Origin of the sequence: Rhodococcus opacus (assembly GCF_012396235.1) — a bacterium.
Lineage (GTDB): Bacteria > Actinomycetota > Actinomycetes > Mycobacteriales > Mycobacteriaceae > Rhodococcus_F > Rhodococcus_F opacus.
On record NZ_JAAXPA010000004.1, the window covers coordinates 1 to 57671 of the forward strand.

Below are 57671 nucleotides of genomic sequence, written 5' to 3' on the forward strand. Positions count from 1 at the left end.
CCGGTGCCCCGGGCACGTAGTACGGTCCCTCGATGCTGCCCTTGGTGCCCCGGAACCTGGTGGAGTTCACCTCCTCGATGTCGTGCTCGACGAACACGTCGAGCAGCAGCGGCCACTCGCCGCCCTCACCGACATCGATGAGCCACTGCTTGAGGACCCGGTACTCCGGGTAGGTGACGGCGTGCTTGTGGATCAGGGCGCTCAGCCCGGCGAGCGCCTCGGTGGCGATCGCGGACAGGCGTTCCGGGGACGTGTCGGCGGTGAACCTTGCGCCCTTGAACTTGTCGGTGGCGGCGTTGCCGGAGCCGACCGCGGTAGGGCTGTCGATGGTGGTCATGTTTCTCCTGGTCTGCGCGATTAGCTGCGGCCGAAGTAGGACACGTCGTCGTTGCCGATCAGGTCGGGCACGGTCCACCCGTCGAGGTCGTACTCGGCCAGGCACTGCTCGGCCAGACCCTTCATCGAGCTGACCGTGCCCCGGTTCTCGGCGAACATCAGCAGTTCCGCCTTCACTCCCTCGTGGTTGCCGGCGTAGTTCCGTTCGTACAACTCGTGGCGGCCACCGAACTCGCTGCCGATCGAATCCCACAGCGCCTTCATGATCTTGACGCGTTCGACCGCGGTCATCCCCTCCGAACCGCGGACATACTTGTCCAGGTACGGGCGGACGTCGGGGCTCTTGAAGTCGGCGGACGAGGACGGCAGGTAGATCAGCCCGGACGCGACGTCCTGTTCGATGATCTCCTTGATCCGCGGGTAGCCCTGCTGCATGAACATCCGGTACGTCAGCCCGTACTCGAGCTTCGGGATGACGGTGTCGCCCACCCACGGTTCCGGGTCGCGGACCATCGATTCGGTCAACGACCAGAACAGGTTCCGCCAGCCGATGACCTCACCGACGCGGGTCTGCACCCCACGGAACCCGCCGGCTCCGGTGGCGTCGAGGGCCTTCATCAGCAGGCCGGCGATGAAGTCCAGCTTCACGGCCAGGCGGGTGCAGCCCTGCAGGGTGAAACGCGGCAGGAATCCGGACTGCGGGAAGAACGCGTTGATCTTGTCCACGTCGCCGTACATGAACACGTTTTCCCACGGCACGAGCACCTTGTCGAAGACGAAGATCGTGTCGTTCTCGTCCATCCGCGACGACAGGGGGTAGTCGAACGGGGAGCCCATCACCGCGGCCTGCTGGGTGTAGGAGGTGCGGCAGATCAGCTTCACGCCCGGTGCGTCCATCGGGACGGTGCAGATCAGCGCGAATTGCTTCTTCTTGATCGGCAGGCCGTAGTGGGCGATGAAGTTATAGTTGGTAATGGCCGAGCCGGTGGCCACGACCTTGGCGCCACTGACGATGAGTCCGGCGTCGGTTTCCTTCTCGACCTTCATGAACACGTCACCGACCTCGTCGGGCGGGAGCTGCCGGTCGACGGGCGGGTTGATGATCGCGTGGTTCCAGTACAGGACCTTTTCCTGCGATTCCTTGTACCAGCGCTCGGCGTTGTCCTGGAACGGCGAGTACAGCTCCTTGTTCGCGTGCAGGGTGCCGAGGAAGGACGCCTTGTAGTCGGGACTACGGCCCATCCAGCCGTACGTCATCCGCGCCCAGGTGGCGATCGCGTCACGATCCTTCAGCAGATCGTCGGAGTTCTTCGGCGCCCGGAAGAACGGCATCGTCACACCCCCGCTGCCGGTGTCCGTCGGTGTGGTCAGGGTGTCGACGTGCTCGCCGGTATGCATCGCGTCGTAGAGGCGGGCGGTCATCCGGATCGGGTTACGGAACGCCGGATGCGTGGTGACATCCTTGACACGCTCGCCGTGCAGGTAGATCTCGCGGTCGTCGCGCAGCGACTCGATGTACTCGTCACCCGTCATCGGACGGGTGGCGAAGTTCGCGGTCCGGTTCGCTTCACAGTCGGCGGCGACATTGACCTTCGTGCGGTCGACGTCGGTATCGGGGGCAGCTTCGGTGGTGGTCATGGTGTTCCCTTTCGGTCGGGATTACGAGGCAGCCTGAGCGAGCTGCAGGTGGAGCGGAGTAAACGACGCGGCGGCGTCGAACCATCCGCTGTGGGGGTCGTCGAGGCAGCCGTTCCACGCCGTGGTGCCCGAGGTGGCACCGAGGTCGTGGAAGGTGCTGCGGTAGAACAGCAGTGGGTCCTTGGTCGCGTCGACGGTCGCGTCGACGATCTCGCCGATGAAGATGATGTGGTCGCCGCCGTCGTAGGAAGCCCAGGGTGAGCACGTGAGCGTGGCGGCGTTGCCGGACAGTGCGGGAGCGATGCCAGCGGAGTCCCACACCGGTTCCGTCCGTTGCGGTTTGCCCGCGAAGTGCATGGCCGTGTCGAGCTGATCGGCGGCCAGAATGTTCACCGCGAACGGCGCATCACCGAGGTAGCTGCATGCCTTCGACTTCCGGGTCAACGTCACCTGGCACAGCCGCGGCTCTATCGAGACGGCGGTGAAGGCGGTGACGGTCGCGCCGTGCGGCTCACCGGCGGCATTGGCGCACGTGATCACGGTGACGCCACTGGCGAACTGGCCGAAAATGTTACGCAGAGTGCGCTGGTCCATTTCTCCTGACCGCCTTTCTGCACGATTCGTGCGATTACCCCTGCGATTGGGGACCTGCACAACGTATGACGGGCGTCACAGTCCGTCGATCCGCATTGCGAAGGCGCGATCCGGAACGCGAAACGGGTTTGCCGGACGGGGGTCGCCGGCGCTTGCAGTGACGTGAGTCACAGGCGATGCTAGGGTCGGGAGTTGCCCATGCGCGGTCGTGGCGCGAGGTGAGAGGTCTGGACGTACGCATGCGAGGACGGTTGGAAGGTCCCGGTTTCACCGACTGGGACGAGGTTCACGAGGTGGTCGCGGACGCGTACTTCCCTCACGAGCTGCGTCCGCTGTCACGGGACACCGCTGCGCGGTCTTCCCTGGAGTCCTCGCAGATGGGCGCGTCCAGGCTCGCCCGGATCGGTTTCGGGGCTCCCGTGTCGATCGAGTCCGACCATCCCGGTGCGTACGGCATCAACATCCCCCTGGCCGGCCGCATCGTCTCCGTCACCGGCGGGACGGAAGTGACCTCGACGCCTGGGCTGGCCACCATCTGCCCGCCCGACACCCGCACCGTCATCACCAACTGGAGCAGTTCCTGCGAGATCATCGGATTCAAGGTGGACCGGGATTACCTGCAGCGCGAAATGGACCGCGTGCTCGCACGGCCCGGGCAGGAGTTGCCGCGGCAACTCGACCTGCGCACCGGCGCAGGCGCCGACTGGCTGAGGTTCGTCCGTTCCGTCGCCGACCAGGCGGTGCGCGAGAGCGTTCTCCTGCACAGTGATCAGGTGTCGCAACAACTGTGCGGAGCGTTGACCACTGCGCTCGTGCTCACCGCGATGCCGGACGACGACGCAGGTGCCGCGGGAATCCGGCCGCGCATCGTCAAGCGGGTCATCGACGCGATCCAGCAGGACCCGGCCCGCCCGTGGAGCGCGGGGGAGATGGCCGAACTCGTCGGAGTGAGCGTCCGGCGGATGCAGCAGGGGTTCCGCGAATACGTGGGTATGACTCCGATGGAGTACCTCGTCGACGTGCGCCTCGAGCGTGTTCACGCCGACCTCACCGGAATCGGCTCCTGCGCTACCGTTTCCGAAGTCGCGACACGCTGGGGGATCATGCATACCGGAAGATTCGCCGCCGCCTACCGCCGCAAGTACGGCGTGACGCCGTCCGAGTCACTGCGCGATCGCGGGGTCTGATCGGTCCGGTGGGGAGGCTCGGTTTCGCCTCCGAAACGTGTCGGACCCTCGCGGTAGTATTCGCACATGAGTTCGACTGGAGGGTCGGCGGGTAGCCGGGTGGCGGAGCATATGTCGATGCTCGATGCCGCGGTGGACGGGTTGCTCGATGCCGGGCTGGCCGAGTTGTCGGACTCTGATCTCGTCGAGGTGATGCGCGGGGTGGAGCAGTGGCTTCGCCGCGCGGAGGCGGTCTCACACCGTTTGGTCGTGGAGAGCGTGGAACGTTCGGTCCCGGCAAGTCTGGGGTATTCGTCGCCGAAGAAGCTCCTGATCGACGTACTCCGGATCTCGGGCGCGGACGCGTCCGCCCGCCTCACCGCTGCCCGCGAGCTGGGCGTGTGGCACACCATGGCCGGCGAACCGATGCCACCCGTCTTGCCGGAAACCGCTGCGGCACAGAGCGACGGTGACATCGGCACGGATCATGTGCGGGCGATTGCGAAGGTGATGCGCAAGATTCCCCACGCCGTCGACAACGACGCGGTCGCCGACGCCGAGGCCGTGCTCGCGAACTTGGCGAGAAGCGGAACCCCGGAGGATGTGGAGCAGGCCGGGCACCGGTTGCTGGCATACCTGAATCCGGACGGGAACCTCGGCGACGACCGCGACCGGAAACGCCGACGGGGCATCTCGATCGGTCGGCAGGACACCGAGCTGATGTCGAGAATCTCCGGTGAGCTCGATCCCGTAGCGCGGGCGATGCTCGATCCGATCCTCGCCAAATGGGCGCGGCCCGGAATGAACAATCCGGACGATCCCGCCTCGCCGGCCGGCGACGGCGAAGACCCGTCGATCGATCGTGACCTGTTGGCGGCGGCGGCCGCCCGCGATACCCGCACCGCAGCGCAGCGCAATCACGATGCGTTCAGCGCAGTGTTCCGGGCGCTGCTCGAGTCGGGGGTGCTCGGCCGGCACCGGGGCCTACCTGCCACGGTGATCGTCACGATGACGCTCGAGCAGTTGGAGCAGGCGGTCGGTGGTCTGGCCACGACCGCCACCGGTGGGTTGCTCCCGATCGCGGACGCATTGGCACTGGCCGAGGAGGCACATCCGGTACTCGCACTGTTCGACCATGTGGGTCGTCCATTGCATCTGGGGCGGCGGCGTCGTCTGGCCAACGCCGACCAACGGCTCGCGCTGATCGCCGCGGATGGGGGTTGCACCCGGCCGGGGTGCTCGGCACCGGCGAGTCTGTGTGCGGTGCACCATGTCACGGACTGGCACAAGGGTGGGCACACTGACATCGAGGGTCTCGCCCTGGTCTGCGACGCCTGCCATGCTCAGGTCAACGACGGTCCGGCCGGATGGGCGACGAGGTCTGCGCCCCACCACTCCGCATACGCGGGCCGGACCGAATGGATCCCGCCAGCACACATCGACCCCACCCGAAGACCGCGAATCAATCACCGACATCACCCCGGTGAGTTGATCGGGGATGCGCGGCGGCAGCTCACCCACAGTCCACCAGCAGGTGCCGCGGGCCTCGCAGCACCGGGTTGGGCCGGTAGGGCGGCGGGTCCTCGACGAGGCGCGGATTGGGGAGGCGGCGGATGAGTTCGGCGAGCGCCATCTGCCCCTCGAGGCGGGCGAGGGGTGCGCCGAAGCAACTGTGGATGCCGCTGCCCAGACCCACGTGCTGGTTGTCCGCGCGGTCGGGGACGAACTTGTCGGCGTCGACGAATCGTTCGGGATCACGATTGGCCGATGCCAATGCCAGTACGAGCGGCGAACCCTTCGGGACCGTGACACCGTCGATTTCGATGTCCACGATCGGCGTTCGCTGACCCAGGAGATGCACGGGCGGTTCGAAGCGGAGCAGTTCCTCCACGGCCTGCGGCATCAACTGCGGTTCGGCGCGAAGACGTTCGAGAACGTCGGGATTGCGCAGCAAGGTCAGCATGCCGTTGGTGATGAGGTTGACGGTGGTTTCGTGCCCGGCGATGAACAGCAGGATGGAATTGGTGACCAACTCGACGGTGTTCAACTGACCGTCGGGCCCCGAATCGTTGGCCAGCCCCGACAGCATGTCGTCACCGGGATCGCGGCGACGGTCCTCGATGAGACCCGCCATGAACATGGCCATCTCCATCTGGGCCTTCTGCGCCACCTTCGCCTGCTCGTTGTCGGCGCTGGTGCGACGCGGGTCGATGGCTGCCACCAACGCGTCGGCCCAGGCGTGGAACCTGGGTTCCTCCTCGTGGGGTACTCCGAGCAGTCGGCAGATCACGGTGACGGGGAAGGGGTAGGCGAAGTCGTCGACGATGTCGATGCGCTCCTTACCGTCCAGCCCGTCGACCAGTTTCGTGACGAGTGTGGCGAGTTCGCCACGCATGGAGTCGATTCGGCCGGGGCTGTGCGGCGGGCCGAACTGTCGCGTCGTCAGTCTCCGTAACCGATCGTGCTCGGGCGGATCGAGTTTGAGGAACGACTCCGGCCCGTCGCCGGCACGATCCGATCCGGGAAGTCCCGGACCACGGTTGTGCAGGTCGGAGCTGATCCGCGGGTCGTGCAGGAGCGCCATGACGTCGTAGTACCGTCCGACGAGGTAGGAGCCGTTGTCCTGCGGCGCCACCCGGGTCTCACGAAGTTCCTCGTACAGCGGATACGGATTCGGCCGGCTCGCCTGGTCGGTGATCCGCTGGAACAGCTGCGCACGCGACATGGACACTCTCCCTGTTACTTCGGTAGCGAGACGAACTCGACGCGACGTTCGGTCGGCAGATGGCCGGTCACCGCGACGGTGGGTCCGTGGCTGAGAACGGCCGGGTCCGGCAACTCCGACGCACGCACCTCGAACGGCTCCGCCCGGTCCATGACGTCGAAGTCCGGGGGGAACGCGGCCGCCGACTCGATCAAGCCCCGGTAGAAGTCGAGCCACTTACCCTGATTGAACGCCACAGCCGCCGTGACGCGTCCGCGGAAGCCGTACGCCGCCACGAATCGCCGGTCGGCGACGGAACCCTGCGTGATCACCACCTGATCGGAGTAGGTGGGGATACCCACGGACTTGATGTTGACGCCGAACTGGCTGGACCAGAACGCCGGAATCTCGAGGTGCGGCCGCCGGCGGAGACCGTCGTGGATCATGTTGTGCGCCGCCACCTCGGCCTGACCGATCGCGTTGCTCCAGTGCTCCAGTGCCAGCAACTGGTAGTCGTAGAGCGGATGTGGTTGCCGCGCAACGTCACCGGCGACGAACACGTTGTCGGTGACGATGCCGTTGATGTCGAATGCCCGGCAACCGGCGTCGCACGTGACCCCGCGGGGTCCCGCGGCGAGACCGGAGCCGAACAGCCAGTCGGTGTTGCGGATACTGCCCTGCGCGACGATCGCCACGTCGACGTCGAGTGTGGTCCCGTCCGACAGATGCGCACGGCACAGCTGCCCGTTGCCGTCCCCGTCGAGCCCGGTCACCGTGACCCCGGTGCGCAGGTCGACGCCGTGGGCGCGTTGCATGTCGGCCGCGACCGCCGCCACCACTCCGCCGAGCGCGCCGACCAGCGGTGCCGGGCCGCGTTCGGTGACCGTCACGGACAGCCCGCGCTCCCGGCACACCGACGCGATCTCCGATCCGGTGAACCCGGCCCCGATCACCAGGACATGACGTGGTCCGGCGGACAGTCGCTCGTTCAGCCGGCGTGAGTCGTCGCAGGTTCGGATGGTGAAGACGCCGTCGAGTGCGGCCTCGGACGAGTTCGACCACGGCCTGGCGCGGACGCCGGTCGAGATCAGCACCTTGTCGAACTCGACGGTGTCGCCGTCGCTGAGAACAACCCGGTTGTTCTCCAGATCGAGCCGGGTGGCCCGCACACCGAGCCGCCACTGCGCGTCGAGGTCCGGGCGGAAGGGCAGCGCCGCGTGGTCGGGCGGCATGATTCCGAGGAGCACTGCCTTCGACAGCGGGGGCCTGTCGTACGGCTCGTAGGGTTCGTCGCCGATCAGGGTGAGGGAACCGTCGAAGCCCTGCCCCCGCAGTGCCTCCGCGGCGCGCAGGCCCGCGAGCGACGCGCCGACGATGACGATCCGCACGTCACTGCCCATCGTGTCGGGCGGGGATGTCCGTGGTGATGGCATGCACCGGGCACGCGGCGGCGGCTTGCGCCACATGGTCGCGTTCGTCGTCGGTGGGGCCCGCGTCGTAGAGAAGTGCCTCTTCTCCGTGCAGGGTGAAGACGCCGGGTGCGAGGAACACGCACTGCGCGTAACCCTGGCACCGATTGAGGTCGACGACGAGCTTCACGTCAATCATCCCGATTCTGAACAGTTCTGGTCACACGGGTCCACAGGGACTGCGCGGCGCACGGCCGTCCGATCGCGTCGGGCGGAGACCTCCACCCGGAAACCAGTATTCCGGAATGGCCGAACTGTTCGGTTTGGATCCGCTGTTCTGGAGCCATTCAGAAATGTGGCGCCGTCCGCCCCTACCGACGGGTAGTACCCTGAAGTAGTAACGAGAGTTACAAGTATCTTGCCGGCGTTCGTATCCTGCTGGCGAGAAACAACTTTCGGACACGGTCTCGATTCGGCAACACGGACGCCCCGATCGTGATGTGATGTGGTGACAAGAGACCGGCAACGCCCAGTGGCGACACCTCAGAGGCGGAAGATTGACGATCGAAGCTCACCGCGACACCCGCGCGACACGGCACCTGTCCGCTTTGGACGCTGCAGTACAGATCCTGACCACCGCGCGCGGTAGCTCGTACAGCGCGGACCAGGCCTTCGACGAACTACTCGATTCCTCCATGCGGCATCAGGTCGATGTCGGTGATCTGGCGGAAGCCCTCGCCGACCTCGCCGACGGCGTGCACCCCGCCGCAGACGACCATCGACGGGCACGGGACGTGGCCACCCGGGAATGGGGAGCCCTCCTGTCCGGTAACACCGGCTAACCGGCGCAGTCGATACACGTCTGCGCGGCAGGTAGCGCGTCGAGCCGGACGTCGGCGATCGGCAGGCCGCACCGCGTGCAGAGGCCGTACGTCCCGTCGTCGAGCCGCTGCTGCGCCGCCGCCAGATCCTCCAACTCGCGCCGCGCGTCGGCCAGGAGCGCCGACACCTGGGCCCGCTCGAACGCGATGGTCGAACCCTCGGGGTCGTGTTCGTCGTCGTCCGTGGTGAATTCCGAACCCTCCACGATCGCAGTGAAACGGCCGGTCAGCGATGCGATCCGGCGTTCTGTGTCGGCGCGTTCCTCGGCGATTCGGGTGTGGTGTTCCGGGACGGTCATGTCTGGGTCAACATCGCCGGCGGCCCGGTGCTTCCCCACGTAATCCGCTCGATCGACCCGGAATTTTCTGTCAGGCTTCCGGCATGGGACGCACATTCGAGGAACTGGTGGCCGAGGCGGAATCCGTGTCGGTGGACGGCTGGGATTTCTCCTGGCTGGACGGCCGGGCCACCGAACAGCGGCCGTCGTGGGGATACCAGCGCCTGATGGGTGAACGGCTCGCGCCCGCGAATGCCGCCCTGGACATCCAGACCGGGGGCGGGGAGGTCCTCGCCGGTACGGCGAAGATGCCTCCCGTGATGGTGGCGACGGAATCGTGGCCGCCCAATGTCGCGAAGGCCACGGCGCTGCTGCACCCGCTCGGTGCGGTGGTGGTGGCCGACGCGGACGAGCCGCCGCTGCCCTTCGCCGACGGCGCCTTCGACCTGGTGACGAGCAGGCACCCCGCCACGGTGTGGTGGGACGAGATCGCCCGCGTCCTGCAACCCGGAGGTACGTACTTCTCGCAGCACGTCGGGCATGCGAGTGTCTTCCAACTCGTCGAGTACTTCCTGGGGCCGCAACCGGAGAAGGTGCGGCGCGGCCGCCACTACGAGGACGAGAGTGCGGACGCGCAGGCCGCCGGTCTCGACGTCGTCGATCTCCGCTTCGAATCCCTGCGGATCGAGTTCTTCGACATCGGCGCCGTCATCTACTTCCTGCGCAAAGTGATCTGGATGGTGCCCGGCTTCACCGTCCAGCAGTACCTCGAGCGGCTGCGGGAGCTCCATGAGCTGATCGAGGCGGAGGGGCCGTTCGTGGCGCACTCGACCCGCTTCCTCATCGAGGCTCGCACCCGCGGCTGACTCAGCCCATCGACTTCGACCCGTCGAGAGCCTCCCGGATGATGTCGGCGTGCCCGGCGTGCTGGGCGGTCTCGCCGATGATGTGGAGCAGGACACGGCGGGCGGACCAGCGTGATCCCGGTTCGAACCACGGCGCTTTCGGCAGCGGATGCGAGATGTCGAGGTCGGGCAGCGAGGCCACGATCTCGTCGGTCCGGTGCGCCACCTTCGCGTACCGGTCGAGGACGTCGGCCAGCGTCTCGTCGTCGCGGAGTGTGAACTCCTTCTCGCGATTGTCGGTGCCGGTGCCGTCCGCGGGACCGCCCCGAACGGCGTCGGTGCCGCGCACGATGAAGTCGGCCCACACCCGTTCGACGTCCGACACGTGTTTGACGAGTCCGCCCAGGCACAGTTCGCTCGCCGTCGTGCGCTGGGCCGCCTGCTCGTCGGTGAGGTCCCGGACGGTGTAGCGGAGGAAGTAGCGGTGCTTCGCCAGCGACTCCAGCAAATCGGCACGCTCGCCGGTCGTCGACGTTTTCGCGGTAGAGGTCACGGTGATCACCTGCTCCAGCCGGTCCGATGATGCCCATTCGACCGTAGCGGTCAGCCGCCGTGCGCGGTGACATAACCGGTCGCGCGGCCGTGGGTGTCGAGTTCCCACCCCATCCGCTTCCGGGACCGGAGCGTGACCGACGAGTCGATGATCTCGAGGCTGGGGGCTCGGCTCTCCAGCCACTCCTGAACCCGCAACAGGTCGGGCAGCGAGGGCACCCACATGCTGACGAGGAAGTTCGCGGGTCCGGTGAGCGACATGCACAACCTCAGTTCGGGCCGGGTGTTGACGATCTCCACGACTTCCCGGTGTGCGCGCACGGGCAGGCGGCACCACCACGTGACGGTGATGGGCCACCGCGTCGCGTCCTGGGCCACGTCGCAGCGCAGCACCACCGCACGGGAGCGCAGCAACCCCGCGAGCTGCCTGCGAACCGATGATGCCGGCCGGTCGATGACCGAGGCGATCTCGCGCGCGGACGCCCGGCCGTTCCGGGTGAGTTCGCGGACGAGCGCGCGGGCGACCTCGTCCGTCAGGCTTTCCGGCCGAGCCGATCCGGACTGCGGAGGGGTGCTTTCCAGCGCGGCGATCGCGGCGGACTGTGCCGTGTCCAGGGAATCGAGGCGCCAGCGACTGCCCTCCGCGTGGAGTGCGGTGCACGTGTGGGTGCGGGTCGAATTGACGCTCGGATGGCCGGGCAGTTCCTCGAGCACCAGGTCCGACAACTCGTGCAGGGACCCCGTCTGCACGGTCAGAATGAGGTCCCGCCCGCGCGCGGCATGCTCGATGGACGCCACCCGTGGGTCGCGAGTGAGGGCCTCGACCAGCGCCTTCGTGCCGCTGAGATCGCACGTCACCTCGATCATGGCGGTGAATGCACCGGCGCCCGTCATCGGCGCGGGGTACGCGGTGATCCAGGCCAGTCCGCGCTCGGTGATCGACTCCCATCGCCTTGCCAGCGTCGCGGACGTCGTCCGCAGGATCGGGGCGAGCTCGGACCACGTCGCGCGTGGACGGATCTGCAGTGCATGAATGAGCGAAAGCTCCGATTCAGTCAGCAATTCGCTCATATAACCTTCCCTGACTCGGCGCAGATGATCGTTTTCGACGATCTCTGCAGTCCGTCGCTGCGCGGATCACAGCATATGACCACCGACGCATTCGGTCGAGAAAGTGACCACCGACATAAGGGAGAGCAATGAATCTCGTGGACGACGCCCGCGCCCTCCAGGGTGACCTCGTGCAATTGCGTCGCGTATTGCACCGCGAACCGGAGGTCGGACTGGACCTGCCGCGCACGCAGGAACGTGTCCTCGAGGCGTTGGACGGCCTGCCGCTCGAGATCTCGACGGGAACGAACACGACGTCGGTGACCGCGGTGCTCCGCGGCGGCAGGCGCTCGATCGACGCCGCGCAGACGGTGCTGCTGCGCGCCGACATGGACGGACTCCCGGTCACCGAACAGACAGGACTCGACTTCGCGGCGCAGAACGGCGCCATGCACGGATGCGGGCATGATCTGCACACCGCTGCGCTGGTCGGCGCGGCGCACCTGCTCAGCCGTCATCGCGACCACTTGGCGGGTGACGTCGTCCTGATGTTCCAGCCCGGCGAGGAGGGGTGGGACGGCGCCAAGGTCATGGTGGACGAGGGTGTGCTCGACGCCGCCGGGCGCCGCGCCGACACCGCCTACGGCATGCACGTCTTCTCCTGCCAGAAGCCGCAGGGGCGGTTCTTCTCCAAGGCGGGCACGTTGCTCGCCGCGTCGTACAAGCTGACCGTCACGGTGCGCGGGGCGGGCGGCCACGGATCGTCCCCGTCGACTGCCCGGGATCCGATCACCGCGATGGCCGAGATGATCACGTCGCTGCAGACGATGGTCACCCGGACGTTCGACGTGTTCGACCCCGTCGTGGTGACGGTCGCGAACGTGCAGGCCGGGTCGCGGCACAACATCATTCCCGACGATGCGCGGTTCGAGGCGACGGTGCGGTGCTATTCGCCCACCACGTACGAGAAGGTCCCGGCGGCGCTGCGCCGGGTGCTGGAGGGGGTGGCGTCCGCGCAACGCGTCGAGGTCGACGTCACCGTGGCCCCCGAGTTCCCGATGACAATCAATGACGTGGACGAGGTCGCGTTCGGTGCCGAAGTGGTCAGCGACCTCATGGGCGAGGACCGATACGAGACGGTCACCCATCCGATGGCAGGGTCCGAGGACTTCTCCTACGTCCTGCAGGAAGTGCCCGGTGCGTTCATCGGACTGGGCGCGTGCATGCCCGGTGCCGATCCCGCTGCCGCTCCCATGAACCATTCGCCCCGAGCGCAATTCGACGACGCGGTACTCGCCGACGCCGCCACCATCTACGCCGGACTGGCCGTTCGACGGCTGGACAAGGCCCGATCCGACAATGCTGCTGTGGCGGCGGGGAGCGACGCACGATGACCGAGATCGCCACCGAGAGAGGGACCGTGAACGCCGGCCCGCACACCGGCCGGCAGAGGTCCGAGCGCTGGGAGAAGGCCCGCGCGATCGTCGGCGTGGGCACGGGCAACGGGATCGAGTACTTCGACTGGACCGTCTACGCGACGTTCGCCGCGTTCTTCGCCCCGCAGTTCTTCCACACCGGCTCCGCGGTCTCCGACCTGCTCGCGTCGTTCGGAGTCTTCGCCGTCGGATTCGTCGCCAGGCCGTTCGGCGGTCTGCTGTTCGGCTGGCTGTCGGATCGGCGGGGACGCAAACTGTCGATGACGCTCGCCGTCGGACTGGCGGCCGTCGGCAGTCTCGTCATCGGTCTGACGCCGACCCATCAGACGATCGGCGTCGCGGCGGCGGTGGTCCTCGTCGTGGCGCGTCTCGCGCAGGGTGTCGCGCACGGCGGCGAGTTGCCGTCCGCGCAGACCTACATCGTCGAATTCGCGCCGACGGCCCGGCGCGGACTGTGGTCGAGTCTCATCTACATCTCCAACACCACCGGAGTCGTCGTCGGCACGCTTCTCGGCGCACTGCTCACGACGACGCTGAGTTCGGAGCAGATGGCCGACTGGGGTTGGCGGGTGCCGTTCCTGCTGGGCGGCGTGCTCGGGCTGTTCGTGTTGTGGATGCGGTCCCGGATGAAGGAGACCGAAGTCTACGAGGAGTCGGGTGACGAGACGGCGAAGCAGTCGATGTGGCAGCTGTTCCTGGCGCACCGGCGGCAGGTGTTCCAGATCCTGTTCTTCACCGTCGGCGGCACCGTCGTCTACTACGTGTGGGCCGTGTCGGCGCCGGCCTACGCGATCACCGTCCGGGGCATCGATCCGTCCGGCGCACTGTGGGCGGGGGTCGGCGCGAACCTCGTACTGATTGCGTCCCTGCCGTTCTGGGGTGCGTTGTCGGACCGGATCGGACGCAAGCCGGTGCTGTACATCGGCAACGTCGGTATCGCTGCCCTGCTGTTCCCGCTCAACGCCATGATCGGGCACAGCGCGGTCACGCTGTTCGTCGCGATGGCGATCGCCCTGTTCGTGATGGGCGCGATCCTGTCCGTCATGCCGGCGATGATGGCCGAACTGTTCCCGACCGGGTTGCGCGCTGCCGGTGTCGGGGTGCCGTATTCGATCGGTGTGGCGGCGTTCGGCGGGACCGCCGCGTATGTCCAGACGTTCTTCGCCGACCGCGGTACGCCGGACCTCTTCGAGTGGTATGCGCTCGCGCTGGTCGCGGTCTCGATCGCCGCACTGTTTACGATCCCCGAGACCCGGGGACGGGATCTCGCGTCCCAGACGTAACGCACGTGAGTGGCAAAGCGTGCTCCCGTACGCTTTGCCACTCACGTGCGGGGACGCTCTATCTTGAAGCGGTGAAGACACACTCGGTACGGATGGCGCGAGCCGCGGCAAGCGTCGCGATCGCATCGCTGACGGTGGGCGGCACCTGCCTCGCCTCCCCGGCCGCGTTCGCGGACGAGGCCGAACGCGCGCCGGGGAGCGTCGTGGAGGTCGAGCCTCTGCCCGTCGACCTCTGGATCCCCGGCGCCGCCGACGCGCAGCGAATCACCTACTGGTCGATCGGGTCCGACGGGAGCCCCGCACTCAGCAGCGGCGCCCTGTACGTGCCGCCGGGGGAGGCGCCCGACGGGGGATGGCCGGTGGTCGCGTGGGCGCACGGCACGTCCGGTCTCGCGGACGACTGTGCGCCCTCGCTCGTCGGGCCCGCGCTCCCCGAGCGGGACTACCCGTACCTCGGACGCTGGCTCGACCAGGGATACGCCGTCGTCTCCACCGACTACGTCGGCCTCGGCACACCCGGTGTGATGCCGTACCTCGACGGAAAGGTCGAGGCGCACAGCGTCGTCGACTCGGTGAAGGCCGCCCGCGCCGTCGACGAGTCCCTGTCGAACAAGTGGGTCGTGGTCGGCCAGTCGCAGGGCGGCGGCGCCGCGATCACCACCGCCCGCTACGCCACCGAGTACGGCGGCGAGACGCTCGACTTCCGCGGGGCCGTGGGAACGGGTGTGCCCGCGAACATCGAGCTGACACTGCTGCCGCTCGGCCCGGGAGTGCCGCCCACGGCGATCCCCGCCGGCCTCACGTCGTACCTGTTCTACATCCTCGCGGGACTGCGGTCGGCGCACCCCGAGATCGACCTCGACTCGTATCTCACCCCGCTCGGCGCCCACTACGTGAACGCCGCGGAGCAGCTGTGCGTCAACGACCTCCACGACGCCGCGGAGGGTGTGGTGGTCGGCGACCTGTTCGGCAAGCCGCTGAACCAGATCCCGAACTTCCACGGACTGCTCGTGGACTACATGGGCGTCCCGACGAGCGGGTACGACCGTCCCCTGTTCATCGGGCAGGGGCTCACCGACATCGACGTGCCCGCGCCCTCGGCGTTCTCGCTGGTCGCGGCGCTGACCGCCAACGGTGAGCCGGTCACGTTCAAGACCTATCCCACCGACCACAGCGGCACGCTCGTCGATTCGCAGGCCGACACCATCCCGTTCGTGCGGGGGCTGTTCGACTGAGTTAACGCGGCACTGTCCAGATTCCGGACAGTTGCTCGCCGCGCCCGCAGGCACTATGGCGTGGGTCACACTGGGTGGGTACGTTCGGGTGTGAGTCGTGCACCGGTGCACGACCTGACCCGCGCGCGGCAAGGAGTCGAGGTTGGAGTTTGGCGGCATGACCGGGCACGCGGCGATGCGGCCGGAGATCGCGTTGTCCTGGAAGCGTTCGGCGCTCAGCGGCCTGGAACCGAGTTCGACGCCGACCGGTGACTCCTGCTCCGACCTGGACGAGTCCAGCCGGCTGTTGCAGGCGGCCCGGCCCGTCCTCGACGAGATGGAACAGCAGATCCAGGGCACCGGATTCTGTGTCCTGCTCGCCGACCGCGACTGCCGCATCGTCGCCCGGCTCTTCGACGGCCCCCGACTCGAGCGTCTGATCGACGGCGCCGGGGCGGTGCTGGGGTCGAGGTTCGGCGAGGACTGCGTCGGGACCACCGCGCTGGGGACTCCGATGGAGGTCCGGCGTGGAGTCGTGATCCACGGCGAGGAGCATTACCTCGAGCGGTTCAAGGACCTCAGCTGTTACGGACACCCGATCGTGCATCCGGTGACGCGCCGCGTCGAGGGCATCCTCGACATGACGGGCGTCGCGTCGCGTGCCAACCCGCTGTTCGCCCCGTTCCTGGCCCGCGCGGCGGGGGACATCGAACGACGGCTGCTCGAAGGGTCCAGGGTGTCTCAGCAGCGGCTCGTGGACGCGTTTCAGCGGGTCTCGCCGCAGAATCAGATGGCGGTCACCGCGATCGGCGAGGACATCCTGCTCAGCAATCGGGTGGCGCTCGACCTGCTCCAGGTGTCCGATCACGCGACGCTGCGGGGGCTTGCCGCGGACCTGCGTCCGGAGCAGTCGAAGACGGTGCGCATCCAACTGTCCTCGGGCGAACCGGCGTTGGTCCGCGCCGACCGCGTGGCAGGCACGGACGGCGGGGCCGTGTTCGTCGTCCGGCCGGACCGCCGGACCAGCACCCCCATCCGGCGCGGCAAGTCCCCGTCGAGTTCCGTCGTCGAACGCAGCAGGTCGGAGTTGTCGCGGCTGCGCGGGACCCGGGATCCGGTGGTGATCAGCGGCGAACCGGGAACCGGCAGGACGACGGCGGTCCGCGACCTGGCCGGCGACCGGTCGCTCGTATGTATGGACGCCACCGCCATCGCTCTCGACGGCGCCGAGGCCTGGATCGACCGACTTCTCTCGCTGGCGGCGGGACCCTCCGCGGTCCTGGTGATCGAGGAAGTGCAACTGTTGCCCGAGTCGATGCTGCCGCTGGTCGTGAAGATGCTGGCGGCCGACGCGGGGCCACGCATCGTGATGACGAGTTCTCCTCTGGGTGACCTGCCGCCGGGCGTGGCGGGTCTGGTGGGCCGCTGTCCCGGACAGGTGGTGCTTCCGCCGCTGCGGCAACGCAGCCGCGAATTCGCGGACATAGCGCAGGGGATCCTCGATTCGGTCCGTCCCGGTCTCCGGCTCACGGCGAGCGCGCTCGACGCTCTGATCGCCCGCGACTGGCCGGGCAACATCGCGGAACTGTCCGTCGTGCTGCAGGCCGCCGCGGGCAGACGCAGCAGCGCGAACATCGCTGTCGCGGATCTGCCCGACCAGTATCGGACGCCGACGCGGGTGTCCCGGCTGGCCGGCCGCGAGCGCGCCGAACGCCAGGCCATCGTCGACGCACTGCAGGAATGTGGCGGCAACAAGGTGCACGCCGCGGCCGCGCTCGGCATCAGCCGCAGCACGCTCTACGTCCGGATCCGAGCCCTCGATATCACCGTCTAGCTGCAGTTTCATCCACCGATCCGCGACCGTCCGGAGGTGTCCGAAGTCAGGACAGTTAGTGATATGGCAACCAGTGCACTATGAGCCACGTCACATTCACAACTTCGGAGGTTTTGATGACAGCGACGATCGAACCCAGCCAAGCGGAACTCTTGCCGTCGGTACGGAACTTTCTGTCCGGCACCAAGCGATTCCTCGTCGGAGGGCAGTGGGTGGAATCGGCGAGCGGCGAGACGTTCGAGACGATCGACCCGGCCACCGGGCAGGTGCTGACCACCGTCGCGCGCGGTGGCGCCGAAGACGTCGACCGCGCGGTCCGGGCCGCACGCACGGCATTCGACGAGGGCCCGTGGGCGACCATGAAGCCCAACGAGCGGGAACGGCTGATCTGGCGGGTCGGCGACATCCTCTCGGAGCGCGCCGAGGAATTCGGCCAGCTCGAGGCGCTGGACAACGGCAAGTCGGCGGGCATCGCGGCCGCTGTCGACGTCGCCTGGTCGGCCGACATCTTCCGCTACTTCGCGGGCTGGGCCACCAAGATCGAGGGCAGCACGGTCAACGTGAGCATGCCGTTCGTCCCCGGTGGCCAGTTCCATGCGTACACGCTGCGTGAACCCGTCGGCGTCTGCGGTCTGATCGTTCCCTGGAACTTCCCGTTGCTGATGGCCGCATTCAAGCTGGCCCCCGCGCTCGCCGCAGGCAACACGGTGATCCTCAAGCCCGCGGAGCAGACCCCGCTCACCGCGATCCTGCTCGGCGAGGTGTTCGAGGAGGCCGGCTTCCCGCCCGGCGTCGTCAACATCGTCACCGGCTACGGAGACGCGGGCGCGGCACTGTCGGCCCACGACGACGTCGACAAGATCGCGTTCACCGGCTCCACCGAGGTCGGGAAGAAGATCGTCGACGCCGCCAGGGGCAACCTGAAGAAGGTGTCGCTCGAACTCGGCGGCAAGAGCGCCAACGTCGTGTTCGCGGATGCGGACTTCGACGCCGCCGTCACCGGATCGCTCAACGCCTGGCTGTTCAACCACGGCCAGTGCTGCGTCGCCGGCACCCGGATGTTCGTCGAGGACAGCATCTTCGACGACTTCACCGCAGCGGTCGCCGACGCCGCCGGCCAGGTCAAGATCGGCCCAGGACTCGACCCCACCACCCAACTCGGACCGCTGGTGTCGCAGGAACAGTTCGACAAGGTCACCGGCTACCTGGCCGCCGGACTCGCCGACGGCGCCCGCGCCCTCACCGGCGGAAAGCGCTGGGGCGACACCGGCTTCTACGTCGAGCCGACGGTGTTCGTGGACGTGAAGCCCGAGTTCAGCATCGTCGAGGAGGAGATCTTCGGCCCCGTCGTCGCAGCGCTCCCGTTCAACGCAGAGGAGGGAGTCGCAAAGGCGGCGAACAGCAGCATCTACGGCCTCGCCGCCGGAATCTGGACCAAGGACCTGTCCAAGGCCCACCTCACGGCCCGTCAGCTCAAGGCCGGTTCGGTGTGGATCAACCAGTACAACGGGTTCGACACCGCCATGCCGTTCGGCGGATACAAGCAGTCCGGGTGGGGACGTGAGCTCGGGGCCACCGCCATCGATCTCTACACCCAGACCAAAGCCGTCAACATCGCACTCTGACCGTCACTCAACGAGGAGAGAAGACATGAAGACCAAAGCAGCGGTTCTGTTCGAGACGCACAAGCCGTTCGAGATCATCGAACTCGATCTGGACGGCCCGGGTCCCGGCGAAGTGCTCATCAAGTACGTCGCGGCAGGCCTGTGCCACTCGGACCTGCACCTCACCGACGGCGATCTGCCGCCGCGTTTCCCCATCGTCGGCGGGCACGAGGGTTCCGGCATCATCGAGGAAGTCGGCCCCGGTGTCACCAAGGTGAAGCCCGGCGACCACGTGGTCTGCAGCTTCATCCCGAACTGCGGCACGTGTCGGTACTGTGCCACCGGCCGCCAGAACCTGTGTGACATGGGCGCCACGATCCTCGAGGGGTCGATGCCCGACGGATCGTTCCGGTTCCACTCGGGCAAGCAGGATTTCGGTGCCATGTGCATGCTCGGCACGTTCGCGGAGCGCGCCACCATCTCGCAGCACTCGGTGGTGAAGGTGGACGACTGGCTCCCGCTCGAGACCGCCGTCCTCGTCGGCTGCGGTGTGCCGTCCGGTTGGGGCACCGCGGTGTACGCCGGCGGAGTTCGCGCCGGTGACACCGTCGTCATCTACGGCATCGGCGGACTCGGTATCAACGCCGTGCAGGGCGCGGTCAGCGCCGGCGCCAAGTACGTCGTGGTGGTGGATCCGGTGGCCATGAAGCGGGAGGCCGCGCTGAAGTTCGGCGCCACCCACGCGTTCGCGGACGCCGCGACCGCAGCAGAGAAGGTCAACGAACTGACCTGGGGACAGGGCGCCGATCAGGCCCTCATCCTGGTGGGCACCGTCGACGAAGAGGTGGTGCAGAACGCGACCGCCGTCATCGGCAAGGGCGGCACCGTCGTCATCACCGGCCTCGCCGACCCTGCCAAGCTCACCGTGCACATCTCGGGAACCGACCTGACCCTGAACCAGAAGACGATCAAGGGTTCGCTGTTCGGCTCGGCCAACCCGCAGTACGACATCGTCCGACTGCTACGCCTGTACGACGCGGGTCAGCTCAAGCTCGACGAGCTGATCACCACCAAGTACACGCTCGAGCAGGTGAACGAGGGCTACCAGGATCTGCGGGACGGAAAGAACCTGCGTGGCGTGATCGTCCACCAGCAGTAGGCGGCTTCGCCGCCCGTGCGCCTTTCTGGTTGTGCTAGCTACCAGAAAGGCGCACGGGCGCTCCGCGCCACACGTCGGCGAGCAGGTCGTACGTCTTCAGCCAGGACTCGGTGTTCTCGGCATGGGAGGCGACGATCAGCTCGTCGGCCTGCGCGTGCTCGGCGAATTCGTCGAGGTACGTCTTGACCTCGGTGGGGGTGCCGACGGCCGAGTAGCGCACCATCTGCGCGACCTGCTGACCCGCCGGGGACGTCATGATGAGGTCGACCTCCTCGGGGGTGAACTTCTGCCCGCGACCGACCATCTGCACCACCCGCCGCCGCAGGGACGCTTCGAACTGCCGGTGCGCGTCCTCGGTGGTGTCCGCGGCGATGGCGTTGACGCCGGCGATGACGTACGGCTCGGACAGATCCTCGGACGGCTCGAACCGCTCCCGGTACAGCGTGACGGCGTCGACGAGCGAGTCGGGGGAAAAGTGGGACGCGTTGGCGTAGGGGAGTCCGAGCTTCGCGGCGAGCTGTGCGCCGAACGTCGAGGACCCGAGGATGTAGAGGGGAACGTTCGTACCCTTGCCGGGGATCGCGTCGACGCCGGGAACCCGTGACACACCGCGGAGGTATGCCTGGAGTTCCAGCACGTCCTGCGGGAAGCGGTCCGCGGACGCCGGGTCGCGGCGCAGCGCATACATCGTCTTCTGATCACTGCCCGGGGCGCGTCCGAGTCCGAGGTCGATGCGACCGGGGTGCAGTGTCTCGAGGGTGCCGAACTGCTCCGCAATCGTCAGCGGCGCGTGGTTGGGCAGCATGATGCCGCCGGCGCCGAGCCGGATGCTCTCGGTGTGCGCGGCAACGTGCGCGATGAGGACGCTCGTCGCGGATGAGCCGATCGACGGCATGTTGTGGTGCTCCGCGTACCAGATGCGGCGGTACCCGCGGGTCTCCGCGAGTTGCGCGAGCTTCACGCTCGCATCGAAACTGTCCCGCGCCGTGTCGCCCTCGCGGATGTAGGCCAGATCGAGAATCGACAGAACAGCGCTCACGGGATTCGTTACCTTTCGTCACCAAGAACAGGCGCGAGAGGTCAGCCTCGCGCACTACCTCTGGGTGCAACCGCAGAGGTAGTGCGCGTATTCCGGGCGGCCGGAACGGTCAGGCGTCGACGAGGGGACGCAACGTGCGCCCGGTGAGTTCGACGATGCCGGGTTCGTGCCCGTTGGCGACGAGATTGAGGACGATGCCGTCGATTCCCGCGTCGAGGACACGGGCCTTCAGCTGTTCGGCCACCTCGTCGGGGGCGCCGCAGAACTGCCGGTCGGTGGCGGCGGCGCGTTCCTCGTCCGACGCCTTCGACAGGTCGACACCCTGCGTGAGCAGGAAGTCGTGCTGGAGCTGCCGGGCGCGGTCGCCGTCCTCGTCGATGATGACGAAGGCGAGGTAGCTGGTCTCCAGCGTGGACCGGTCGCGACCGATCTCCGAGCACCGGGCATCGAGGGCCTCGAGCTTGCGCGGCAGTTCGCGGGCGTTGCAGATGATGTTCAGGTGGTCCGCGAACCGGGCGGCGAGACCGAACGTCTTCTTCTCACCGCCACCTCCGAGCATGATCGGCAGGTTGTCGCGGATCCGTGGCTCGTTGATCGCGTTCTCGACGTGATACCACTTGCCGTCGAACGTGGGACGTTCGCCGTGCAGCATCGGCGCGATGATCTGCAGTGCCTCGTCGAGCCGTTCGAATCGGTCGGTGAACGTGCCGAACTCGTAGCCGTACTGCTTGTGCTCGAGTTCGAACCAGCCGGCGCCGATTCCGAGGACGGCCCGTCCGCCGCTGGCGACGTCCAGGGTGGTCACCGCCTTGGCGAGCATGGGAGGGTTCCGGTAGGTGTTGCCGGTGACCAGCGCGGACAGCTGGATGTTGTCGGTGGCCGTGGCGAGGGCGCCGAGGGCGGTGTACGCCTCGAGCATCGGTTCGTCGGGCGCACCGATGCCCGGCAGTTGATAGAAGTGGTCCATCACGAATGCGGTGTCGAAGCCCGCGGATTCGGCCTCACGGGCCTGCGCGATAACGGTCGGGAACAGGTCCGCGACGGGGGTGGAGTAACTGAAATTCGGCATCTGATATCCAAGGCGAATAGTCACCCGTTCGACGCTACTCGGATGGCGGCTGCGGCACCTCCCCGAATTCGAGGGTAGGCGGGTGCGCACCCTGGGGTGCCTGGTGGAGGCGGTGCGTGTCGAGCAGGCTGACGGTTGGTGCCATAGCAGTCGCCGATCCGACATCCGCGACGACTCTGCGCAGTGGGGTGATGGAGTGCAGAGCGCAGCCTGAGGGGGAAAGATGAATTTCGATTTCGATTCGCAGCAGCAATCCGGCGGCACGGCGTGCGCCTGCCCGGAAAGGCCCGCGCCTGTCCGGCCCGACGTCGCCATCGTGGAGCGCCCGCTCGGGCGCCCGGCGCGAGCGGCCGTGGGCGCCTTCCCGCTGACCGCGGCGCAGCGATCCATCTGGTTCGCGCAACAGCTCATGCCGGAGATTCCGTACGTCATCGCCCACTACGTCGATCTGCGCGGTCCGGCCGAACTCGCCGTTCTGCGTGACGCCACCCGTCGCGCGAATCGCGAATTCGGCTGGGGAGCGGTGCGCCTGCTGGACATCGACGGGCAGCCGCATCAGGTCGTGGACCCGACCGTCGACGACCGGGTGCTCACCACGGACCTTCGCGGCGAGGACGATCCCGTGGACGCTGCCCATCGCTGGATGCGGAACGACCGGAGCGCTCGCACCGACATGTACGACGGACCGCTCCTCGTCTCGCACATTCTGCAGCTGGGCGACGATCACTACTACTGGTACTCCCGCGCTCACCACATCGTGTCGGACGGGTACGCCGCGATGATGCTGATGAGCCGCACGGCCGAACTGTATGTCGCCGCCATCGAGGGCAGGGAGCCGCCGGACAGCCGGATCGTGGGGCCGGAACGTCTCGTGCGGGAGGACGCGACCTACCGTGCCTCGACCCGGTTCGCCCGGGACCGCGACTACTGGCGCGACTCCGGCGGCGACCTGGCGTCGGTCCTCAGCCTCAGCGGCCGCACGGCGCGACCGGGCACCGACGCCCGGACGGCGACCGGGCACACGAGCCCGAGCGGGAACTCACGGAATTCGACGGCCGTGACGGTCGCCGCCTTCGCCGCCTACCTCGCCAGGATGACCGGCGTCGACGACGTCGTCCTCTCGTTGCCGGTGTCGGCGAGAACGACGGCCCGCCTCAGGTATTCGGGCGGTTCGGTGTCCAATGTGATTCCGTTGCGGCTGAAGGGAATCGGCTCTGCCACCGTAAGTCAGGCGGTCGGAACCGCCGAGACGGCGTTGACAGCGGCACTGCGGCATCAACGCTACCGCCGCGAGGACATCGGCCGGGACCTCGCCACGGGCGGTGTCGAACTCATGCATTTCGGTCCGGTGGTCAACGTCATGATGTTCACGAAGGAGATCACGCTCGGCTCCGTGAACGGGACGGTTCGGGTGCTCACCACCGGTCCCGTCGCCGACCTCGCCGTCAACATCTATCCGGGGGCCGAGGGCAGTGCCGCCCGCATCGACTTCGAGGGAAACCCGGCACTGTACGACCACGCCGAACTGACCGGACATCACGCGCGTTTCCTCGCCTACCTCGACAGGTTCACCACATCGGTCGAGTCGGAACGACCGGTCGCCGACCTCGACGTCTTCCTCGCCGGCGAGCGCGGAGATTTCGCTCCCGCGCAGGGACTTCCGGATGCCGACCCGATCACACTCGACCGCATCCTCGCGGGGACCGTCGCGGACGCCCCGGGGGCGATCGCGATCCGCGACCGCGGGCGGGAACTGTCCTACGGCGACCTGGACCGGCTCGCCGGCCGGCTCGCCCGCGTCCTGACCGGCCGGGGCATCGGGCCCGAGAGCATCGTCGCGGTCTCCATCCCGCGGTCGCTCGAGTCGGTGCTGGCGTTGTGGGCCGTCGCGAAGGCCGGCGCGGCCTACGTTCCGATCGACCCCTCGCACCCGAGCGCTCGCATCTCGTACACCCTGGACGATTGCGGCGCGACGGTCGGGCTGACCGTCCGCACGGAGCGCGCCCGACTGCCTGGCACCGTCGCATGGCTGACCATGGATATCGACGACCTCGAAAACCTCTGTGAAGAAACCCTCCCCGGTGCGGAACGGACCCGGCCGCTACTCGTGGACCATCCCGCGTATCTGATCTACACGTCCGGGTCGACGGGAGCGCCGAAGGGCGTCGTCGTCACCCATCGCGGCCTTGCCAACCTCGCCCAGGAGATTCGGGACAAGTACGCGGTGTCCGCGCGTTCTCGTGTCCTGCATTTCGCCTCACCGAGCTTCGACACCGCTCTCGTCGAAGTATTCGCGGCCTGTGTCGGCGGCGCGACGCTCGTCGTGACCCCGCCCGGGGTGTTCGGCGGTGAGGAACTGTCACGACTGTTGCGCGACGAACACGTCACTCACCTCCTGATGACGCCGTCCGCCCTGGCCGCCATCGATCCCTGCGCGATGGACGAACTGGAGTTGGTGCTGGTCGGAGGGGAGGCGTGTCCTCAGGCGCTGGCGCGGCGGTGGGCCGGCGGCCGGACCATGCGGAACGCGTACGGTCCGACGGAGACGACGTGCAGCGTCACTCTCACGGATCCGGTGTCACCGGACGAGCGGATGACGATCGGCGCTCTGATGCGCGGTGTGGACGCGGTGGTTCTGGATCACCGTCTACGTCCGCTTCCGCCGGGCGCTGTCGGTGAGCTGTACCTCGCCACCCCGGCACTCGCCCGCGGCTACCATCGGCGCCACGGGCTGACCGCTGCCCGGTTCGTCGCCGACCCGTTCGGCCGCAGCGGATCCCGGATGTTCCGCACCGGGGACGTGGTGCGGTGGACGGCGGCAGGGACGCTCGAGTTCCTGGACCGAGCGGACGACCAGATCAAGATCCGAGGGTTCCGTGTGGAGCTGGGCGAGATCAACGCCACGCTGAACACGCATCCGGGCGTCGCCTTCGCCGCGACGGTGGTGCAACGGAATCCGGCCGGCGACCCGAACCTGGTGTCCTACATCATGGCCGACGGGGACGCGTCGATCGATCGCGAAGCGTTGAAGGCGCACCTGGCACGGTTCCTGCCGGAATACATGGTTCCGAAATCGATCATGCTCGTGGACTCGATCCCGTTGACTCCGACGGGAAAGCTCGACCGGGCGGCGCTCCCGCTGCCGGAGTTCGGCTCGGATTCGGTGCTTCATCGTGACCCCGAGACCCCGGCCGAGCGCCGCGTCGCGCGGGTATTCGCCCAGGTGCTCGGCGTGGATTCGGTCGGCGCCGACGATTCCTTCTTCGATCTCAGCGGCGATTCACTGTCGGCCATCCGGGTGGTCGCGACGATCAACGCCGAGTTGGGCACCACGCTGGGCGTGCGCGAACTCTTCGACGCACCGACGGTCGCGGCACTCGCACGGACGATCGCGGAGGCCGGCGCACACCCGCAGAACGCGGGGCACCCCCGCGGGCCGACGTTGGGCGCCGCACCACTGCCGGACCTGGTGCCGCTGTCGCCATCGCAGTACTTCATCGACCGCACCGTCGTGCAACCCGCTCTCCACAACATCCCCTTCACGGTACGAGTGCGCGGCGGATTCGACGTCGACGCGCTGCGCTCGGCGATGGCGGATGTGCTGGGCCGGCATCGTTCGCTGCGGACGGTGTTTCCCGACTCGCCGTCGGGGCCGTACCAGCGTGTGCTCGACGTGGCCGATGCGTTGCCCGACCTGACTCCGGTGGAGACCGGCGCCGCGGACGTGGAAGCACAGACGTCGGAACTGCTGTCCGCGGGATTCGACGTGCGGCGTGAGCCTCCTCTGCGCGCCCGGCTGTTCCGGCTCGGCGACGGCGACCACCTTCTGGCCTGCGTCGTCCATCACATCGCGGCCGACGGCTGGTCGCTCGCACCCTTGGCACGAGATCTCGCCGACTCCTACCGTGCCCGGTCGACCGGCAGCGAGCCCGCGTCGGAGCCGCCGGTCGTGCACTACGCCGACTACACGGTGTGGCGTCGGGCCTTGCTCGGCGACGAGAACGACCCGGACAGCATCGCCTCCCAGCAGATCGCCCACTGGACGAAGGAACTGTCGGGACTTCGGGGGGAGCTCGCGCTGCCCACCGATCGCCCCAGGCCCCGCCGGTGGACCTATCGAGCGGGACGACTTCCGTTCTCGCTCGACGAGCATGCGCACCGAGGCCTGCTGGCCACCGCGCACGAGCACCACGCCAGCCTGTTCACGGCGCTCAGGTCGGCAGTGGCGGTCCTGCTCGCCCGCGTCAGCGGCGACCCCGACATCGCGATCGGAACTCCGATCGCGGGCCGGGGAGACCCGGCGCTCGACGACGTGGTGGGAATGTTCGTCAACACGCTCGTTCTGCGCACCCGGGTAGACCCGACGATGACGCTGTGCGACATCGTCGATCGGTCACGCGGCGTGGAGCTTCGCGCTCTGGCAAATGCCGACGTGCAGTTCGAGCGACTCGTCCAGGTGCTCGATCCGCCGAGGTCACCGTCCCTGCACCCGCTGTTCCAAGTCGCGCTGTCGCTGAACAACTTCGCTCCCGCAGCCCTGAACGTGTCCGGGCTCGACTTCGAGGTCACACCCCGTCCACTCGACATCGCCAAGTGCGATCTGCATTTCCACTTCACCGAACGTCACGACGTCGACGGGCGGCCCGACGGTATCGATGCCGAACTGGTGTATTCCGCCGACCTCTACGACGCATCCACCGCACAGGGTTTCGTCGACACGCTGCACACCATCGTCGACCCGATCGGTAGGTGACCCCGCGGAATCGACGTGGTAGAGATAGCTCATGAGCGGCATCCGGAGATCTGGTCGGGCAGCGGCGCTCGTCGCGGTCGTCCTCGCACTGGCCGCCTGCTCCGACCAAGCCGGCACCGCAGTGAGCGAGCCGTCGACAACGACGACCGTGTCCGCCGCGGACACGTCCAGCGCCGAGGCGACCACACCCGCGAGCCTGCCGTACACGGAGACGGAGTTGCAGGTCACGGGTTCCACCGGCCGTGTCGGCTACGACGTCCTCATCCCGCAGATCGAGGGTGGAAATCCGGCGGTCACCGCCGAGTTCAACGAATCGATGCGGGCCGCACTCCAGGACCAGATCGACGGCTCGGGCACCGACGCCTTCACGTTGAGCAGCCAGGAGCACAGCGTCGCGCACATCGGCGAGCATGTGATCAGCGGTCTGCTGGTGACGTCGTGGAACGCCGATCCGCCAGGTGCGCATCCCACCCCGATCGTCGCGACGGTGGTGGTGAATGCCGATACGGCCGCGCCGATCACGCTCGCCGATCTCTTCCCCGACCTGCCGGCGGGACTGCAGGCGCTGTCGGACGAATCCGCGCGTCTGCTCCCCGCGACGGTCGCGGGACCGGATTTCGAGCGCAGCGGCATCGAACCGACCGAGGCGAACTTCGCCAACTGGCTGGCCACCCCGGCAGGCATGGAGATCCATTTCAACGATTATCAGGTGGGACCGCACGCCATCGGACTCGTCACCGTCACCGTGCCGTGGGACGCCCTGGCCGACGTGATCGACCCCGCTCTCGCTCCCGTCGTGTCCAGTTAGGCGCTGCCCGACCGCTCACCGGGAACGAACCTGTGGCTGCCCCGGTGCCGCGACCTACCGTCCCAGACAGGCCTTTGCTGCCGAATGTGTCTGTCGAATGGGAGAGGAGCGCGCCCGTGAGTGCACGCACCGAAGTTGATGCTCGTGCGAATCGGATCGGCGACGTGGACGCGGTTGTCGTCGGCGCGGGATTCGCGGGTCTGTACGCCGTCCACAAGTTGCGGAGCCTGGGTCTGACCGTCCAGGGTGTGGAGGCGGCGGGAGGCGTCGGCGGAACGTGGTTCTGGAACCGCTATCCCGGCGCCCGGTGCGACGTGGAAAGCGTCGACTACTCGTACTCGTTCTCGCGGGAACTCGAGCAGGAGTGGGATTGGAGCGAGAAGTACGCCACCCAGCCCGAGATCCTGGAATACATCAATCACGTCGCGGACCGGTTCGACCTGCGTGACCGTTTCCTGTTCGGGACCCGGGTGACCTCCGCGGAACTGGACGAGGAGACGCTCCGGTGGGAGGTGCGCACCGACCGCGGCGACGTCCTGTCCGCCCGGTACTGCATCTTCGCGACCGGTGCGCTGTCCACCGCGAACACGCCGAACATCCCGGGCCGCGAATCGTTCACCGGCGACACTCATCACACCGGTCAGTGGCCGCAGGAGGGTGTCGACTTCACCGGCAGACGGGTCGGGATCATCGGCACCGGTTCCTCGGGAATTCAGTCGATTCCCCTCATCGCCGAGCAGGCCGAGCACCTGTACGTGTTCCAGCGCAGCGCCAACTACAGCGTCCCGGCGGGCAACCAGACGTGGGACGACGAGATGCGGCGCGCGATCAAGGCGGGATACGACGAGCGCAGACGGCTGTCCCGGGAGAGCGGTGGCGGTTCGCCGTACAACGCGCATCCGAAGTCCGCGCTGGAGGTCTCCGACGAGGAACGTCGCGAGGCCTATGAGACGCGATGGAAGCTCGGCGGGGTGCTGTTCGCGAAAACCTTTCCGGACCAGACGAAGACCGAGGCCGCGAACGCGACGGCACGCCAGTTCGCCGAGGAGAAGATCCGCCTGCTCGTCGACGACCCCGCCGTCGCGGACAAGCTGATCCCGAACGATCACCCGATCGGGACCAAGCGGATCGTTACCGACACCCACTACTTCGAAACGTACAACCGGCCGAACGTCACCCTGGTGGATCTGAAGGCGGCGCCGATCGAATCGATCACCCCGTCGGGGATCACCACTGCCGACGCCGACTACGCCCTCGACACGCTGGTGTTCGCCACCGGATTCGACGCCATGACCGGCGCCCTCGACCGCATGCGGATCGTCGGGCGCGGCGGTGTGTCGCTTTCCGAGTACTGGAGTGAGGGACCGAAAACCTATCTCGGTCTGGGTGTTCCGGGGTTCCCGAACCTGTTCGTCGTGACGGGACCGGGCAGCCCGTCCGTGCTGGCGAACATGGTGCTCGGCGCCGAACAGCACGTCGACTGGATCGCGGACTGCATCGAGCACCTGTGGGAGAAGGGCCACGACGCGATCGAGGCGTCCGTCCCCGCCACCGAGCAGTGGGTGGAGCACTGCCGTGAGCTCGCAGCGCAGACCCTGTTCCCGTTGGCGAACTCCTGGTACATGGGCGCCAACATTCCGGGCAAGCCCCGCGTGTTCATGCCGTACCTCGGGGGCTTCGGCGCGTACGGGCGGATCTGCGCGGACGTCGCGGAGGAGGGGTTCCGCGGTTTCGAGTTCAGCCGATCCCGGACGAGGCTGGCCGACCCGGTGGGATAGTTTCCCGGACATTGGTCAGCCGCGCAGGCAATTGCCTGCGCGGCTGACCATTTCGTGGGAGAACGGGGCGAGTTCAGTCGGGGAGTGCGTACGTGGCCCACGCCTGCGCGAGCACGTCACCGTCCCGCGTGCACGTGACGGCGACGTCCGCCATGCGTGTGCCGTCCTGGACGTACGTCTGCTGAAGCGACGACGTGAAGTCCGCACCGGACGGCACGGCCCGCCGGATGCGGGTGCGGAACCTGCGGAGCGCACCGGGGAACTGCTCGGCGCAGTAGCGCTCCAGCAGGTCCACCGTCTGGTCGACGGGCGTGACGGTCCCGGTGAAGCTGTTCGTCCAGAACTCGAAGACCAGCTGCTCGTCGCGGTTGCGGAAGCGGACGAGCAGGTCGTGGTCGCCCACCCTCCGGACCTGCGCGGACAGGGCGTCGTCCGACGTCCGGTGCGGTCGCAGCAGGAGGAAGTCCTGTTCGACGGCCGCCCCCGGCTCGGGTGCGACGACCACCCCGCTCGGGACGGCGTCGGCGCAGAGCCGGCGAACCTCCGCTGTGCACGGCTGCGAAGAGATGAGTGCGGCCATCGTTCCTCCCAATTCACGGGTATGTGATCCGCACGGTAGTCGTCGCGGCCGGTGAACGGGGGTGTGGTCCCTGTGATCGGGACGCCGACGTCCGCCGAAGTGGGTGGATGCGAAAGCCTCTCGCTGAGTGGGAGAGTCGGGTACCGCTGCGGACCCGTCGCGCCGACTATGAGCTACACCACACCCCGAGGGTGTTCTTGACGTACAGCGAGGCGGAGGTAGACATGGCGCGCAACAGTGCCGTTGACGGCGACGAAGTCCGGATGATCGAAGTGGGATCGGCACCAACGCGTTTCGCGCGGGGGTGGCATTGCCTGGGTCTGGCGAAGACCTTCAAGGACGGCGCCCCGCATCAGATCGATGCGTTCGGCACGTCGCTGGTGGTGTTCGAGACGTCCGACGGGACCCTCAGTGTGCTCGACGCCTACTGCCGTCACATGGGTGGCAACCTGGCGCACGGCACCGTGAAGGGCGATTCCATCGCGTGCCCGTTCCACGACTGGCGCTGGGGCGGCAACGGCAAGTGCACGGGAATCCCGTACGCGCGACGTGTCCCGCCGCTGGCGCGGACCCGGGCCTGGACGACCCTCGAGCGCAACGGGCAGCTCTACGTCTGGAACGACCCGCAGGGCAACCCGCCGCCCGCCGACGTGACGATTCCCGAGATCGAGGGATTCGGCTCCCCGGAATGGACCGACTGGACCTGGAATTCGCTGCTCGTCGAGGGCTCGCACTGCCGCGAGATCGTCGACAACGTGGTCGACATGGCGCACTTCTACTACGTCCACTTCTCGTTCCCGCGCTACTTCAAGAACGTCTTCGAAGGGCACGTGGCCACCCAGTACATGCAGTCGACACCCCGCCACGACATCTCGGTGGGCACCAGCTACGACGACCCCAATTCGACGCTGCGTTCGGACGCGTCGTACTTCGGCCCGTCCTACATGATCGACAAGCTGTGGAGCGAAGCGAACGGCATGATGATCGAGACGGTGCTGATCAACTGCCACTACCCGGTCACCGCGAATTCGTTCGTCCTGCAGTGGGGCGCCATGGTGAAGAAGCCCGAGGGGCTGTCCGACGAGGTGGCGAACGGCATGGCGGCGCAGTTCGCCGAGGGCGTGGAACTCGGATTCAAGCAGGACGTCGACATCTGGCTGAACAAGTCGCGCATCGACAACCCGCTGCTGTCGGAGGAGGACGGGCCGGTGTACCAGCTGCGTCGCTGGTACCAGCAGTTCTACGTGGACGTCGAGGACATCACCGACGACATGACCAAGCGCTTCGAATTCGAGATCGACACCACCAGGGCGGTGCAGAGCTGGGAGGCGGAGGTTGCCGACAACCTCGCCAACGGCGTCGTGCCGCTCGACACCAACGCCTGAAGCCGGATCGGAAAAGAAGGACACGACAGATGACCCACGAGGTTCTCGACAACATCATGGCGATCGCGGATCAGCTCCGCGATCAGGCGCCCGAGGCCGAGCGGATCGGCCGGCTGCCCGACGACACGGCGAAGAAGCTCCGTGAGGCCGGGCCGATCAAGCTTCTCCAGCCCGGCAAGTACGGCGGCTACGAGGCTCATCCGCGCGAGTTCGCGGAGACGGTGATGGCCGCGGCGTCCCTCGACCCGGCCACGGGCTGGGTGTGCGGCATCGTCGGCGTGCACCCCTGGCAGCTGGCATTCGCCGACCCGAAGGTGCAGGACGAGGTGTGGGCGGCCGACTCCGACACTTGGATGGCCTCGCCGTACGCCCCGACCGGGATCGCGACGCCCGTCGACGGCGGCTACCTCTTCAGCGGTCGCTGGCAGTTCTCGTCGGGAACCGATCACTGCGACTGGATCTTCCTCGGCGCGATGCTCGGCGACAAGGACGGCGCGATGGCCCTGCCGCCGAAGATGCTGCACATGATCCTGCCGCGCAGCGATTACGAGATCGTCGAGGACTCGTGGAACGTCGTCGGTCTCAAGGGCACCGGTTCCAAGGACATCGTCGTCCGGAACGCCTTCGTCCCCGACTACCGGGTGATGGACGCCGACGAGGTCATGAACGGTACCGCGGTGCGGAAGTTCGGGCGCACCGAGACGCTGTACAACATGCCGTGGTCGACGATGTTCCCGCTCGGAATCTCCTCCGCCGTGGTGGGAATCGCCGAGGGCGCTCTGGCCGCTCACCTCGACTACCAGCGCGACCGCGTCGGCGCGCAGGGCACCGCGATCAAGGACGACCCCTACGTGCTGTTCGCGGTCGGCGAGGCCGCGGCCGACATCAACGCCGCCCGCCAGGAACTCCTCGCCAACGTCGACAGGATCTGGGACCTCGTCGAGTCGGGCAGGGAGGTCACGTTCGAGGACCGCGCGGCCGGGCGCCGGACGCAGGTGCGTGCCGCGTGGCGTGCGGTCACCGCCGTCGACCAGATCTTCGCCCGCTCCGGCGGCAACGCGCTGCGCATGGACAAGCCGCTGCAGCGGTACTGGCGGGACGCGCACGCCGGTCTGGCGCACGCCATCCACGTGCCGAGCACCGTCTACCACGCCTCCGCGCTCAGCTCGCTCGGCCTCGACCCGGCCGACAACCTCAAGTCGATGATCTGACCGCCGTCGGACCTCGAAAACAGCAGAAGGACAACACATGACAGACATCAAGGGGCTTGGCTACGTCAAGATCCAGACCAACGACCTGGAGCGGTGGCGCACGTTCGCTTTCGACGTGCTCGGATTCGCCCAGGGCACGGGCCCGGACGAGGACGCCCTGTACCTCCGGATGGACGAGCGCGCGGCCCGCATCGTGATCGTGCCGGGCGAGACGGACGAGGTCGTCACCATCGGGTGGGAGGTCCGCGACCATGCAGGTCTGGTCCGCGTCCAGGAGGCGGTCGAGGGCGCCGGGATCGCCGTCAAACCACTGTCGGTGGAAGAGGCCGACGCCCGCCGCGTCGAAGAGGTCGTCACGTTCCAGGATCCGACCGGTGCGACGATCGAGATCTTCCACGGCGCCGTCCTCGACCACAGTCCGGTGGTGACCCCGTTCGGCGCGAAGTTCGTCACGGGGGCGCAGGGTCTCGGCCACGTGGTGCTGCCGGTGATGGATTTCGGCGGCGCGTTCGACTTCTACACCGAGGTGCTCGGCTTCCTGCCCCGCGGCGCCTTCCGCATCCCGGCGCCGCCGGAGTTCGGTCCGATGCGGGTGCGCTTCCTGGGGGTCAACGAGCGGCACCACAGCCTGGCGCTGTGCCCGGCACCGCACGGCGGTGCACCGGGACTGGTGCACATCATGGTGGAGGTCGACACGCTCGACGCCGTCGGCCAGGCGCTCGACCGCGTCGTCAAGGACGGGTTCTCGGTCTCCTCGACCCTCGGCCGCCACACCAACGACAAGATGGTGTCGTTCTACGTGCGTGCCCCCGGCGGCTGGGACATCGAGTTCGGCACCGAGGGGATGAAGGTGGACGAGAAGTACTACTCCGCGGAGGAGATCACCGCCGACAGCTACTGGGGCCACGACTGGTCCGGAAGCGAGCCGCTGGCGGCCATGTGACGGGTGTCCGGGCCCGGTGCACGCATCCACTCGATGCATGTGCCGGGCCTTTGGGCTGTTCGGGGCCGTTCGCCCAGCACTATTGCAAATAGGTATATGCCTATTTATAGTAAGTGTCGCCAGTCACACACCGCGTCGCCGCACCGAGCAGCGCCGCTACGGAGGTCCCCATGACGACGACACTCAGCCCCACCCCCACCGCCGGCCTCGATCGCGCCGCCCTTCTCCTCGACGCGTTCGACGGCCCGGGCAGGCTCACGCTCGCGCAGATCGTGCGCCGCACGGGGCTTCCGCGCTCCTCCGCGCACCGGATGCTCGAACGTCTCGTCCAGCTGCGGTGGCTCCGCAGGGAAGGCCGGGACTACGAACTCGGGATGCGACTGTTCGAACTCGGGTCGCTGGCCGTGCACCAGGACCGTCTGCACCGGGCCGCCCTACCCTTCCTGCACGAACTCCACCGGCTCACCGGGCACGCCGTGCACCTCGCGGTACTCGAGGGGATCGACGTCGTCTACCTGGAGAAGATCGCCGGACGGTTCGGCGTCGGGTTGCCGTCCCGCGTCGGCGGCCGCCAGCCTGCGCACTGTACGAGTGTCGGCAAGGTGCTGCTGGCCCATTCGCCCGAGTCCGTGGTCGACCGCGTCGTCGAAGCGGGTCTGCCCCGCAGTACACGTTTCAGCATCGACTCACCCGCGGCGTTCCGCGCCGAGTTGCAGAAGACCCGCGAACGCGGAGCGGCCTACGACCGGGAAGAGGATCTCGTCGGCGTCAGCTGCGTCGCCGTGCCGGTGGGCAACGAGGACAACGTGGTCGCGGCCATCTCCGTGTGCGGTCCCAGCAGTCAGATCAAACTCGATCACCGTCTGACCGCGCCGATTCGCATGTCCGCCAAGGGCACCTGGCGCAAGTACATGTCGACCGCGACGCCGGCCGCCGGACGCGCCGACCGATACTCCGCCTGAGGCGGGGCGAAGGAGCACGAATGCCGTTCGACGAGCAGGCCGAGACCATCCTCCGGGGACTGAACGAGAACTTTCCCCGGGTGGAGACCATGACGGGCGCGCAGGCGCGGGCGGCGACGAAGGCGGGACGCAAGGCCGTCGCCGACCCCGAGCCGGTCGGCAGTGTGCGCGACCGGGAGATCCCCGGCGGGGCCGGACCGATTGCGGCACGCATCTATTCGCCCGCGGGGGACCCCGCGGAGTCCCTGCCCGTCGTCGTCTTCTTCCACGGCGGCGGGTTCGTGATCTGCGACCTCGACAGCCACGACGGCTTCTGCCGCGCGATGTGCAACGGGATCGGAGCCGTCGTCGTCTCCGTCGACTACCGACTCGCCCCGGAATCGCAGTGGCCCGCCGCAGCGGACGACGCCTACGCCGCGACGTGCTGGGTCGCGCAGCACGCCCGCGCGTTGGGCGGAGATCCGGACCGGCTCCTCGTCGCCGGCGACAGCAGCGGGGGCAACCTCGCGGCCGTCGCGGCGCTGATGGCCCGGGACCGGGAGGCCCCCGCGGTCGCCGGACAGCTACTGATGTACCCCGTCATCGAACCGGTCTTCGACACCGAGTCCTACGAGGAATTCGCGGAGGATCACTTCCTCACCCGCTCTGCGATGCAATGGTATTGGGATCAGTACCTGCCGACGCACCGCGAGACCGTACCCGCCTATGCCGCCCCGGTCCGGGCGGAGGATCTCGGCGGGCTCCCACCCGCGATCGTGATCACCGCCGAACGCGATCCCCTCCGATCCGAGGGGGAGAAGTACGCCGCGGCGCTCGCCGACGCCGGTGTTCCCGTGCAGTGCCGGCGGGTGGAGGGAATGTTCCACGGATTCTTGACGATCGACGCGCTGGCCGCGGCGCAGACCGCGCGGCGGGAGCTGTGGCCTCGGCTCCGGAATCTGGTGGCCGAACCGGTGCGGACTCCGTCCGACTAGTCTTCGTGCTCCGCCTCGTCGTCCGCGTCCCGTGCCGCCTTCATCGCGGCCTGGTACTCCTGCTGCGCCGCGCGGGAGCGCCGGATCGAATGTGATGCGGTCGGTTTCGGCACACCGGGATGCTCCGGCGTCCCTGCGCCGTGCATCCGCTCGACGGCTTCGTCGATGTCGGCGAGCATCTGCTTCGCGAGCTCGCTCTCGGCCGCGTAGTAGCGCTCGGACCACTTGTTGACCATGTGCGCGAACGCCCACGTGGGTTCGACGTCGGAATCGCGGGCGTCGAGCGCGGCCTGCCTGCTCATCCCCTCCACGTACGAGATGTGCTCCTTCAGGGCATCTTTGAGCTGCTCCGGCTCGGTGAGGTGACCGAGCCACATGCGCAGCATCACACCGTGTTTGAGGACGGGCGGATCGATCGGCGCCTCCCGCGCCCAGCTGCGCATGACGGCCATGCCCGCGTCCGTGATCTTGTACAGGCGCTTGGGTTTCACCCGTGCCTCGTCGTCCACGACGGTCCGCGACGTCACATATCCCAGGTCCTCGAGCTTCTTCAGCTCCGAGTACACCTGGCTGAAGGACGGGCTCCAGTAGAAGAACCGCACACTGTACGACGCCCACTTCTTCAGGTCGTAGCCGGACAGCTCCTCGCCGAACGACAGGATGCCGAGTACCGGCCAGCTCGTGGATCGAAGGCCGGCGAACCCGGAACTCTGTGTGGGGTCGGACGATGGCATTTCCCGAGCCTATCAACCGTGCGCCGCCGGCCGGACAGCGCGAAACCCTGCCGCTGGGCGGGACGAGGCATTCCCCGCCGGAAGGCGCCGCGGCCAGGCTGAACGCAACCCGTCGATCCGAGGAGACACGATGACCCGAACCGAAGAACCCGTGCCGGTGGCACGACGCATCGACCCCGCCGAGCTCAAGTCGGTGCTCGGGCACTTCTGCACCGGAGTCACGGTGATCACCGCACACGACGGCGAGAGCCCACACGGCTTCACATGCCAGTCCTTCGTGTCGCTGTCGCTGGACCCGCCGTACGTGTCGTTCAGCCCCGCACGGACGTCGACCAGCTGGCCGCGGCTGCGGGCGAGCGAACACGTCTGCGTCAACGTTCTCGCTCACGACCAGCGCGACGTGTGCGGGACGTTCGCGACCAGCGGCGCCGACAAGTTCGCCGACGTCGGGTGGTCGCACGCCCGCAACGGTGCCCCGGCGCTGGACGGTGTGCTGGCCCAGGTGCAGGCCACCGTCGAATTCGAGCACGACGCCGGTGACCACACCATCGTCGTCGCGCGCGTCACCGGTCTGGACGTGCTCAGGGATGCGCCGCCGCTCCTGGTGTACCGCGGCGGGCTCGGCATCTTCACCGCGGCCACCTAGCCGCGCTGTCTCCCGCTCCGCGGGAAGGGCTGTGGGAAACAGCAATTGACACCGGCAGAGTGTGATCGAGACCACTTCGGAAGGTGTGCACGATGAGCGTAGACGAGCAGAACTGGGACCGGGAGGTAGATCTCCTGGTGATCGGCAGCGGTGCCGGTGGCATGACCGCCGCCCTCGCCGGGGCCGAGCGAGGGCTCGACACCCTCGTCGTCGAAAAGTCCGGGGTGTACGGCGGTTCGACGGCACTGTCGGGTGGCGCCCTGTGGATTCCCAACTCGCCGATCCTCGTCCGTGAAGGCCGCGCCGACGACCCCGACGACGTCCGGAAGTACCTGGAGTCGATCGTCGGCAACAGCGTGCCGGCCGAGCGCCTCGACGCGTACATCGAGCAGGGGCCGGCCATGATGCGGTTCTTCGAACAGAACTGCCCGCATCTCCGGTTCTCCTGGTGCGAGGACTATTCCGACTACCACCCCGAGAACGTGGGCGGACGGCCGAAAGGGCGGACGGTCGAACCGCTGCCGTTCGACATGAACCAGCTCGGCGCCGACGGCGACCTGCAGCGGCCGAACTCCCTCGCGATGCCGGGTGGGCTGTACATGACGTCCACCGAGTTCCGTCACCTCAACATGGTCTTCCGCACCTGGGCCGGACGCAGGACCGCGCTGGGTGTCGGCTGGCGTTCGGTCGTGGCGTTGCTGCGGCGCAGGCGGATGGAGACTCTGGGGCAGGCCCTCGTCGGGCGTCTGCGGCTCACGCTCCAGGAGGCCGAGGTTCCGCTGTGGCTGAATTCCCCGCTGAAGGGTCTGGTCACCGACGAATCCGGAGCCGTCACGGGCGCGGTGGTCGAGTCCGGGGGACGGGAACTGCGCGTGCGCGCCCGCCGCGGCGTCATGATGGCCACCGGCGGGTTCGAGCAGAGCGAGGAGATGCGCAAGCGGTTCCTCCGGGAAGGCGGCAAGGACAACTACAGCGCCGGCTCACCCGACAACACCGGAGACGGAATCGTCGCCGGCGAGCAGGTCGGCGCGGCCGTCGATCTGATGGACGACGCGTGGTGGATGCCGTCGTTCCGGCGGCCGGACGGCATCATGCACGTCCTGGTGTCGGAGCGGTCGATTCCGCCGTCGCTGATCGTCGACCAGAACGGCAAGAGGTTCACCAACGAGGCGTCCCCGTACGTGTCGTTCGTCCACGACCAGATCGCCGGTGGTCACGACCCGGTGTGGTTCGTGTTCGACTCGAAGGCCAAGAGCCGCTACCAGTTCGGTGGGGTGATGCCCGGGCAGAAGTTCCCCGCGGAATGGTTCGAGACGGGGCTGATGCAACGCGCCGCATCCGTCGGCGAGCTCGCGCAGAAGGTCGGCGTTCCCGCGGAGTCGCTGTCCGCGGAGATCGCCCGGTTCAACGGTTTCGCCCGTGCGGGGGTCGACGCCGACTTCGGCCGCGGCGACAGCGCCTACGACCGGTACTACGGCGACCCGCGACTGCCCAACCCGACCATGGACGAGGTGGACCGGGCTCCGTATTACGCGGTGCGGATGGAAGCCGGCGACCTCGGCACCAAGGGCGGGCTCGTGTGCAACGAGCACAGCCAGGTGTGCCGCAGCAGCGGCGAACCGATCCCCGGGCTCTACGCCACCGGCAACACGTCGGCGTCCGTGATGGGCAACGACTATGCCGGTGCGGGCGCGACGATCGGTCCCGCGATGGTGTTCGGCTGGGTGGGCGCTCGGCATGCAGCCGGGGCGGGGCCCCGCGGTGTCACCGGGGCGGTGAGCTGAGTGCTTCCGGTCGAATGCCGGCGCTGCGGTAACGCGGTGCTCGTGGAGAAATACAGCGAGGCGCACACGAGTGTGCAGTGGCTGGGCGACGCCGAGCAGACCTGCCCGGAGTTCGCCCGGCGTGCGCAGGAGGGGGAGCACTCGATGTTCGTCCCCACCTGCGGCGCGCTGCGCGGATCGATCGACGATGCGGTGGAGGACGGGCGGGTGGGGCTTTCCCTGCGCAGCTACCCGACTCCCGGCCGCCTGGACTAGAGAGGACAACCGATGTCACGGATGGCGGGCAAGGTCGCCTTCATCACCGGTGCCGGGAACGGCATGGGACGCAGTCACGCGGTCCGGCTCGCGGAGGAGGGCGCCGACGTCGTCGTCGTCGATCTGCCGTCGGCCGAAGCGGATCTCGCCGAAACTGGAAGGCTGGTCGGCGAACTCGGCCGGCGCGCGGTCGTCGCCCACGCCGATGTGCGTGACGCGTCGGCGTTGCGGGCGGCCGTCGACGCCGGAGTCGCGGAGTTGGGGCCCCTCGACGTCGTCGTCGCGAACGCGGGTGTCTGCGACAACCCCGGCCCGGCGTGGTCGATCGACGACGCGGTCTGGCACCGATCGCTCGACGTCAACCTCACCGGCGTCTGGAACACGGCGAAGGCCGCGGTCCCGGCGATGCGGGACGGCGGCGGTTCCGTCGTGATCGTCAGTTCGACCGCCGGCATCAAGGCGGTGGCCGGGGCCGCCCACTATTCGGCGTCCAAGACCGCCGTGGTCGGGTTGGCCCGGACCCTCGCCAACGAACTCGGATCGCAGTTCATCCGGGTGAATGTGCTGCACCCCGGTGCCGTCGGCACCCGCATGACCCTGAACCCGGAGACGATGGCGCGGTTGCGGCCGGACCTCGAGAATCCGACCCGGGACGACGTCGTCCCCGTCCTCGCGGCGAACCACATGCTGCCCGTTCCGTGGCTGGACTCGCGGGATGTCAGCAATGCGCTGCTGTTCCTGGCCTCGGACGAATCGCGATACATCACCGGCACACAACTCGTGGTCGACGCCGGACTGACCCAGAAGGTGTAGAGATGACAGGTCGAGTGGACGGAAGAGTCGTCCTGGTCACCGGTGCCGCACGCGGGATCGGCCGGGCGCAGGCGTTGCGGTTCGCACAGGAGGGCGCGGACGTCGTGGCCGTCGACCTGTGTGGCCCGGTCGGCACGGTGGTGACGCCACCGGCGAGCCCGGAGGATCTCGAGGAGACCGCGAAACTGGTCCGGGACACCGGCCGCCGGATCGTGACCGCGCAGGTGGACGTGCGCGACGGCACGGTGCTCGCCGAGGCGGTCACCGCGGCGGCCGGCGAACTGGGCGGGCTGGACTTCGTGTGCGCCACGGCAGGCATCACGTCCTCGGGTGCCGCGCTGGACCTCGACGCCGAGACATGGCAGACGATGCTCGACGTCAATCTGACGGGGGTGTGGCAGACGTGCAAGGCGGCGGCGCCGCACCTGATCGAGCGGGGCGGCGGGGCGATGATCCTGACGAGTTCCATCGCCGGGCTGCGCGGGCTCGTCGGCGTCGCCCACTACACCGCGGCCAAGCACGGGGTGGTGGGCCTGATGCGGTCGCTGGCCAAGGAGCTCGCGCCGCACCGGGTGCGGGTCAACAGCGTGCATCCCACGAACGTGGACACGGACATGATCCAGAACGACATGGTGCGGCGGGCGTTCCGGCCCGACCTCGAGCACCCCACCCGCGAAGAGTTCGCGGCGGCGGCCGTGACGATGAATATGCTGTCGATTCCGTGGATCGAGCCGGTCGACGTGGCCAATGCCGCGCTGTTCCTGGCCTCGGACGAGGCGCGGTACATCACGTCCGTCGCCCTGCCGGTCGACGCGGGCAGCGTCAGCCGATGACCGCCGCGGGCGGCGTTGGCCGGTAATCTCCGAGTCCGCCCCCACACCTGACGATCCGTGGTAGAACAGGTGTCAGTTTTGGGGGCGGACGAAGGGTGATTCCGTGGATCTCGAGGCCGTCGCCGCGATCAGCAGGCTCAAGTACGCGTATCTGCGGGCCCTGGACACGAAATGCTGGGACGAGTTCGCCGACACGCTTCTTCCCGACGCAACGGCGAACTACGGCGAGCATCTCGCGTTCGAGTCGCGGGACGCGCTCGTCGAATTCATGAAGTCGAATCTGGGGCCGCAGACCATCACCGAACACCACTGCGGTCACCCGGAGATCGACGTCGACGGCGACACGGCGACCGGACGCTGGTACCTCTCCGACATCGTGCTGATCCCGGAGCACGACATGGTGCTGCGCGGGGCGGCGTTCTACTCCGACCGCTACGTCCGCGGACCGGACGGCCGATGGCGGATCGCCCACACCGGATACGAGCGCACATACGAGGCGGTGATGTCGCTGGCCGACATTCCCAGCTTCCGGCTGACGTCCAACCGGTGGGCAGCCGACACGGAACCCGGCAAAGGAGACTCGTGATGGGGACACTGGACGGCAAGGTCGCACTGATCACCGGCGCCGGTCAGGGCGTGGGCGCCGGCATGGCGTTCGCGCTGGCCAAGGAAGGCGCCCGGATCGCGGTGGTCGGGCGAACAGAGTCGAAACTCGTCGACACGTGCGCCGCCATCGCCGACTTCGGCGGCGTCGCCGAGCCGATCGTCTGCGACGTCAGCAAACGCGATCAGCTGGGCCCGATGGTCGACCGAGTCGTGGACGCATTCGGTGGCATCGACATCCTCGTCAACAACGCCAACGCGAGCGCGCTCGGACCGCTCCTGGACATCACTCCGAAACTATTGGACCGTGCCATGGCCGTCGGTCCGGTGGCCACCCTGTTCCTCATGCAGCTGTGCTACCCGCACCTGAAGGCGCGCGGCGGCGGCTCGATCATCAACCTCGTCAGCTCCTCGGCGGTGCGGTGGGACACCAGCGGTTACGGCCTCTACGCGGCCACCAAGGAAGCGATGCGCTCGCTCACCCGGACCGCGGCCAGCGAATGGGGTCCCGACGGAATCCGCGTCAACGCGATTGCGCCGCACGCACTGTCACCGGGCCTGAAATGGTGGACGGAGAACAACCCCGAGGAGGCCGCCGAGTTCGTGAAGTCGATCCCGCTCGGCCGGATCGGTGACTGCGAGCAGGACATCGGACGTGCCGTCGTCTTCCTCGTGGGCCCGGACGCCGGCTACCTGTCGGGTGCCACCATCCCGCTCGACGGTGGTCAGGCGCGCTGGAGCTGATCGCCGCCGATTGCCCCGAGCTTGCTCATTTCCCTCCCATCCGGTAGGAATTGCGTCGTGCATACGACTCACCTGGTGCGACGCCTCACCGTCGACCTGTGCCGTACGTGCGCCAACATCTGTTGTTGCTGATGGTCCGGCGCGCGTACCGCGTGCTGTCCACTCCTCGGTAGCCTCCGGCATCCGGTCATTCCTCACGCATTCTCCGCGTTTGCAGGTCCGGGCCGGTGCGCCCGTACCCAGGCACCATCACCTTCGCGGAAAGACACCATGAGCACTGCATTCGAAACCAGAACTGCGTCGCTGACGCTCGACAAGTTCGGCCCCCACTTCGGGGCCGAGATCATCGGCCTGGACGTCGCGTCCGCCACCGACGACGAGGTCGCCGCGATCCGTTCGGCGTTGACCGAGCACAAGGTGCTGGTCCTGCGGGGTCAGTCACTCGACGACACGAGTCACATCGAGTTCGGTCGCCGGCTCGGCCGGCTGACCGCGGGGCACCCCGTCCACGACAGCGGCGACGTCGCGCAGGAGGTGTACGCACTCGACAGCCAGGACAACGGTTTCGCCGACGTGTGGCACACCGACGTGACGTTCATGAAGCGACCGCCGCTGGGGTCGATTCTCCGCCCCGTCGTCCTCCCACCGCACGGCGGCGACACCAACTGGGCCGACAGTCAACTCGCGTACGAGTCGCTGTCGCTGCCGATCCGGCAGATGATCGATCAGCTGACCGCGGTGCACGACGGCAACCGCGAGTTCGGGTACTACCTCGCGCAGAAGCGGGGCGGCAAGGGAAACGTCTGGGACGGTGAGGAAGTCACCGCGCTCGTGCCCGTCGAGCATCCCGTCGTGCGGGTGCACCCGGAGACGGGACGCAAGGGCATCTTCGTGAACCCGGGCTTCACGTCCCACATCGCCGGAGTGTCCGAGGCGGAGAGCCGGGGAATCCTCGACTTCCTCTACGCCCACCTGACCAAACCCGAGCACATCGTGCGGCACCGCTGGCGCCTCGGCGACCTCGTGCTGTGGGACAACCGCAGCACCGCGCACTACGCCAACCGCGACTACGGAACCCAGCACCGCGTCATGCACCGCATCACGCTGGAAGGTGACGTGCCGTTCGGCCCGCAATAGAGCAACCTGCGCATTCGCCGGGCGCGCGGCGTCCGCAGCGACTACCGTCACGATCCGTGACCCCGGCATCGGACATCTCACGACGCAAGTTCCTCGCCTCCGCCGCGGCGGCCGGCGGTGCCGCCTTCCTCAGCTCGTGGGCGGGCCCGGTCATCGACCGCGCCTACGCGCAGGACCCGGGCGGCAGCGGGTCGCTGAACGACATCGAGCACTTCGTCTACCTCATGCAGGAGAACCGCTCGTTCGACCACTATTACGGCACCCTGTCGGGGGTGCGCGGGTTCGACGACCCGTCACCGGCGTGGCAGCAGTACGGCTGGACTCCGGGTGCCGGGCCCACCCCGACCGGGTTTCTCAACCCGTTCCGGCTCGACACCACGCAGGGCACACACCTCGACGGCGAATGCATCAACGACCCCACCCATTCGTGGGGTCCGCAGCACGACGCGTGGAACGGTGGCGCGATGGACCGGTGGATGCCGGTGCACATCGCGCACGAGGGGCCGCTCAACGGTCCCGCGACGATGGGCTACTACACGCGAGCCGACATCCCGGTGCACTACGACCTCGCCGACGCCTTCACGATCTGCGACCACTACTTCTGCTCGGTGCTGGGACCGACGGACCCGAACCGGCTGTACTGGATGACCGGAACGATCGACCCGGACGGGCTGGCCGGTGGGCCGCTGGTCGAGACGCCGACGGTGATCCCCAGGTTCGTCTACTCCTGGCGCACCTATCCGGAGAACCTGCAGGAGGCCGGCGTCAGCTGGAAGGTGTACGCCAACAAGGATCTCGGTCCTGTGTCGAGTGTCGCACTCGACGGGATGCTCGGCTGCTTCACGCAGTACAGCGACCCGAATTCGGAACTCGCTCGCCGCGGTCTCGATCCGACGTATCCGAACGACTTCCGGGCCGACGTCGCGAACGGCACGCTGCCCGCGGTGTCCTGGATCGTGCCCAACATCTTCACGTGCGAGCATCCGGCGCTGCCCCCGGCCGCGGGCGCGGTCGGGATCGTCGAGGTACTCGACATTCTCACGTCGAACCCGGCGATCTGGGAGAAGACCGCGCTGATCATCAGTTACGACGAGAACGGCGGTTTCTTCGACCACGTCACCCCGCCCACGCCGCCGCCGGGCACCCCGGGCGAGTATCTGACGGTTCCGCTGAACACCGTGTCGGAGAGCGAGAACAACCCGGGACCGATCGGCCTCGGTTTCCGGGTGCCGTCGCTGATCGTCTCGCCGTACAGTCGTGGCGGCCTCGTCGCCTCCGACACGTTCGACCACACGTCGCAGCTCCGGTTGCTGGAGAAGCGATTCGGCGTGCCCGTCCCCAATCTCACCGACTGGCGCCGCGGCGCCGTCGGCGACATGACGTCCGCGTTCGACTTCTCGTCGGCACCGAACGCCGGCGTTCCCGTGATGACGGACCCCGGGCCACGCCTGCAGGCGGCGATCGCGCAGTGCGGGCCGAACGTGGCCGCGGGGACGCTCAACGCCGGTGCACCCTACCCCGTCCCGCCGAATTCGATGCCCGTGCAGGAACAGTCGCCGCTGCGGCGTCGCCCCAGCGGGCTGATCATGTAGCGGACTCCTGACTCCTGACTCCTGCTCGACGATCGAACGGCGGCGGCCGATCCGAGCTCAGGGGCGGAAGGCGTCGACCTCTTCGCCGGAGGTCGAGGGATCCGGCGTCTCGTCGGTGGTCCCGCGCGTGCGCTGGCGGTAGATCCCGATTCCGACCACGACCACGGCGAGCCCCATCGAGACGTACATCTGGCTCCTGGTCTCCGGCAACACGAGCATGCCGACGCAGAGCGCGATGATGGCGGCGATGGTGCACCACGTCAGGTACGGGAACAGCCACATCTTCAGCGACAGGTCCTTGCCCTCCGCCTCGAGGCTGCGCCGCATGCGCAGCTGCGACACCGAGATCGCCAGCCACACGAACAGGGCGATCGCGCCCGAGGAGTTGACGAGGAACAGGAACACGGTGTCCGGGTACAGGTAGTTGAGGCCCACGGTCAGGAATCCCACGACCGTCGAGACGAGGACGGCCTGGCGGGGAACTCCCGACGATCCGATCTTCGACAACGAGGCCGGGGCGTCGCCGCGGCGGGAGAGCGAGAAGATCATGCGGCTCGCCGTGTACAGGCCGGAGTTCAGGCAGGACAGCACCGATGTGAGCACGACGACGTCCATGATGTTGCCGGCTGCCGGGATGCCGAAGGAGTCCATGACGGCGACGTACGGGCTCAGCGCGACGGAGGCATCGTCCCAGGGGAGCAGCGTCACGACGACGGCGATGGAGCCGATGTAGAAGATGAGGATGCGCCACACGACGGAACGCACCGCGTTGCGCACTGCCGCCACGGGGTTGGCGGATTCACCGGCGGCGATGGTGGCGATCTCGGCGCCGAAGAAGGAGAACACGACGACGAGGACCGCCGCGAACACGGCACCTGCCCCGTTGGGGAAGAACCCGCCGTGACCGGTGAGGTTGCTGAGGCCGGGGGCTTCGACTCCGGGCAGGGCTCCGCAGATCGCGAGGACGCCGAGCACCAGGAAGATGACGATGGCCGCGACCTTGATCGACGCGAACCAGAACTCGAACTCGCCGAACGACTTCACGGACGCGATGTTCGTCAGCGTGAGCAACACCATCAGGATCAGTGCCCAACTCCACTGCGGGACGTCGGGGATCCAGCGGTTCATGATGACGGCGCCTGCCGTCGCCTCGATGCCGAGGACGATGATCCAGAACCACGCGTAGAGCCAGCCGATGCTGAAGCCGGCCCATCGGCCGATCGCGCGGTCGGCGTACGCCGAGAACGATCCCGTCTCGGGGTTGGCGGTCGACATTTCGCCGAGCATGCGCATCACCAGGATGACGACGATTCCCGCGAGTGCGTAGGCCACGAGTACGCCGGGGCCCGTCTCGCGGATCGCGACCCCGGAGCCCACGAAGAGGCCTGCGCCGATCACCCCCGCGATAGCGATCATCGAGAGGTGCCGCTTCTTCAGTGTGTGCTGAAGCTGCGGATCGGTGGTTCCTGACATGGAGAAATCCCTTCGGCGCTACTCCGGGTGTGATGTGCGTCGCTGATTCGGAAAAGTGTGTACGAGTCGTGAGGGCTCCGGAATCGCCGATTCGGTGAAATTGGTGCGGCCGAGATAGACGAAACGGCAGTACCACGCATCTGCGCCTTCTTGACAACCCGGAAACGCTATGGCTACCGTCACATTATTCAATCAGCGGACATGAGTTCGGTATGCGAACAGGATCTGTCCGGCACCAACCTAGACGGGACATCGGAATGAGCGATCACGCCTTCACCCCGGCAGCCGAGAAGCAGGCGCGAAGAGCAGCGCTGAGCAGTTTCGTCGGCGCAGTCATCGACTGGTACGACTTCCTGCTCTACGGGTTGGTCGCCGCACTGGTCTTCAACTCGGAGTTCTTCCCGAATGTCAGCCCGGCGATCGGAACGCTCGCCGCGTTCGCGACGTTCGGCGTCGGATTCCTGTTCCGGCCGCTCGGCGGTGTGGTGTTCGGCCACTACGGCGACCGCATCGGACGCAAACGGATGCTGATCCTCACCGTGCTGATCATGGGAACGAGCACCGCCCTGATCGGACTGTTGCCGTCGTTCGGGTCGATCGGCTGGTGGGCTCCGGTCCTGCTCGTCACGCTGCGCGCCATCCAGGGCTTCGCCGTCGGCGGCGAGTGGGGTGGGGCCGCGTTGATGGCCGTCGAGAGCGCCCCGCCGAAGAAGAAGGCGTTCTACAGCAGCGGAGTGCAGGTCGGCTACTCGGTCGGGCTCATCCTCGCCACCGGATTCGTCATGCTCATGAGCAACCTGACCACCGACGACGCGTTCAGCCAGTGGGGTTGGCGTGTTCCGTTCGTCGCCAGCGTCGTCCTGGTCGGAATCGGCCTGTGGATCCGCGCCGGAGTGCAGGAGAGCCCCGAGTTCGTCGAGAAGGTCGAGAAGGTCGAGGAGGAGCAGACCGCGCAGGACAAGAAGCGGATTCCCCTCGTCGAAGCACTGCGCAACCACCCGAAGGCCTTCCTCCAGATCATCGGCCTGCGTTTCGCCGAACTGTTCTCCATGTACATCGTGACCACGTTCGCGTTGAGCTACTCCACCCAGGAACTGGGGATGGAGCGCAACTTCATGCTCAACGTCGGTCTGCTCGTCGGTGCAGTGGGTATCGGCACCATCCCGCTGTTCGCCTGGCTGTCCGACAAGCACGGCCGGCGGCGCGTCTACATCCTCGGCGCACTGATCGGCGCGGTGTGCGCGTTCCCGTTCTTCATCTTCCTCGAGAACGGGTCGATGATCGGCACCGTCATCCTCGCCGTGCTCCTCGTCAACATCTCGCACGACATGGTCGTCAGCGTGCAGCAGCCCCTGTTCACCGAGATGTTCGGGGCCGAGTACCGGTACAGCGGCGCGGGCGTCGGCTACCAGGTGGCCAGCGCGATCGGCGGCGGCTTCACCCCGTTCATCGCGGCAGCCCTGGTCACCGCCAGCGGCGGGTCCTGGCACCTCGTGGCCGTGTACCTCGCCGGCGGCTGCATCGTCAGCGCCCTGATCGCGTGGCGACTGCAGCCCGATGCGAGTGCCGACGCGTCGGACGCCGCCACTCGAGCCGAGCTCGAGAACTCGCACTGAACATGGCGGCGCGGTCGGTGCTCCGGGAGTTGCCGGGTGCGAGCCTCGACCGCGTCGTGCAGATCGGGGCCGGTGGTGCCGGAGTCGCCGTCGCCCTAGGCGGTCAGCCGAGGGACAGGTCGGAACCGATCCGCTCCGCGGTCGCGACGAGTTTCGGCACCACCGACGCCGCGACGTCGTCCCGCGTGTACTGCGTGCCCTGCAGCGAGGAGTTGAGGGCGGCGACCACGGCGCCCGTCCGATCCCGGATGGGAACGGCCGCGCCGCGGATGCCGATCTCGAGCTCGTTCTCCGACATCGACCAGCCGTCGGCGGCGACCTTCCGGACGTCTGCGCGCAGGTGTTCGACGTCGGAGATCGTGTGGGGTGTGAAGGCCTGGAACTCGGTGGTCTTCAGGTAGTCGTCGAGCGCGCCGGCCGAAAGTCCGGCCAGCAGAACCCGTCCCGTGGACGTCGCGTACGCGGGGAACCGCATGCCCACCGTGATCGAGATGCGAATGATCCGGGGCGAGCGGACCCGCGCCACGTACACCACGTCGGGACCGTCGAGAATCGTGACGGAGATGGTCTCGCCCAGTTCCTTCGCGAGAGCCTCGATGTGCGGGTCGGCGACCTGCGGCAGTCGCAGCGCGGCGAGGTACGAGAAGCCGAACCGCAGCACCCGGGGTGTGAGCGAGAAGTTGCGTCCGTCGAGACGCAGGAAACCCTTGTCCACCAGGGTGAGCAGAATACGGCGCGCCGTGGACCGGGTGATCCCGACAGCCTGCGCCACCTCGCTCAGTGTGCGTTCCCGGTGCTGTTCGTCGAAGCATTCGAGAACGGTCAGGCCACGGTCCAGGGACTCGAGAAAATACCGTTCCCCCGACGCCGGTTGCTCGGCCACCTCAGCAGCCACCTGTTTCGCACACGCCGTCATGCTACCGGGCGACTAGGTGCGCCGGAGCCGGCTGAACGCCGTGTCCAGTGTGGCCAATCCGCTCGTGTCGATGAGGAAATCGGTTTCGAGAACGTCGCGCAGTTCGTCGACGGTCGCCAGTTCGCGCCGCTCGGACGTCCCGCCGAGGTGGTGCACCGTCAGCCGCGTACCGGCCAGGGCGTAGCGGCGGTCTTCCGTGGCCCGCGCCGCCATGAGTCCGGTCACGAAATGCGATCCGGGCCAGGTCGACAGGTACCAGTTGGGGGCCTCGTAGTCGACGGGGAACTGCCCGGTGAGGTCGAACCGGTAGATGGTCCGCCACTCGTCACCGACGAGTGCCTGCATCGCGTAGTCGCCCGCGACGTCGACCAGCCGGAACGGTTCCAGCGGAGTGTCCTGCACGGTGTCCAGTTCGAAGCGCAACGTGGTGGTGAGGGTCATGCCGCCGAACCCGACGTCGATGAGCCTTCGCTCGCCGGCGACGTCGACGAGCAACAGCATGTGCGAGCGCGGAGTGACCGCATCGATCGGAGATCCCCACAGAACACGGGCGGCGAGTGGCGTCACGTCGAACCCGAGCTCGAGCAGGACGGCCCGCAGCAGGAGATTCTGCTCGAAGCAGTAACCGCCCCTTCGGGATTCGACCAATTTCTGTTGCAGTGACGGCAGGTCGAGCCGGTTCGGTGTGCCGAGGAACGGGTCGAGGTTCTCGAACGGGATCGACCGGGCGTGATGTGCGGCAAGCTGGTTCAGCGTCGCCGTCGTCGCGGATCGGTCGCCGTCGTACCCGATCCGGTCGAAGTACCGCTCGAGGTTCAGATCGCCCGCAGTGGCCATGGAGCACAGTGTAAGCGCGGCGAATGACCGATCAGGGGCCGTCACTGGGGGAGGATGGACAGGGTGCGGGGTCGCGTGACGGGAGGACAACCATGGGACGGCGACGTTTCTCGGTTGCAGCGTTGCTGGTGGTCGTCACGTGCGCGGCATGCCAGTTCGAGGGGAGTCCGGCGCAGCCGTCGACGACCACCGCGGTCGCCGCGCCGGCCGAAGCCGAGCCCACGGTGATCGCCGCCGACCTCGACGTGCCGTGGGGGATCGCGCTCCTGCCGGACGGGACGGCACTGATCGCGGAACGGGACAGCGGCGCGATCCAGCACCTGCAGGCGAACGGCGACACGACCGTGATCGGCGAAGTGCCCGGTGTGGCGGCGCGGGGCGAATCGGGACTGCTGGGCCTGGCCGTCTCACCGGCCTACGCAACGGATCAGATGATTTACGCGTACCTGACCACCGACGACGACAATCGGGTGGTCGCCCTGCGGTTCGACGGCCGCAGCCTCGGGGAGCCGGCCCCGATCCTGACGGGCATCCCCGCCGGATCGATCCACGACGGCGGCCGGATCGCATTCGGGCCGGACGGCAAACTGTACGTCGCCACCGGTGAAGCGGGTGACCGGCCACGCGCCCAGGACCCGTCCTCACTCGGCGGCAAGATTCTGCGGATCAACCCCGACGGGTCGATCCCGGCCGACAACCCCACCCCCGGTTCACCGGTCTGGTCGTTCGGGCACCGCAACGTGCAGGGCCTCGCGTGGGACGACGCCGACCGGTTGTGGGCCACCGAATTCGGGGCGAACACCTGGGACGAGGTGAACCTCATCGAACCCGGCGGCAACTACGGATGGCCGGAGGTCGAGGGGCGGTCGGGCGAGGCGGGCTTCGTCGATCCGGTGGTCCAATGGTCCACCGGCGAGGCGTCCCCGTCCGGGCTCGCGTTCCAGGACGGCGCGCTGTGGGTCGCGGCGCTGCGCGGCGAACGACTGTGGCGGATTCCCGTGGGCGGTGACGGCTCGCTCGGCGAACCGCAGTCGCTGTTCGAAGGTGAGTACGGCCGACTGCGCACCGTCGTCGCGACACCGGACGGAGCAGTCTGGTTCAGCACCAGCAACCGTGACGGGCGCGGCGATCCGGCGGAGGGCGACGACCGCATCCTCATGCTCCGCCCGTGAGTACTTATCAACCGCGGGCGGTTAATAAGTACTCACGGGTCAGTCGGTCCAGGGGACGATCGGCGGCTTCACCCACATGATCTTCTCGTCCCGGTGCGCCGGGGTGGCGGCGGGATGGTCGGGGTGGCGCTCCGCCCACGCCGACTTCTGGTCGAGCAACTCGACCACGGTCAGCCACGTCTCCATGGTGCTCGGCGGGTTCGACCCGGCCGCCCGGGCGAGTTTCCGCAGCGTGCCGTCGGTGAGGTCGAGGAGTTCCTGACCGCTGATTCCGCGATCCCACACATACCGCGCGAGTCCCATCGCCTTCTCGCGACGTCGCTTCGCAGCGCCTTCGGTGTGCGCGAAGTCGACTTCCTGAGGTTCCATCGTCTTCCCTTCTCGTGCGCGTCACCACGGTAGGTCACCCGTGTCTCGTCCCGGTATCGTGGGAGGACGATTCTCGCAGCAGACGCGAGCGGACGGCGCGAGCAGTAGGGAAGACGGACGATGGGCAGGCAGCGCGGCGGTCGGGCTGCCCGGACAACCGACGGGGGTCCCGTCGCAGGCGTGTACCCGATCGACACGGGCACGTGCGAACTCACCGAAGACCACCTCAACCCGCACGGCTGGGTGCTGAAGGTGAACGGGGTCGAGAGTTCCCACATCGACCTGTCGGATCCCACGCACCTCGATTTCGAGTACATGCGGTGGATCGCCGAACTGGTCGCTTCGCACTGGGGAACGGACCAGCGGGTGCGGTCCCTGCACCTCGGTGGCGGTGCCTGCTCACTCGCGCGGCATCTCGCCGCCCGGTATCCGGACGCCCGGCAGGTGGTGGTCGAACTCGACGGCAGGCTCGCCGAGTTGGTGCGCGAATGGTTCGACCTGCCGCGGGCACCACTGCTGCGACTGCGGGTGGGTGAGGCGCGGGCGGTCACCGAGACGCTGACGGAGTCCAGCCGCGACCTGATCGTGCGCGACGTGTTCGCCGGCAACACGACTCCGACGCCGCTGACGACGACGGAGTTCACCGGGCACGTGCGCCGGGTGCTGGCGCCCGGCGGGATCTACGCGGTCAATTGCGGCGACACCCGCGACCTGGTCCTGGCGCGCCGGGAGGCGGCGACCATCGGCAGCGTGTTTCCGCACACCACGGTCATCGCCGATCCCGCTATGCTCAAGGGCCGCCGCTACGGCAACATCGTGATCGCGGGCAGCGACGTGCCGATCGGCGACGACCCCGCACTCGTCCGCACACTGCTGGGTGGTGGTGTGCCTGCCCATGTCTGGGACGACCGGCAGGTGCGAACGTTCGCCGGTGCGGCGCGGGTGCTGCGCGACGCGAACCCCGGGAGCTAGACCAGCACCCAGATCAGCGAGGCCATCGCGAAGCCCACCACCGACAGGATGGTTTCGAGCACCGTCCACGTCTTCAGGGTGTCTTTCACGGACATGTTGAAATACCGTGACACGATCCAGAATCCGCCGTCGTTGACGTGGCTGGCGATGATGGATCCGGCCGACACGGCGATCACGATCAGGGCGATCTGCGGGGACGAATAATTTCCGGCTGCGATCGACGGTTCGATGACGCCTGCGGTGGTGACGATGGCGACAGTCGCAGAACCCTGGGCGATGCGGAGTGCGCAGCTGATCAGGTATGCGGACAGGATGACCGGGAGGCCGAGTGCGTCCATCGAGTCGGCCAGCGCCTGCCCGACTCCGGTGGCCCGCAGCACCGCGCCGAAGAACGCACCGGCGCCGACGACCAGCAGGATCATGCCGACCGGCTTCAACGCCGCCGCGGACATCGCACCGATCTCCTGCGCCGTGATTCCGCGCCGGGTCCCGAGCAGGTACAGCGCCAGCAGGACGGCGATGGTCAGTGCGATCGTGGGTGTGCCGAGGAAGATGAGGATGGACAGTAGGGTCGAGCCTTCTTCGAGGACCACGTTGCCGACCGTCGCACCGAGGATCAGCACCATCGGCACGAGGATGATGAACGAGATCAGCCATAGTGGCGGCGGGTTCTTGTCGGCTTCCTTCTCCTCCGGGATGAACTCGTCCGGGACCTCGATGATCACGCGCTTGCCGATCCAGCTACCCCAGACGACGCCACTGACGAACCAGGCGGGGATACCGCAGGCGAGGCCCATGATGATGATCCAGCCCATGTCGACGTGCAGCAGACCGGCCGCGGCGACGGGTCCCGGGTGCGGGGGCAGGAACGCGTGGGTCATGGACAGGCCGGCGAGCATCGGCATCGCGTACATCACCAGCGACTTGCCGCCGCGCTTCGCCGCCACGTACACGAGCGGGGCGAGGATGAAGATGCCGATGTCGAAGAAGACCGGGATACCGAGGACGAGGCCGGTGACACCCATCGCGAGCGGAGCGCCCTTGGGCCCGAACAACTTCAGTAGCCGTTCGGTCAGGACGTCGGCACCGCCGGAGCGTTCCATCATCGCGCCGAGGACGGTGCCCAGGCCGATGATCGGCGTGATGTGCCCCAGGATGCCGCCGAACCCCTTCTCCAGAATCGAGTCGGCCGCCGACGTCGGTGTGCCGACCAGTTCGACCACCGACACTCCCGCGATGAGCGCGACGCCGACGCCGACGACGATCAGCGCGATGAACGGCTCGAGCTTCAGCTTGATGATGAGGATCAACAGCACGGCGATGGATATCGCCGCGAGAGTGAGTAGTCCGGCTGTGTCGTGCTGCAGCCAGTCGACGAACGACGTCATTGCGTCTCCAGGGGAGGTGGTGGGGTCGGGCGAGAGTGGGACTAGTTCGAGAGCGCGGCGACGAACGATCGTGCGCGGTCGGTGATGTCGGACCAGTTGCCTGCCGCGACGCTGGACGGTGGGACGACGCTGGTGCCCGCGCACACGGCCAGCGCGCCGGCGTCGAGGAACTGGCGGGCGTTGGAATCGTTGATCCCACCCGACGGCAGGAGTTCCACGCCGGGATACGGGCCGTGCAGGTCCGACAGGTAGTCGGGGCCGAGTCGCTTGGCGGGGAAGATCTTGACCGCGGCCGAGCCGAGATCGACGGCCATGGCCACCTCGGTGGGGGTGAACGCACCGAGGAAGACGGGAATCGACCGTCCCGTCGCGACTTTCGCGACGTCGGGTCGGATGCCGGGGGTGACGAGGAAACGGGCGCCGGCGTCGATCGCGGCGGCGGCCTGATCGCCGGTCATCACGGTTCCGACGCCGAGGATGCTGCCTGCCGCGGCTGCGGCGTCGGCGGCGCGACCGAGATGATGGAGCACCTCGGGCGTGGTGAACGTCAGCTCGACCGTCCGGATTCCGCCCTCGGCGAGTGCGTGGCACAGGTCTGCGGCGTCGGGGATGGTTTCCGCTCGCACCACCGTCAGTACCCGGTCGGCACGCAAAATGTCGATCTCGGTCATCGAACTGCTCCTCCTTCTTCGCGGCGCAACGATCTTCCGGCGGTCGCGCCGGTGAGGCGGCCGTCCTCGAGGGCGAGGTGGCCGCGGACGAATACGTGGGAAATACCGGCCGCCGCCTGGCGCGGCTGCGCGTAGGTCGCGGTGTCGCTGACCGTGTCCGGATCGAAGAGTACGAGGTCAGCGGCGTATCCGCGGCGGACGAATCCGCGATCCACGAGCCGCAACCGCGTCGCGGCTCGGCCGCTGAGGTGACCGACACACTCCTCGAGGGACATCAGGCCGAGGTCGCGGCTGTAGTGCCCGAGGTAGCGAGCGAACGTTCCCCACCCGCGCGGGTGCGGTTTCGCGCCGACCAGCAGTCCGTCGCTGCCGCCGGTGTGCCGGGGGTGCTGCATGATTGCGCGCACGTTCTCCTCGTGGCCGACGTGTTGCAGGATGCCGCTGCCGAGTTGGTCGCGGATCAGGATGTCGATGCACACGTCGAAGGGGTCGCGGTTCTCGGCGACGGCGATGTCCGCGACGGTCTTCCCGACGTAGTCGTCGAGTTCCGCGTTCTGCACGCCGCTGATCTCGAGCGTGTGCCACTCGGCGATCACCCCGTGGCAGCCGTCGGAGCCGGTGACCTCGAGATGCTCCCGGATGCGTTCGAGGGCAACCGGATCCCGGAGCCGATCGAGCGTCTGTGCCATGCTGCCCGCCGACGCCCAGCTGGGCAGGATCGCCGACAGCGTGGTGGCGCCGGGAAGGTAGGGGTAGGTGTCGAGGCTGATGTCGGCGCCGGCGGATTCGGCCGTGTCGAGTAGGGCCAGCAGTTCCGGGGCGCGGCCCTTGTTGGGTCCGAAGTTCAGCGTGGCGTGAGCCAGATGCAGTGCGCACCCCGCCCGCGACGTCAGGTCGACCATCTCGGCGTAGGCCTCCATGGCGCCGGCGCCGTAGGACCGGTGGTGCGGGGAGAAGTAGCCGCCGTACTCGGCGACGGTCCGGCACAGTGCCAGCAGCTCCGCGTTGTCCGCGTACATCCCCGGCGTGTAGGTCAGTCCCGCGGACAATCCGACGGCACCCTCCGCCATGGACTGCGCGACGATCCGCTGCATCTCCTCGATCTCCGACGGTGTCGCCGGCCGGTCGTCCCAGCCGACCACCAGGGCCCGGACCACTCCGTGCGGGACGAGATACGCGACGTTGGTGGCGATACCGCGGTCGAGGCGGTCGAGGTATTCGCCGACGCTCCGCCAGGAGAAGTCGAAATCCGAGGGATCGGTGTTCCACCCCGCGATCTTGCGCCGGACCACCGCGAGCACGTCGTCGGTGACGGGTGCGTAGGACAGCCCGTCCTGCCCGAGTACCTCGGTGGTGACGCCCTGGGTGATCCGCGACGGGTGCTCGGGGTTCAGCAGGATCTGCAGATCCGAGTGGGCGTGCATGTCGATGAAACCGGGCGCGAGCACCAGGCCGTCGGCGTCGATCACTCGATCCGCGCGAGGGCGTCCGGTCTCGGAGTGAACTGCCTCGGGCCAGATTTCGGCGATCCGGTCTCCGTCGACGAGCACGTCGGCGCGGTACCTCGGCGCCTCCGAACCGTCGACGACGGTGGCGGAGCGGATCAGTGTGGTCATGATGTGAGTCCTCGGCCGGGGATCAGAAGAAGGTGCGGATCAGGTCGACGACGACCGGATCGTCGGAGTCGTCGCCGACGACGGGAATCCAGCGCCACTTGTCGAACGCGGTGCACGGGTGCGAGAGACCGAGCCGGACGACGTCCCCGACACGCAGATCGTGTTCGGGCCGTGCGGGATCGAGCCGGAGGAACGCGTGCTGGTCGTTGACGGCGGTCACTTCGGTGCCGACGAGGGGCCGCGGCGTCGCCCCGAGTTGGCCGGCGACGGTCTGCGCGGTGGGGAGTCCTTCGTCGAACGGGACGTCGCGCTTGCCGGCGTCGAGCAGGGCGAGGCCCGGCTCGGGGCGGGACACCACCCGGGCCCACGTGTGCATCGCCGACGTGAGTCGACGTGCCTGCCTGTCTTCGCTGCGGCCGAACGGTGAGATCCCGGTGTAGAAGCCGTCGTCGTGGATGATGTATGCGCCGGCGCGGACCACCACTTTGGTTCTGCCACCGGCAAGTTCGGCGAGCACCTCGGCGACCACGTCGAAGTAGGCGCTGCCGCCCGCGGTCACGTACACGTCCTGACCCTCGGGGTAGCGGCCCTCGGCCTCCAGTCGGCGATGCAGTTCGGCCATCGACCGGAGATACGTGCGGACCCGGGTGAGGGACTCCTCGGACGCGTCGTGTGCGAGGGCGCCCTCGTAACCGGAGACACCGGCCAACCGCAGTGCGGGGCTTTCACCGATACGTTCGGCCACCTCCACTGCCTCGGCCACGGTTCGCGCGCCGGTGCGTCCTCCCTCTCCGCCGAGTTCGACGAGTACGGGCAGCGGACGGACCACCGTGACGTGCGCGAGCGCCGCGGTCATCGCGTCGACCGTCTGCGGGGAGTCGGCCCACATCAGGACTTCGAGTTCCGGGTTCGCGTCCATCTGCTCGGCCAGCCACCGCAGCGCGGTCGGGTCGACGAGCGAGTTCGCGATCTGCACCCGGCGCGCGCCGAAGCGTACCGCCACCCGGAGCTGACCGAAGTTCGCGAGCGTGATGCCCCATGCGCCGCTGCGGATCTGCCGGTCCCACAGCACCGGAGACATCGTCGTCTTCCCGTGCGGCGCGAGGTCGACCCCGTGCGCCTCGCACCAGGCCGCCATCGTGTCGAGATTGCCGGCGATGGCCGTCTCGTCGAGGACCATGACGGGCGTGCTGAAGGCGGACAGCCTCGGCTGCGTTCCGAGGAACTCGGTCTTGGTGAGGCCGTTCGCCGCGGAGGGGAGGGCTTTGTCCACGTCGGACAAGCGCAGCTCGTCGAGCTCCGCCAAGGCGCCGGAATCGAGTGTGTCCGGTCCGCTGATCGTCATCGTCGATCCTGTCGTTCGGGTTCTGGGGGGGCAGGCCTGCACTCGGAGGGAGGGCCGTGAAGTGCTACGTTGCGCTCTATGCAACGTTGATTGCGTTTTTGAGTCCCCTATGTCTAGCATTGGCCTGGGTCATCGTCAACGGTCCGGTGTGGCATGCATCGCCGGGGCGAAGGCTCTCGAAACGCAACCCCAGTGCCGGTCCGAGCAGTCGTAGAGGTAACAAGTGCAGGAATCGACCCCCACCCCCGAGTCCGGTGTCGCGTGCCTCGGTGAGGCGATGGTCCTGGTGACCCCGGACTCGACACTCCACCTGGCCGGCGCCGAGGCGAACGTCGCCGCGGGACTCGCCGCGCTGGGCATACCCGCCGCCTGGGTCGGACGGCTCGGCGACGACGAGTTCGGCACCCTCATCCGCACCGAACTGCAGGCGCGGGGTGTCGACGTCCGCGCGATCGAGGTCGATCCCGACAGGCCCACCGGGCACTACTCGAAATCCACCGCCCTCGACGAGCACGGCGAGCCGCGAACCGACAGCCTGTATTCCCGGGCCGGTTCGGCGGCGTCGGCCATGGATCCCGGATTCCTCGACACGCCGGCCGTCGCGGACCTGTTCGGCCGCGCCGCCGTAGTCCACTGCAGCGGAATCACACCGGCCCTGTCCGATTCGTGC

At 67.8% G+C, this 57671-nt stretch carries 52 protein-coding genes (1 of these 52 running past the window's edge); 31 read left to right on the forward strand and 21 right to left on the reverse strand.

Going from position 1 to position 57671, the window contains the following annotated elements; genetic code table 11:
* The 3 genes from HGB39_RS06040 to HGB39_RS06050 form a co-directional block, all read right to left on the reverse strand.
* The coding region (locus tag HGB39_RS06040) for a dioxygenase (RefSeq protein ID WP_281729900.1) at positions 1 to 337 on the reverse strand (337 nt) is incomplete at its 3' end.
* 20 nt (positions 338 to 357) lie between these two features.
* Positions 358 to 1974, reverse strand: coding sequence for a 4-hydroxyphenylacetate 3-hydroxylase family protein (locus tag HGB39_RS06045; RefSeq protein ID WP_005566288.1), 1617 nt, complete (start codon positions 1972 to 1974; stop codon positions 358 to 360).
* A gap of 21 nt (positions 1975 to 1995) precedes the next feature.
* Positions 1996 to 2568, reverse strand: coding sequence for a flavin reductase family protein (locus tag HGB39_RS06050; RefSeq protein WP_005566286.1), 573 nt, complete (start codon positions 2566 to 2568; stop codon positions 1996 to 1998).
* A gap of 239 nt (positions 2569 to 2807) precedes the next feature.
* Here HGB39_RS06050 and HGB39_RS06055 point away from each other — a divergent pair, with 239 nt between their 5' ends.
* A complete protein-coding gene (locus tag HGB39_RS06055; RefSeq protein ID WP_064080332.1) occupies positions 2808 to 3755 on the forward strand; it encodes an AraC family transcriptional regulator in 948 nt (315 codons plus the stop codon).
* 66 nt (positions 3756 to 3821) lie between these two features.
* A complete protein-coding gene (locus tag HGB39_RS06060; RefSeq protein ID WP_242322664.1) occupies positions 3822 to 5351 on the forward strand; it encodes an HNH endonuclease signature motif containing protein in 1530 nt (509 codons plus the stop codon).
* On the opposite strand, the gene HGB39_RS06065 is transcribed toward HGB39_RS06060, so the two are convergent.
* The 3 genes from HGB39_RS06065 to HGB39_RS06075 are packed head-to-tail and all read right to left on the reverse strand — an operon-like array spanning position 5248 to position 8046.
* Positions 5248 to 6459 (reverse strand): cytochrome P450, encoded by a 1212-nt coding sequence (locus tag HGB39_RS06065; RefSeq protein WP_005572326.1) that lies wholly within the window; start codon positions 6457 to 6459, stop codon positions 5248 to 5250. The genes HGB39_RS06060 and HGB39_RS06065 overlap by 104 nt on opposite strands.
* A 14-nt stretch (positions 6460 to 6473) precedes the next feature.
* Complete coding sequence (locus HGB39_RS06070) at positions 6474 to 7838, reverse strand: NAD(P)/FAD-dependent oxidoreductase (protein WP_005572323.1); 1365 nt, start codon at positions 7836 to 7838, stop codon at positions 6474 to 6476.
* Entirely contained in the window at positions 7828 to 8046 is a 219-nt protein-coding gene (locus HGB39_RS06075; protein ID WP_005572322.1) for a ferredoxin, read from the reverse strand. Before HGB39_RS06075 ends, HGB39_RS06070 begins: the two co-directional genes overlap by 11 nt.
* Before the next feature lie 358 nt (positions 8047 to 8404).
* Between HGB39_RS06075 and HGB39_RS06080 the strand changes: the two genes are divergently transcribed.
* Positions 8405 to 8689 carry an ANTAR domain-containing protein gene (locus tag HGB39_RS06080; RefSeq protein ID WP_005259010.1) on the forward strand — a complete coding sequence of 95 codons (285 nt, stop codon included), beginning with the start codon at positions 8405 to 8407 and terminating at the stop codon, positions 8687 to 8689.
* Here the strand turns inward: HGB39_RS06080 and HGB39_RS06085 are convergent.
* Entirely contained in the window at positions 8686 to 9027 is a 342-nt protein-coding gene (locus HGB39_RS06085; RefSeq protein ID WP_005259009.1) for a TraR/DksA family transcriptional regulator, read from the reverse strand. The two genes, HGB39_RS06080 and HGB39_RS06085, sit on opposite strands and share 4 nt — an antisense overlap.
* A gap of 83 nt (positions 9028 to 9110) precedes the next feature.
* On the opposite strand from HGB39_RS06085, the gene HGB39_RS06090 reads away from it, so the two are divergent.
* Positions 9111 to 9872, forward strand: coding sequence for a class I SAM-dependent methyltransferase (locus HGB39_RS06090; RefSeq protein ID WP_005572321.1), 762 nt, complete (start codon positions 9111 to 9113; stop codon positions 9870 to 9872).
* A gap of 1 nt (position 9873) precedes the next feature.
* On the opposite strand, the gene HGB39_RS06095 is transcribed toward HGB39_RS06090, so the two are convergent.
* Both HGB39_RS06095 and HGB39_RS06100 read right to left on the reverse strand, forming a co-directional pair.
* The gene (locus HGB39_RS06095) at positions 9874 to 10413 is read right to left on the reverse strand and encodes a DinB family protein (protein ID WP_005259007.1); all 540 of its coding nucleotides are present in this window, start codon (positions 10411 to 10413) and stop codon (positions 9874 to 9876) included.
* A gap of 41 nt (positions 10414 to 10454) precedes the next feature.
* Complete coding sequence (locus tag HGB39_RS06100; RefSeq protein WP_005572320.1) at positions 10455 to 11474, reverse strand: Lrp/AsnC family transcriptional regulator; 1020 nt, start codon at positions 11472 to 11474, stop codon at positions 10455 to 10457.
* A 128-nt stretch (positions 11475 to 11602) separates the two neighbouring features.
* Between HGB39_RS06100 and HGB39_RS06105 the strand changes: the two genes are divergently transcribed.
* The 6 genes from HGB39_RS06105 to HGB39_RS06130 all read left to right on the forward strand — a co-directional run bounded on the left by HGB39_RS06105 (position 11603) and on the right by HGB39_RS06130 (position 19983).
* Positions 11603 to 12847 (forward strand): M20 metallopeptidase family protein, encoded by a 1245-nt coding sequence (locus HGB39_RS06105; protein ID WP_005572319.1) that lies wholly within the window; start codon positions 11603 to 11605, stop codon positions 12845 to 12847.
* Positions 12844 to 14172 carry an MFS transporter gene (locus HGB39_RS06110; RefSeq protein ID WP_005572318.1) on the forward strand — a complete coding sequence of 443 codons (1329 nt, stop codon included), beginning with the start codon at positions 12844 to 12846 and terminating at the stop codon, positions 14170 to 14172. The genes HGB39_RS06105 and HGB39_RS06110 overlap by 4 nt, the downstream gene beginning before the upstream one ends.
* A gap of 92 nt (positions 14173 to 14264) precedes the next feature.
* Positions 14265 to 15407, forward strand: coding sequence for a lipase family protein (locus HGB39_RS06115; RefSeq protein WP_005572317.1), 1143 nt, complete (start codon positions 14265 to 14267; stop codon positions 15405 to 15407).
* Positions 15408 to 15564: 157 nt separating this feature from the next.
* Positions 15565 to 17220 (forward strand): sigma-54-dependent Fis family transcriptional regulator, encoded by a 1656-nt coding sequence (locus HGB39_RS06120; RefSeq protein ID WP_005572316.1) that lies wholly within the window; start codon positions 15565 to 15567, stop codon positions 17218 to 17220.
* A gap of 116 nt (positions 17221 to 17336) precedes the next feature.
* The gene (locus tag HGB39_RS06125) at positions 17337 to 18845 is read left to right on the forward strand and encodes an aldehyde dehydrogenase family protein (protein ID WP_005572315.1); all 1509 of its coding nucleotides are present in this window, start codon (positions 17337 to 17339) and stop codon (positions 18843 to 18845) included.
* 25 nt (positions 18846 to 18870) lie between these two features.
* A complete protein-coding gene (locus tag HGB39_RS06130; RefSeq protein WP_005258992.1) occupies positions 18871 to 19983 on the forward strand; it encodes an NDMA-dependent alcohol dehydrogenase in 1113 nt (370 codons plus the stop codon).
* Positions 19984 to 20017: 34 nt separating this feature from the next.
* Here the strand turns inward: HGB39_RS06130 and HGB39_RS06135 are convergent, their stop codons facing one another.
* The gene (locus HGB39_RS06135) at positions 20018 to 21022 is read right to left on the reverse strand and encodes an LLM class flavin-dependent oxidoreductase (protein ID WP_007297605.1); all 1005 of its coding nucleotides are present in this window, start codon (positions 21020 to 21022) and stop codon (positions 20018 to 20020) included.
* Between the two features lie 109 nt (positions 21023 to 21131).
* On the reverse strand, positions 21132 to 22115 hold the full coding sequence (locus HGB39_RS06140; RefSeq protein WP_005570385.1) for an LLM class F420-dependent oxidoreductase: 984 nt from the start codon (positions 22113 to 22115) through the stop codon (positions 21132 to 21134).
* A gap of 199 nt (positions 22116 to 22314) precedes the next feature.
* Between HGB39_RS06140 and HGB39_RS06145 the strand changes: the two genes are divergently transcribed.
* The 3 genes from HGB39_RS06145 to HGB39_RS06155 all read left to right on the forward strand — a co-directional run bounded on the left by HGB39_RS06145 (position 22315) and on the right by HGB39_RS06155 (position 29430).
* Positions 22315 to 26844 carry a non-ribosomal peptide synthetase gene (locus HGB39_RS06145; RefSeq protein WP_064080331.1) on the forward strand — a complete coding sequence of 1510 codons (4530 nt, stop codon included), beginning with the start codon at positions 22315 to 22317 and terminating at the stop codon, positions 26842 to 26844.
* 31 nt (positions 26845 to 26875) lie between these two features.
* On the forward strand, positions 26876 to 27652 hold the full coding sequence (locus tag HGB39_RS06150; protein ID WP_005258985.1) for an RsiV family protein: 777 nt from the start codon (positions 26876 to 26878) through the stop codon (positions 27650 to 27652).
* A 155-nt stretch (positions 27653 to 27807) separates the two neighbouring features.
* The gene (locus HGB39_RS06155; RefSeq protein ID WP_043789044.1) at positions 27808 to 29430 is read left to right on the forward strand and encodes a flavin-containing monooxygenase; all 1623 of its coding nucleotides are present in this window, start codon (positions 27808 to 27810) and stop codon (positions 29428 to 29430) included.
* 73 nt (positions 29431 to 29503) lie between these two features.
* Here HGB39_RS06155 and HGB39_RS06160 read toward each other — a convergent pair whose 3' ends face one another.
* Entirely contained in the window at positions 29504 to 30010 is a 507-nt protein-coding gene (locus HGB39_RS06160; protein WP_005565312.1) for a hypothetical protein, read from the reverse strand.
* Between the two features lie 224 nt (positions 30011 to 30234).
* Between HGB39_RS06160 and HGB39_RS06165 the strand changes: the two genes are divergently transcribed.
* From HGB39_RS06165 to lipP1, 5 genes are all read left to right on the forward strand, one after another.
* Positions 30235 to 31395: a 3-ketosteroid-9-alpha-monooxygenase, oxygenase component gene (locus tag HGB39_RS06165; protein ID WP_005565314.1), complete on the forward strand. Its 1161-nt coding sequence runs from the start codon at positions 30235 to 30237 to the stop codon at positions 31393 to 31395.
* A gap of 29 nt (positions 31396 to 31424) precedes the next feature.
* Positions 31425 to 32606, forward strand: a complete 1182-nt coding sequence (locus HGB39_RS06170) for an acyl-CoA dehydrogenase family protein (RefSeq protein WP_005258972.1) — start codon at positions 31425 to 31427, stop codon at positions 32604 to 32606.
* A 37-nt stretch (positions 32607 to 32643) separates the two neighbouring features.
* Positions 32644 to 33549, forward strand: coding sequence for a biphenyl-2,3-diol 1,2-dioxygenase (bphC, locus tag HGB39_RS06175; RefSeq protein ID WP_005258971.1), 906 nt, complete (start codon positions 32644 to 32646; stop codon positions 33547 to 33549).
* 170 nt (positions 33550 to 33719) lie between these two features.
* Positions 33720 to 34511: an IclR family transcriptional regulator gene (locus HGB39_RS06180; protein WP_005565317.1), complete on the forward strand. Its 792-nt coding sequence runs from the start codon at positions 33720 to 33722 to the stop codon at positions 34509 to 34511.
* Positions 34512 to 34531: 20 nt separating this feature from the next.
* Positions 34532 to 35485: a LipP1 family hormone-sensitive lipase gene (lipP1, locus tag HGB39_RS06185; protein ID WP_064080374.1), complete on the forward strand. Its 954-nt coding sequence runs from the start codon at positions 34532 to 34534 to the stop codon at positions 35483 to 35485.
* Here lipP1 and HGB39_RS06190 read toward each other — a convergent pair.
* A complete protein-coding gene (locus HGB39_RS06190; RefSeq protein ID WP_005258965.1) occupies positions 35482 to 36219 on the reverse strand; it encodes a PadR family transcriptional regulator in 738 nt (245 codons plus the stop codon). The two genes, lipP1 and HGB39_RS06190, sit on opposite strands and share 4 nt — an antisense overlap.
* Before the next feature lie 130 nt (positions 36220 to 36349).
* On the opposite strand from HGB39_RS06190, the gene HGB39_RS06195 reads away from it, so the two are divergent.
* The 9 genes from HGB39_RS06195 to HGB39_RS06235 all read left to right on the forward strand — a co-directional run bounded on the left by HGB39_RS06195 (position 36350) and on the right by HGB39_RS06235 (position 44626).
* On the forward strand, positions 36350 to 36865 hold the full coding sequence (locus HGB39_RS06195; RefSeq protein ID WP_005258963.1) for a flavin reductase family protein: 516 nt from the start codon (positions 36350 to 36352) through the stop codon (positions 36863 to 36865).
* A 92-nt stretch (positions 36866 to 36957) separates the two neighbouring features.
* A complete protein-coding gene (locus HGB39_RS06200) occupies positions 36958 to 38649 on the forward strand; it encodes an FAD-binding protein (protein WP_005258962.1) in 1692 nt (563 codons plus the stop codon).
* Positions 38650 to 38904, forward strand: a complete 255-nt coding sequence (locus HGB39_RS06205; protein WP_005258959.1) for a hypothetical protein — start codon at positions 38650 to 38652, stop codon at positions 38902 to 38904. It begins immediately after the preceding gene.
* 12 nt (positions 38905 to 38916) lie between these two features.
* Entirely contained in the window at positions 38917 to 39717 is an 801-nt protein-coding gene (locus tag HGB39_RS06210; RefSeq protein WP_037204458.1) for a mycofactocin-coupled SDR family oxidoreductase, read from the forward strand.
* A 2-nt stretch (positions 39718 to 39719) separates the two neighbouring features.
* Complete coding sequence (locus tag HGB39_RS06215; RefSeq protein ID WP_037204455.1) at positions 39720 to 40550, forward strand: mycofactocin-coupled SDR family oxidoreductase; 831 nt, start codon at positions 39720 to 39722, stop codon at positions 40548 to 40550.
* Between the two features lie 103 nt (positions 40551 to 40653).
* On the forward strand, positions 40654 to 41136 hold the full coding sequence (locus HGB39_RS06220; RefSeq protein WP_005258953.1) for a nuclear transport factor 2 family protein: 483 nt from the start codon (positions 40654 to 40656) through the stop codon (positions 41134 to 41136).
* Positions 41136 to 41897: an SDR family NAD(P)-dependent oxidoreductase gene (locus HGB39_RS06225; RefSeq protein ID WP_005258951.1), complete on the forward strand. Its 762-nt coding sequence runs from the start codon at positions 41136 to 41138 to the stop codon at positions 41895 to 41897. The genes HGB39_RS06220 and HGB39_RS06225 overlap by 1 nt, the downstream gene beginning before the upstream one ends.
* 270 nt (positions 41898 to 42167) lie before the next feature.
* Positions 42168 to 43034, forward strand: a complete 867-nt coding sequence (locus tag HGB39_RS06230; RefSeq protein ID WP_005258949.1) for a TauD/TfdA dioxygenase family protein — start codon at positions 42168 to 42170, stop codon at positions 43032 to 43034.
* 56 nt (positions 43035 to 43090) lie between these two features.
* Positions 43091 to 44626 (forward strand): phospholipase C, encoded by a 1536-nt coding sequence (locus HGB39_RS06235; RefSeq protein ID WP_005258947.1) that lies wholly within the window; start codon positions 43091 to 43093, stop codon positions 44624 to 44626.
* Between the two features lie 57 nt (positions 44627 to 44683).
* Here the strand turns inward: HGB39_RS06235 and HGB39_RS06240 are convergent, their stop codons facing one another.
* Entirely contained in the window at positions 44684 to 46099 is a 1416-nt protein-coding gene (locus HGB39_RS06240) for an amino acid permease (RefSeq protein ID WP_005568380.1), read from the reverse strand.
* A 257-nt stretch (positions 46100 to 46356) separates the two neighbouring features.
* Here HGB39_RS06240 and shiA point away from each other — a divergent pair, with 257 nt between their 5' ends.
* Positions 46357 to 47715: a shikimate transporter gene (shiA, locus tag HGB39_RS06245; protein ID WP_005568381.1), complete on the forward strand. Its 1359-nt coding sequence runs from the start codon at positions 46357 to 46359 to the stop codon at positions 47713 to 47715.
* 103 nt (positions 47716 to 47818) lie between these two features.
* Here shiA and HGB39_RS06250 read toward each other — a convergent pair whose 3' ends face one another.
* Both HGB39_RS06250 and HGB39_RS06255 read right to left on the reverse strand, forming a co-directional pair.
* Positions 47819 to 48598 carry an IclR family transcriptional regulator domain-containing protein gene (locus HGB39_RS06250; RefSeq protein ID WP_005568382.1) on the reverse strand — a complete coding sequence of 260 codons (780 nt, stop codon included), beginning with the start codon at positions 48596 to 48598 and terminating at the stop codon, positions 47819 to 47821.
* 45 nt (positions 48599 to 48643) lie between these two features.
* A complete protein-coding gene (locus HGB39_RS06255; protein ID WP_005568383.1) occupies positions 48644 to 49468 on the reverse strand; it encodes an arylamine N-acetyltransferase family protein in 825 nt (274 codons plus the stop codon).
* A 92-nt stretch (positions 49469 to 49560) separates the two neighbouring features.
* On the opposite strand from HGB39_RS06255, the gene HGB39_RS06260 reads away from it, so the two are divergent.
* Positions 49561 to 50640 carry a PQQ-dependent sugar dehydrogenase gene (locus HGB39_RS06260; RefSeq protein WP_005568384.1) on the forward strand — a complete coding sequence of 360 codons (1080 nt, stop codon included), beginning with the start codon at positions 49561 to 49563 and terminating at the stop codon, positions 50638 to 50640.
* A gap of 39 nt (positions 50641 to 50679) precedes the next feature.
* Here HGB39_RS06260 and HGB39_RS06265 read toward each other — a convergent pair whose 3' ends face one another.
* On the reverse strand, positions 50680 to 51009 hold the full coding sequence (locus tag HGB39_RS06265; protein WP_005251221.1) for a hypothetical protein: 330 nt from the start codon (positions 51007 to 51009) through the stop codon (positions 50680 to 50682).
* Positions 51010 to 51129: 120 nt separating this feature from the next.
* Between HGB39_RS06265 and HGB39_RS06270 the strand changes: the two genes are divergently transcribed.
* The gene (locus HGB39_RS06270; protein WP_043790564.1) at positions 51130 to 51981 is read left to right on the forward strand and encodes a spermidine synthase; all 852 of its coding nucleotides are present in this window, start codon (positions 51130 to 51132) and stop codon (positions 51979 to 51981) included.
* Here HGB39_RS06270 and HGB39_RS06275 read toward each other — a convergent pair.
* From HGB39_RS06275 to HGB39_RS06290, 4 genes are read right to left on the reverse strand one after another with little or no spacing between them, the layout of a single operon-like run.
* Positions 51978 to 53369, reverse strand: a complete 1392-nt coding sequence (locus HGB39_RS06275) for a GntP family permease (RefSeq protein WP_005568388.1) — start codon at positions 53367 to 53369, stop codon at positions 51978 to 51980. The genes HGB39_RS06270 and HGB39_RS06275 overlap by 4 nt on opposite strands.
* Positions 53370 to 53410: 41 nt before the next feature.
* On the reverse strand, positions 53411 to 54040 hold the full coding sequence (locus tag HGB39_RS06280) for a bifunctional 4-hydroxy-2-oxoglutarate aldolase/2-dehydro-3-deoxy-phosphogluconate aldolase (protein ID WP_064080373.1): 630 nt from the start codon (positions 54038 to 54040) through the stop codon (positions 53411 to 53413).
* Positions 54037 to 55656, reverse strand: a complete 1620-nt coding sequence (locus tag HGB39_RS06285; protein ID WP_005570603.1) for an N-acyl-D-amino-acid deacylase family protein — start codon at positions 55654 to 55656, stop codon at positions 54037 to 54039. Before HGB39_RS06285 ends, HGB39_RS06280 begins: the two co-directional genes overlap by 4 nt.
* A 22-nt stretch (positions 55657 to 55678) precedes the next feature.
* Positions 55679 to 57001, reverse strand: coding sequence for an amino acid deaminase (locus HGB39_RS06290; protein WP_005258917.1), 1323 nt, complete (start codon positions 56999 to 57001; stop codon positions 55679 to 55681).
* A 223-nt stretch (positions 57002 to 57224) separates the two neighbouring features.
* On the opposite strand from HGB39_RS06290, the gene HGB39_RS06295 reads away from it, so the two are divergent.
* Positions 57225 to 57671 carry the beginning of a sugar kinase gene (locus HGB39_RS06295; RefSeq protein ID WP_005570604.1) on the forward strand. The gene runs 567 nt beyond the window's last position, so only the first 447 of its 1014 coding nucleotides appear in the window; its start codon is at positions 57225 to 57227; the stop codon falls past the right edge of the window.

Coding starts and splice junctions, on each gene's coding strand:
- HGB39_RS06045 (WP_005566288.1), bottom strand. CDS start 1,974: ATGACCACCACCGAAGCTGCCCCCGATACCGACGTCGACCGCACGAAG.
- HGB39_RS06050 (WP_005566286.1), bottom strand. CDS start 2,568: ATGGACCAGCGCACTCTGCGTAACATTTTCGGCCAGTTCGCCAGTGGC.
- HGB39_RS06055 (WP_064080332.1), top strand. CDS start 2,808: ATGCGAGGACGGTTGGAAGGTCCCGGTTTCACCGACTGGGACGAGGTT.
- HGB39_RS06060 (WP_242322664.1), top strand. CDS start 3,822: ATGAGTTCGACTGGAGGGTCGGCGGGTAGCCGGGTGGCGGAGCATATG.
- HGB39_RS06065 (WP_005572326.1), bottom strand. CDS start 6,459: ATGTCGCGTGCGCAGCTGTTCCAGCGGATCACCGACCAGGCGAGCCGG.
- HGB39_RS06070 (WP_005572323.1), bottom strand. CDS start 7,838: ATGGGCAGTGACGTGCGGATCGTCATCGTCGGCGCGTCGCTCGCGGGC.
- HGB39_RS06075 (WP_005572322.1), bottom strand. CDS start 8,046: ATGATTGACGTGAAGCTCGTCGTCGACCTCAATCGGTGCCAGGGTTAC.
- HGB39_RS06085 (WP_005259009.1), bottom strand. CDS start 9,027: ATGACCGTCCCGGAACACCACACCCGAATCGCCGAGGAACGCGCCGAC.
- HGB39_RS06090 (WP_005572321.1), top strand. CDS start 9,111: ATGGGACGCACATTCGAGGAACTGGTGGCCGAGGCGGAATCCGTGTCG.
- HGB39_RS06100 (WP_005572320.1), bottom strand. CDS start 11,474: ATGAGCGAATTGCTGACTGAATCGGAGCTTTCGCTCATTCATGCACTG.
- HGB39_RS06105 (WP_005572319.1), top strand. CDS start 11,603: ATGAATCTCGTGGACGACGCCCGCGCCCTCCAGGGTGACCTCGTGCAA.
- HGB39_RS06110 (WP_005572318.1), top strand. CDS start 12,844: ATGACCGAGATCGCCACCGAGAGAGGGACCGTGAACGCCGGCCCGCAC.
- HGB39_RS06115 (WP_005572317.1), top strand. CDS start 14,265: ATGGCGCGAGCCGCGGCAAGCGTCGCGATCGCATCGCTGACGGTGGGC.
- HGB39_RS06120 (WP_005572316.1), top strand. CDS start 15,565: ATGACCGGGCACGCGGCGATGCGGCCGGAGATCGCGTTGTCCTGGAAG.
- HGB39_RS06125 (WP_005572315.1), top strand. CDS start 17,337: ATGACAGCGACGATCGAACCCAGCCAAGCGGAACTCTTGCCGTCGGTA.
- HGB39_RS06130 (WP_005258992.1), top strand. CDS start 18,871: ATGAAGACCAAAGCAGCGGTTCTGTTCGAGACGCACAAGCCGTTCGAG.
- HGB39_RS06145 (WP_064080331.1), top strand. CDS start 22,315: ATGAATTTCGATTTCGATTCGCAGCAGCAATCCGGCGGCACGGCGTGC.
- HGB39_RS06150 (WP_005258985.1), top strand. CDS start 26,876: ATGAGCGGCATCCGGAGATCTGGTCGGGCAGCGGCGCTCGTCGCGGTC.
- HGB39_RS06160 (WP_005565312.1), bottom strand. CDS start 30,010: ATGGCCGCACTCATCTCTTCGCAGCCGTGCACAGCGGAGGTTCGCCGG.
- HGB39_RS06165 (WP_005565314.1), top strand. CDS start 30,235: ATGGCGCGCAACAGTGCCGTTGACGGCGACGAAGTCCGGATGATCGAA.
- HGB39_RS06170 (WP_005258972.1), top strand. CDS start 31,425: ATGACCCACGAGGTTCTCGACAACATCATGGCGATCGCGGATCAGCTC.
- bphC (WP_005258971.1), top strand. CDS start 32,644: ATGACAGACATCAAGGGGCTTGGCTACGTCAAGATCCAGACCAACGAC.
- HGB39_RS06180 (WP_005565317.1), top strand. CDS start 33,720: ATGACGACGACACTCAGCCCCACCCCCACCGCCGGCCTCGATCGCGCC.
- lipP1 (WP_064080374.1), top strand. CDS start 34,532: ATGCCGTTCGACGAGCAGGCCGAGACCATCCTCCGGGGACTGAACGAG.
- HGB39_RS06190 (WP_005258965.1), bottom strand. CDS start 36,219: ATGCCATCGTCCGACCCCACACAGAGTTCCGGGTTCGCCGGCCTTCGA.
- HGB39_RS06195 (WP_005258963.1), top strand. CDS start 36,350: ATGACCCGAACCGAAGAACCCGTGCCGGTGGCACGACGCATCGACCCC.
- HGB39_RS06200 (WP_005258962.1), top strand. CDS start 36,958: ATGAGCGTAGACGAGCAGAACTGGGACCGGGAGGTAGATCTCCTGGTG.
- HGB39_RS06210 (WP_037204458.1), top strand. CDS start 38,917: ATGTCACGGATGGCGGGCAAGGTCGCCTTCATCACCGGTGCCGGGAAC.
- HGB39_RS06215 (WP_037204455.1), top strand. CDS start 39,720: ATGACAGGTCGAGTGGACGGAAGAGTCGTCCTGGTCACCGGTGCCGCA.
- HGB39_RS06225 (WP_005258951.1), top strand. CDS start 41,136: ATGGGGACACTGGACGGCAAGGTCGCACTGATCACCGGCGCCGGTCAG.
- HGB39_RS06230 (WP_005258949.1), top strand. CDS start 42,168: ATGAGCACTGCATTCGAAACCAGAACTGCGTCGCTGACGCTCGACAAG.
- HGB39_RS06240 (WP_005568380.1), bottom strand. CDS start 46,099: ATGTCAGGAACCACCGATCCGCAGCTTCAGCACACACTGAAGAAGCGG.
- shiA (WP_005568381.1), top strand. CDS start 46,357: ATGAGCGATCACGCCTTCACCCCGGCAGCCGAGAAGCAGGCGCGAAGA.
- HGB39_RS06255 (WP_005568383.1), bottom strand. CDS start 49,468: ATGGCCACTGCGGGCGATCTGAACCTCGAGCGGTACTTCGACCGGATC.
- HGB39_RS06260 (WP_005568384.1), top strand. CDS start 49,561: ATGGGACGGCGACGTTTCTCGGTTGCAGCGTTGCTGGTGGTCGTCACG.
- HGB39_RS06265 (WP_005251221.1), bottom strand. CDS start 51,009: ATGGAACCTCAGGAAGTCGACTTCGCGCACACCGAAGGCGCTGCGAAG.
- HGB39_RS06270 (WP_043790564.1), top strand. CDS start 51,130: ATGGGCAGGCAGCGCGGCGGTCGGGCTGCCCGGACAACCGACGGGGGT.
- HGB39_RS06275 (WP_005568388.1), bottom strand. CDS start 53,369: ATGACGTCGTTCGTCGACTGGCTGCAGCACGACACAGCCGGACTACTC.
- HGB39_RS06280 (WP_064080373.1), bottom strand. CDS start 54,040: ATGACCGAGATCGACATTTTGCGTGCCGACCGGGTACTGACGGTGGTG.
- HGB39_RS06285 (WP_005570603.1), bottom strand. CDS start 55,656: ATGACCACACTGATCCGCTCCGCCACCGTCGTCGACGGTTCGGAGGCG.
- HGB39_RS06290 (WP_005258917.1), bottom strand. CDS start 57,001: ATGACGATCAGCGGACCGGACACACTCGATTCCGGCGCCTTGGCGGAG.